49 protein-coding genes, 1 tRNA gene and 1 pseudogene (1 of these 51 cut by a window edge) are annotated in these 57,671 nt (G+C 70.9%); 27 read left to right on the top strand and 24 right to left on the bottom strand.

All coding sequences use genetic code 11. The features are described from left to right. Nucleotides 1–314, bottom strand: the 5' portion of a protein-coding gene (locus tag ACIG36_RS31160) for a hypothetical protein (protein WP_399935201.1). Its footprint begins 19 nt before the window's first position; 314 of the gene's 333 nt are visible here — the first part of the coding sequence; it begins with the start codon at nt 312–314; its stop codon lies beyond the left edge, outside the window. Between the two features lie 196 nt (nt 315–510). Between ACIG36_RS31160 and ACIG36_RS31155 the strand changes: the two genes are divergently transcribed. Further along, entirely contained in the window at nt 511–1,983 is a 1,473-nt protein-coding gene (locus ACIG36_RS31155; protein WP_399935198.1) for a hypothetical protein, read from the top strand. Between the two features lie 23 nt (nt 1,984–2,006). Here the strand turns inward: ACIG36_RS31155 and ACIG36_RS31150 are convergent, their stop codons facing one another. Next, entirely contained in the window at nt 2,007–2,459 is a 453-nt protein-coding gene (locus ACIG36_RS31150) for a YbhB/YbcL family Raf kinase inhibitor-like protein (protein WP_399935195.1), read from the bottom strand. A 115-nt stretch (nt 2,460–2,574) separates the two neighbouring features. Between ACIG36_RS31150 and ACIG36_RS31145 the strand changes: the two genes are divergently transcribed. Beyond that, complete coding sequence (locus tag ACIG36_RS31145) at nt 2,575–3,114, top strand: nucleoside-triphosphatase (RefSeq protein WP_399935192.1); 540 nt, start codon at nt 2,575–2,577, stop codon at nt 3,112–3,114. Nucleotides 3,115–3,144: 30 nt separating this feature from the next. Here ACIG36_RS31145 and ACIG36_RS31140 read toward each other — a convergent pair whose 3' ends face one another. Both ACIG36_RS31140 and ACIG36_RS31135 read right to left on the bottom strand, forming a co-directional pair. Next, a complete protein-coding gene (locus ACIG36_RS31140) occupies nt 3,145–4,002 on the bottom strand; it encodes an NmrA family NAD(P)-binding protein (protein WP_399935189.1) in 858 nt (285 codons plus the stop codon). Beyond that, nucleotides 3,999–4,424: a nuclear transport factor 2 family protein gene (locus ACIG36_RS31135; RefSeq protein WP_399935186.1), complete on the bottom strand. Its 426-nt coding sequence runs from the start codon at nt 4,422–4,424 to the stop codon at nt 3,999–4,001. The genes ACIG36_RS31140 and ACIG36_RS31135 overlap by 4 nt, the downstream gene beginning before the upstream one ends. Before the next feature lie 93 nt (nt 4,425–4,517). Between ACIG36_RS31135 and ACIG36_RS31130 the strand changes: the two genes are divergently transcribed. Then, nucleotides 4,518–5,126, top strand: coding sequence for a TetR/AcrR family transcriptional regulator (locus ACIG36_RS31130; RefSeq protein ID WP_399935183.1), 609 nt, complete (start codon nt 4,518–4,520; stop codon nt 5,124–5,126). Nucleotides 5,127–5,282: 156 nt separating this feature from the next. Next, nucleotides 5,283–5,513 (top strand): hypothetical protein, encoded by a 231-nt coding sequence (locus ACIG36_RS31125; protein ID WP_399935180.1) that lies wholly within the window; start codon nt 5,283–5,285, stop codon nt 5,511–5,513. A gap of 4 nt (nt 5,514–5,517) precedes the next feature. Here the strand turns inward: ACIG36_RS31125 and ACIG36_RS31120 are convergent, their stop codons facing one another. Next, a complete protein-coding gene (locus ACIG36_RS31120) occupies nt 5,518–5,736 on the bottom strand; it encodes a hypothetical protein (protein WP_399935177.1) in 219 nt (72 codons plus the stop codon). Between the two features lie 354 nt (nt 5,737–6,090). Between ACIG36_RS31120 and ACIG36_RS31115 the strand changes: the two genes are divergently transcribed. From ACIG36_RS31115 to ACIG36_RS31105, 3 genes are read left to right on the top strand one after another with little or no spacing between them, the layout of a single operon-like run. After that, the gene (locus ACIG36_RS31115) at nt 6,091–7,374 is read left to right on the top strand and encodes an NAD-dependent epimerase/dehydratase family protein (RefSeq protein WP_399935174.1); all 1,284 of its coding nucleotides are present in this window, start codon (nt 6,091–6,093) and stop codon (nt 7,372–7,374) included. Next, a complete protein-coding gene (locus tag ACIG36_RS31110; protein ID WP_399935171.1) occupies nt 7,371–7,592 on the top strand; it encodes a hypothetical protein in 222 nt (73 codons plus the stop codon). Before ACIG36_RS31115 ends, ACIG36_RS31110 begins: the two co-directional genes overlap by 4 nt. Continuing rightward, on the top strand, nt 7,589–8,527 hold the full coding sequence (locus tag ACIG36_RS31105) for a glycosyltransferase family 2 protein (protein WP_399935170.1): 939 nt from the start codon (nt 7,589–7,591) through the stop codon (nt 8,525–8,527). Before ACIG36_RS31110 ends, ACIG36_RS31105 begins: the two co-directional genes overlap by 4 nt. 88 nt (nt 8,528–8,615) lie before the next feature. Here ACIG36_RS31105 and ACIG36_RS31100 read toward each other — a convergent pair whose 3' ends face one another. Then, the gene (locus tag ACIG36_RS31100; protein WP_399935168.1) at nt 8,616–9,503 is read right to left on the bottom strand and encodes a LysR family transcriptional regulator; all 888 of its coding nucleotides are present in this window, start codon (nt 9,501–9,503) and stop codon (nt 8,616–8,618) included. Nucleotides 9,504–9,596: 93 nt separating this feature from the next. Here ACIG36_RS31100 and ACIG36_RS31095 point away from each other — a divergent pair, with 93 nt between their 5' ends. Next, nucleotides 9,597–10,490, top strand: a complete 894-nt coding sequence (locus tag ACIG36_RS31095; RefSeq protein WP_399935166.1) for a PhzF family phenazine biosynthesis isomerase — start codon at nt 9,597–9,599, stop codon at nt 10,488–10,490. 256 nt (nt 10,491–10,746) lie between these two features. Then, nucleotides 10,747–11,448 carry a DUF4232 domain-containing protein gene (locus ACIG36_RS31090; RefSeq protein ID WP_399935164.1) on the top strand — a complete coding sequence of 234 codons (702 nt, stop codon included), beginning with the start codon at nt 10,747–10,749 and terminating at the stop codon, nt 11,446–11,448. 35 nt (nt 11,449–11,483) lie between these two features. On the opposite strand, the gene ACIG36_RS31085 is transcribed toward ACIG36_RS31090, so the two are convergent. Further along, a complete protein-coding gene (locus tag ACIG36_RS31085) occupies nt 11,484–12,392 on the bottom strand; it encodes a hypothetical protein (RefSeq protein ID WP_399935161.1) in 909 nt (302 codons plus the stop codon). Nucleotides 12,393–12,682: 290 nt separating this feature from the next. Here ACIG36_RS31085 and ACIG36_RS31080 point away from each other — a divergent pair, with 290 nt between their 5' ends. The 3 genes from ACIG36_RS31080 (at nt 12,683) to ACIG36_RS31070 (ending at nt 15,244) form a co-directional block, all read left to right on the top strand. Then, complete coding sequence (locus ACIG36_RS31080) at nt 12,683–13,537, top strand: hypothetical protein (RefSeq protein ID WP_399935159.1); 855 nt, start codon at nt 12,683–12,685, stop codon at nt 13,535–13,537. A gap of 54 nt (nt 13,538–13,591) precedes the next feature. Beyond that, nucleotides 13,592–13,786, top strand: a complete 195-nt coding sequence (locus ACIG36_RS31075) for a DUF1059 domain-containing protein (protein WP_399935157.1) — start codon at nt 13,592–13,594, stop codon at nt 13,784–13,786. A 201-nt stretch (nt 13,787–13,987) separates the two neighbouring features. Further along, a complete protein-coding gene (locus tag ACIG36_RS31070) occupies nt 13,988–15,244 on the top strand; it encodes a serine hydrolase domain-containing protein (protein ID WP_399935154.1) in 1,257 nt (418 codons plus the stop codon). A gap of 43 nt (nt 15,245–15,287) precedes the next feature. Here ACIG36_RS31070 and ACIG36_RS31065 read toward each other — a convergent pair. Next, a pseudogene (locus tag ACIG36_RS31065) lies at nt 15,288–15,752 on the bottom strand (LuxR C-terminal-related transcriptional regulator); the annotation flags it as partial. Between the two features lies 1 nt (nt 15,753). After that, nucleotides 15,754–16,164: a MerR family transcriptional regulator gene (locus ACIG36_RS31060; RefSeq protein WP_399935151.1), complete on the bottom strand. Its 411-nt coding sequence runs from the start codon at nt 16,162–16,164 to the stop codon at nt 15,754–15,756. Nucleotides 16,165–16,234: 70 nt separating this feature from the next. Here ACIG36_RS31060 and ACIG36_RS31055 point away from each other — a divergent pair, with 70 nt between their 5' ends. Further along, nucleotides 16,235–17,401 (top strand): alkene reductase, encoded by a 1,167-nt coding sequence (locus tag ACIG36_RS31055; protein ID WP_399935148.1) that lies wholly within the window; start codon nt 16,235–16,237, stop codon nt 17,399–17,401. Nucleotides 17,402–17,522: 121 nt separating this feature from the next. Here ACIG36_RS31055 and ACIG36_RS31050 read toward each other — a convergent pair whose 3' ends face one another. After that, nucleotides 17,523–18,470, bottom strand: a complete 948-nt coding sequence (locus ACIG36_RS31050; RefSeq protein WP_399935145.1) for an SGNH/GDSL hydrolase family protein — start codon at nt 18,468–18,470, stop codon at nt 17,523–17,525. A 176-nt stretch (nt 18,471–18,646) separates the two neighbouring features. Between ACIG36_RS31050 and ACIG36_RS31045 the strand changes: the two genes are divergently transcribed. Further along, nucleotides 18,647–19,846 carry a PucR family transcriptional regulator gene (locus tag ACIG36_RS31045; protein ID WP_399935142.1) on the top strand — a complete coding sequence of 400 codons (1,200 nt, stop codon included), beginning with the start codon at nt 18,647–18,649 and terminating at the stop codon, nt 19,844–19,846. On the opposite strand, the gene ACIG36_RS31040 is transcribed toward ACIG36_RS31045, so the two are convergent. The 5 genes from ACIG36_RS31040 to ACIG36_RS31020 form a co-directional block, all read right to left on the bottom strand. Further along, nucleotides 19,834–21,153 (bottom strand): hypothetical protein, encoded by a 1,320-nt coding sequence (locus ACIG36_RS31040; protein WP_399935140.1) that lies wholly within the window; start codon nt 21,151–21,153, stop codon nt 19,834–19,836. The two genes, ACIG36_RS31045 and ACIG36_RS31040, sit on opposite strands and share 13 nt — an antisense overlap. Nucleotides 21,154–21,196: 43 nt before the next feature. Then, nucleotides 21,197–21,607, bottom strand: a complete 411-nt coding sequence (locus ACIG36_RS31035) for a chaplin family protein (protein ID WP_399935137.1) — start codon at nt 21,605–21,607, stop codon at nt 21,197–21,199. 107 nt (nt 21,608–21,714) lie between these two features. Next, the gene (locus tag ACIG36_RS31030; RefSeq protein ID WP_399935134.1) at nt 21,715–22,476 is read right to left on the bottom strand and encodes an amidohydrolase family protein; all 762 of its coding nucleotides are present in this window, start codon (nt 22,474–22,476) and stop codon (nt 21,715–21,717) included. Between the two features lie 74 nt (nt 22,477–22,550). Continuing rightward, a complete protein-coding gene (locus ACIG36_RS31025) occupies nt 22,551–23,546 on the bottom strand; it encodes a hypothetical protein (RefSeq protein WP_399935131.1) in 996 nt (331 codons plus the stop codon). 236 nt (nt 23,547–23,782) lie between these two features. Further along, the gene (locus ACIG36_RS31020; protein WP_399935128.1) at nt 23,783–25,054 is read right to left on the bottom strand and encodes an MFS transporter; all 1,272 of its coding nucleotides are present in this window, start codon (nt 25,052–25,054) and stop codon (nt 23,783–23,785) included. Between the two features lie 183 nt (nt 25,055–25,237). On the opposite strand from ACIG36_RS31020, the gene ACIG36_RS31015 reads away from it, so the two are divergent. The 6 genes from ACIG36_RS31015 to ACIG36_RS30990 are packed head-to-tail and all read left to right on the top strand — an operon-like array spanning nt 25,238 to nt 31,092. Continuing rightward, a complete protein-coding gene (locus ACIG36_RS31015; protein WP_399935126.1) occupies nt 25,238–26,272 on the top strand; it encodes an ABC transporter substrate-binding protein in 1,035 nt (344 codons plus the stop codon). After that, nucleotides 26,262–27,449, top strand: coding sequence for a FecCD family ABC transporter permease (locus tag ACIG36_RS31010; protein WP_399935124.1), 1,188 nt, complete (start codon nt 26,262–26,264; stop codon nt 27,447–27,449). The genes ACIG36_RS31015 and ACIG36_RS31010 overlap by 11 nt, the downstream gene beginning before the upstream one ends. Further along, nucleotides 27,446–28,237 carry an ABC transporter ATP-binding protein gene (locus tag ACIG36_RS31005; protein WP_399935121.1) on the top strand — a complete coding sequence of 264 codons (792 nt, stop codon included), beginning with the start codon at nt 27,446–27,448 and terminating at the stop codon, nt 28,235–28,237. Before ACIG36_RS31010 ends, ACIG36_RS31005 begins: the two co-directional genes overlap by 4 nt. 11 nt (nt 28,238–28,248) lie before the next feature. Continuing rightward, nucleotides 28,249–29,109, top strand: coding sequence for a Rossmann-like domain-containing protein (locus ACIG36_RS31000; protein ID WP_399935118.1), 861 nt, complete (start codon nt 28,249–28,251; stop codon nt 29,107–29,109). Beyond that, nucleotides 29,106–30,161: a GHMP kinase gene (locus ACIG36_RS30995; protein WP_399935115.1), complete on the top strand. Its 1,056-nt coding sequence runs from the start codon at nt 29,106–29,108 to the stop codon at nt 30,159–30,161. Before ACIG36_RS31000 ends, ACIG36_RS30995 begins: the two co-directional genes overlap by 4 nt. Beyond that, entirely contained in the window at nt 30,082–31,092 is a 1,011-nt protein-coding gene (locus ACIG36_RS30990; RefSeq protein ID WP_399935112.1) for a pyridoxal-phosphate dependent enzyme, read from the top strand. The genes ACIG36_RS30995 and ACIG36_RS30990 overlap by 80 nt, the downstream gene beginning before the upstream one ends. A 5-nt stretch (nt 31,093–31,097) precedes the next feature. On the opposite strand, the gene ACIG36_RS30985 is transcribed toward ACIG36_RS30990, so the two are convergent. Beyond that, a complete protein-coding gene (locus tag ACIG36_RS30985; protein ID WP_399935109.1) occupies nt 31,098–31,670 on the bottom strand; it encodes a TetR/AcrR family transcriptional regulator in 573 nt (190 codons plus the stop codon). 99 nt (nt 31,671–31,769) lie between these two features. Here ACIG36_RS30985 and ACIG36_RS30980 point away from each other — a divergent pair, with 99 nt between their 5' ends. Next, nucleotides 31,770–32,057, top strand: coding sequence for an antibiotic biosynthesis monooxygenase family protein (locus tag ACIG36_RS30980; RefSeq protein WP_399935106.1), 288 nt, complete (start codon nt 31,770–31,772; stop codon nt 32,055–32,057). 98 nt (nt 32,058–32,155) lie between these two features. Here ACIG36_RS30980 and ACIG36_RS30975 read toward each other — a convergent pair whose 3' ends face one another. Further along, the gene (locus tag ACIG36_RS30975; protein ID WP_399935103.1) at nt 32,156–33,190 is read right to left on the bottom strand and encodes a hypothetical protein; all 1,035 of its coding nucleotides are present in this window, start codon (nt 33,188–33,190) and stop codon (nt 32,156–32,158) included. A gap of 31 nt (nt 33,191–33,221) precedes the next feature. After that, nucleotides 33,222–34,313: a DNA/RNA non-specific endonuclease gene (locus tag ACIG36_RS30970; RefSeq protein WP_399935100.1), complete on the bottom strand. Its 1,092-nt coding sequence runs from the start codon at nt 34,311–34,313 to the stop codon at nt 33,222–33,224. Nucleotides 34,314–35,249: 936 nt separating this feature from the next. Here ACIG36_RS30970 and ACIG36_RS30965 point away from each other — a divergent pair. Then, nucleotides 35,250–36,548 carry an RICIN domain-containing protein gene (locus tag ACIG36_RS30965; RefSeq protein ID WP_399935097.1) on the top strand — a complete coding sequence of 433 codons (1,299 nt, stop codon included), beginning with the start codon at nt 35,250–35,252 and terminating at the stop codon, nt 36,546–36,548. A gap of 64 nt (nt 36,549–36,612) precedes the next feature. Here the strand turns inward: ACIG36_RS30965 and ACIG36_RS30960 are convergent, their stop codons facing one another. The 4 genes from ACIG36_RS30960 to ACIG36_RS30945 form a co-directional block, all read right to left on the bottom strand. Continuing rightward, nucleotides 36,613–37,227 carry a pyridoxamine 5'-phosphate oxidase family protein gene (locus tag ACIG36_RS30960; protein WP_399935292.1) on the bottom strand — a complete coding sequence of 205 codons (615 nt, stop codon included), beginning with the start codon at nt 37,225–37,227 and terminating at the stop codon, nt 36,613–36,615. Nucleotides 37,228–37,273: 46 nt separating this feature from the next. Beyond that, complete coding sequence (locus ACIG36_RS30955) at nt 37,274–38,362, bottom strand: globin domain-containing protein (protein WP_399935094.1); 1,089 nt, start codon at nt 38,360–38,362, stop codon at nt 37,274–37,276. Nucleotides 38,363–38,920: 558 nt separating this feature from the next. Further along, on the bottom strand, nt 38,921–39,988 hold the full coding sequence (locus ACIG36_RS30950) for a phospholipase D-like domain-containing protein (RefSeq protein WP_399935091.1): 1,068 nt from the start codon (nt 39,986–39,988) through the stop codon (nt 38,921–38,923). 318 nt (nt 39,989–40,306) lie between these two features. After that, nucleotides 40,307–41,335, bottom strand: a complete 1,029-nt coding sequence (locus ACIG36_RS30945; RefSeq protein ID WP_399935088.1) for a 3-oxoacyl-ACP synthase III family protein — start codon at nt 41,333–41,335, stop codon at nt 40,307–40,309. Nucleotides 41,336–41,519: 184 nt separating this feature from the next. On the opposite strand from ACIG36_RS30945, the gene ACIG36_RS30940 reads away from it, so the two are divergent. Then, entirely contained in the window at nt 41,520–49,001 is a 7,482-nt protein-coding gene (locus ACIG36_RS30940; protein WP_399935085.1) for an SDR family NAD(P)-dependent oxidoreductase, read from the top strand. Between the two features lie 463 nt (nt 49,002–49,464). Here the strand turns inward: ACIG36_RS30940 and ACIG36_RS30935 are convergent, their stop codons facing one another. Together ACIG36_RS30935 and ACIG36_RS30930 are read right to left on the bottom strand one after the other, a co-directional pair. Further along, on the bottom strand, nt 49,465–50,304 hold the full coding sequence (locus ACIG36_RS30935; protein ID WP_399935083.1) for a hypothetical protein: 840 nt from the start codon (nt 50,302–50,304) through the stop codon (nt 49,465–49,467). Between the two features lie 123 nt (nt 50,305–50,427). Beyond that, nucleotides 50,428–51,102: a hypothetical protein gene (locus tag ACIG36_RS30930; RefSeq protein WP_399935079.1), complete on the bottom strand. Its 675-nt coding sequence runs from the start codon at nt 51,100–51,102 to the stop codon at nt 50,428–50,430. A 302-nt stretch (nt 51,103–51,404) separates the two neighbouring features. Between ACIG36_RS30930 and ACIG36_RS30925 the strand changes: the two genes are divergently transcribed. The 4 genes from ACIG36_RS30925 to ACIG36_RS30910 all read left to right on the top strand — a co-directional run bounded on the left by ACIG36_RS30925 (nt 51,405) and on the right by ACIG36_RS30910 (nt 57,546). Further along, complete coding sequence (locus ACIG36_RS30925) at nt 51,405–52,226, top strand: lipase family protein (RefSeq protein ID WP_399935076.1); 822 nt, start codon at nt 51,405–51,407, stop codon at nt 52,224–52,226. A 70-nt stretch (nt 52,227–52,296) separates the two neighbouring features. Beyond that, nucleotides 52,297–52,728 (top strand): cupin domain-containing protein, encoded by a 432-nt coding sequence (locus ACIG36_RS30920; protein WP_399935073.1) that lies wholly within the window; start codon nt 52,297–52,299, stop codon nt 52,726–52,728. Nucleotides 52,729–53,432: 704 nt separating this feature from the next. After that, nucleotides 53,433–53,524, top strand: a tRNA-OTHER gene (locus ACIG36_RS30915). 155 nt (nt 53,525–53,679) lie between these two features. Further along, a complete protein-coding gene (locus ACIG36_RS30910; RefSeq protein WP_399935070.1) occupies nt 53,680–57,546 on the top strand; it encodes an acyltransferase domain-containing protein in 3,867 nt (1,288 codons plus the stop codon). The last annotated feature ends 125 nt before the right edge of the window (nt 57,547–57,671 follow it).

The following is a 57,671-nucleotide window of genomic DNA, read 5'->3' as shown; positions in this document are numbered from 1 at the left end:
AGGATGCCGGCCACCTCCCCAGGCTTGAGCAGAAACCCGACATGGCTGGTGGCCAGGGTGTGCACGTCATACGGATTGTCGGGCGTCAAGGCGTCGGCTTCGGCGATCAGGCGGTCCTGCACGGCCACGGGAAGCGACCGGTCGTCGGTGAGACGGATGTAGGTGCGAGCGATGGTGCCCCAGGTGTCGGCGTGGCCGCGTGCGTCGGACATCATCACCGCCAGGGATTCGTCCGGCTGCAGGATGTTGAGGAAGGCCTGGAACTGTTCATCGGTGCCGTCGGCCATCATCGACGCCTTGAGCGCGGCCAGCATGACCGGGCGCGTCTGTCACCAGGCGCAACGCAGTTCAGTGGCCTCCTGCGGGTTGCTCGACCGGCCCCGGCCCCAGACCCGGTAGCTGAGCGACTGCGGCGGCAGGCGTTCCAGGCAGTCCGAAGGGGGATCGGACGAACATGTAGGGCGTGACGACCAACTCATGGTCCTGTTCCGCGCTCTAAGGTTCGGTCGTATGACCGACCGCGTTCTCGAAGTCTTGCGTGCCCGCCCTGACCTTGCCGAACTGGCCGCTTTTCCGTTCGGCTTCGATGTGAGCCGGGCATACCACGTCGAGGCGGTGCATCTGGCGTCCGGTGCGTCGCTGGAGGCGATCGCCGGTGACGACACCGGTGGTACGTACTTCCTGTGCGGGGGAACGGCCGTGCTCCACGCGTCCTCCGAGGGAGGCTCCGTGCTGGTCGGCGGCAGTGTCGGCGAGGCGCTCGAGGTCCTCGTTCGGCTGCCGTGGTGGTGCGAGAACGTCTCCGCCGGAATCGACGACGAGGAGGATCTGCTCGCAGAAATACGCGCGGCGGACGACCGAGCGCGGGAGGAGTTCGCCCCCGACCTGGACGCCCAGCGAGCGGCGTTGTTGAACGGTCTGGGTCTGCCGGACCGGCCGCCGGCCGAGCTCCTGGCCATGTCGCAGTCGGCCGCCAGGCGCACCGAGCCGGACCACGTCCTGCTCAACTCGCTCGAGCTGTGCGCATACCAGGTGGACGACGCCTTCCGGCAGCCCTTGCGCGACGTCGTTCTCGGCCCGGGACGACAGGCGCTGGAGCGCATGCGCTCGGGCGGCGCCGGTGTGCGGGAGGAGGCGGCTGGGGATCCGGTGCTGCGGGCGGGCATCCTGCGGGCGGCACAGTACGACCGCCGTGACGGCGACCTGCCACTGCTGCGTTTCCTGCTGGAGCACGAGAACGCCGCGCGGGCCGAGTGGTTCGAGGAGCGGTGGCTGGCCGCGGTGCTGGTGGGGTTGCACGGGCATGACGAGGACGTTCCGCTGCTGCGGTCGGCCACGACCGGGCAGGTCACCGACAGCGCCGGAGCCGTCGAGTGGGCCCGCGCCCAGGAGGCGGAGCGGTACGGGCGGGATGTGGCCGCGGAGAGCGAGTTCACGTGGATCGAGCTCGCCCGTCGGCAGGGCCGTATCGAGCACGCCCGGGTCGCGCTCATCCGCATGCTGGACGACACGGGCCCGGACGCGCACCGGCTCCGGGCGTTGAGCCGCACGCTGGAGCGCATCGGCGACCACGCACAGGCGGCCCGTGCCCAGTCCGGCCTCCTCTCGCTTCAGGACACGGCATGGGACCGGGCCTCGGAGGCGTACGTCCTCGCCCGCCTGGAGCGCCTCAAGGGCGACCTCGCGGCAGCCGGGCGGGCGCTGGCCAGGGCACGGGCGGCCGTCGGCGCCGACAGCACCACCGCACCAGGCGAAGCGGTCGCGCAGTGGCACCGCCGTGGGCTCGGCCGACTGATCACGGAGCAGCATCTGGAGCTGACGCTCGCTGCCGTCGAAGCGGGGGACGCGGAACTCGCGCATGCCACGATGGCGCACAGCAAGCCGCTGCTGAAATCAATCAGCAAGGAGTCGGCGAAGGCCCTCAGCCGGCTCTCCACACGAGCGAAATGGGCGGTGGCCGGGCTCCGTCCGCCCCGCACCTGATCACCGCTGCCGACCTCGAGTGATCAGCGCTGATACGTGCCGACCAGCGTTCCCTCGGCCGACTTCAGGCTGTTCACGGCCCGGTGCACGGCGTCGGCGGTCGGGCTGCCGTGCAGGGCCGGCGGCTCGGGCACTGCCCACAGACGGAAGAAGTAGCGGTGCTGACCATGTCCTGGAGGCGGCATCGGGCCGCCCCAGCCCACGCTCCCGAAGCCGTTGGGCCATTCGTGGCCACCGGCGGGTGTGCGGCCTTCCTCCACGCCGGAGCTGGACGGGTCGATACCGGTGACCAGCCAGTGCACGAACGACGCTCCCGGCGCGTCGGGGTCCTCGCACAGCAGGACCAGCTCCGCCGTGCCCTCGGGTGGGGGTGACCAGGTCAGGGGTGGCGAGAGATCCTCCCCTTCCCCTGTGTGGCGGCGCGGGACCGGCTGGTGGTCGCCGAACGCCGGGCTCCTGAGTTCGATTGCGGTCATGTGCGCCGCGTACCCGCACAGGCGGAGCGGGCAACGGTCCGCTCGCCTAAACACCCGTTCGGCCGAGCGGGGACGCCGGCATGTCGCCCGCGCCTGTCGGACCGGGTAGGGACGGATGGTGAAGATTCTGGTGGAGGGTCGTCCGGGTGTGGGCAAGACGACCGCTGTCCGTGCGCTGGCCGGCCTGCTCGGCGACCGTACGGTCATCGGTTTCACCACCCGGGAGATGCGGGAAGGCGGCACCCGGGTCGGTTTCGCGGTGGACACGCTGGACGGCCGGCACGGGGTGCTCGCCCATGTCGATTTCCCGGGGCCGCCTCGGGTGGGGCGCTACGGAGTCGACCTGGGCGTCATGGAAGAACTGGCCCTCCCCGCCCTGCGCACGGTGCCGTCCCGGCCGGCCAGGGGCCCGCACGCTCCCGTCGTCCTCATCGATGAACTCGGCCGGATGGAGCTCGCCTGTCCCGGATTCCAGGAAGCGGTCGGCTCCCTGTTCGAGGCCCCCGTCGACCTCGTGGCCACCGTCCACGTCCACCGGGATCCGTTCACCGATGCCCTCAAGAAGCGCGCGGACGTGAAGGTGATTCATCTCAGCGCGGCCAACCGGGATGCCCTGCCCGCAGAATTGGCGGCGGCACTGCTGGAGAGCCGGTGACACCGGCACCGCCGTCGTAGCCGGGCGTCGTCACCCCGTCTCCCGTTCGGCCACCGCGCGGAAGCTGTGCGGCGGGCGGCCGGTGATGTGCTGGACGGTGTCGGTGGTGCGGTCTTCGGCTCCCTCGGCGACGGCACGGTCCATGCCGGCCAACAGCTCGGCGAACTCCATCGGCAGCTGCGCCGCGAGGCGATCGCGCATCTGCTCGTACGGCAGAGGGCGGTGGACGACGGGCCGACCGGTGACCTCGGTGATGATCGTGGCGATGTCGTTGTAGGAGAGCGTCTCCGGGCCCGTGAGGACAAGGTCGGTGTTGGGGGCGTGCTCGTCGGTCAGGGCATGGACGGCGACGGCCGCGATGTCCTCGGCGTCGACGAAGCCCACCCGGCCGCTCGCGGTGGCGGTCAGGATGACGCCTTCTTCGCGGATGCTGCGAGCGTGTGCGTGCGTTCCGGTGAAGTTCTGCATGAACCAGGAGGGCCGCAGCACCGCCCACTGTGCGAACAGGTCGGGCATGGCCTGGTGCACTGTTCCCACCGCCGGGCCGCCCTCGGGGATGGCCGATGAGCTGAGGAGCACCGCGCGGTGCACGCCGACAGTGCGGGCCCGCTCGAGGAACGGCAGCATGACCGCCGCCGGGTCGAAGTCGCCCAGGGGCGGTACGAGGTAGACGCGGTCGGCTCCCTCGAGGGCGGCAGCGTGGGTGGCGGGTTCGTACCAGTCGAACGCGACCGGCTCCGCGCCGGGGACCGGGGTGGCGTGACGGCTGGCGGCCTTGACGCGGTGACCAGCGGCTGTCAGGCGCGCGGCGGTGCGGCTGCCGGTCGTACCGGTCACGCCGATGACCAAAGTCGTGCCGGTGACCGAAGTGGTGCCGGTGGTGGTCATCGGCTGCTCCCGGTGAAGTCGGCGGCGGATTCGAGGGCGGCGAGGGGGTTCCAGTAGTCGTGGTAGGAGGTGATGCGTCCGTCCCGGACGGTGACGACGGCGATGTACGTCATGTCGAAGGGCTTGCCGGTCCTCACCAGCCGACCGACGCCACGCATCTCGACCACGATGGTCTCCGGGACGGTGGTCTGGTGGATCCTCAAGTCGCGGAAGTCGTGCAGGTCGATGTGGTCCGGGTAGTGGCGCATGTAGGCGGCGATGGCCTCCTTGCCTTCCAAACGCTCGGGCCAGCCATGGGGGGCGAACGGGAACTCCATGACGCCGTCCTCGGCCCACAGGCCGAGCCAGCCTGGAATGTCCTTGTCCAGGAGGAGGCGCAGGCTGTGGCGGTACAGATCCGCCGGAGAGATCGATACGGACACGGGTATCCTCCATCTCATAGAATCCGGACCGTGGGTCCGATTTCATTTTTACGATACGGACCCGGGGTCCACTTTGCAATCGGAGGAAAACGAGTGCCCGAGCGCAAACCCCGCAAGGACGCCGCCCGCAACCGGGCAGCCGTCCTCGCGGCCGCCGACGCCCTCTTCACCCAGTGCGAGAGTCCTGAGGAGGTCACGATGGCCGACATCGCGGCCGCGGCCGGCGTCGGCAAGGGAACGCTCTTCCGCGCGTTCGGTGACCGCACGGGGCTGCTCCGCGCGCTGTACGAGGCGCGGCTCGAACCGGTCAAGGAGGCCATCGAGGCCGGGCCGCCGCCCCTGGGCCCCGCGGCCCCGCCCGCTCAGCGGGTACCCGCTCTGCTCGACGCCGTCCTGTGCTTCAAACTCGACAACCGCCGCCTCGCGCTGGCTCTCGAGGAGACCGGGAGCAGCAGCCCTTACCAGGCAGAGCACTACGGACAATGGCACAGCCTGCTCCAAGGCATGCTGCAGCGGATTCCCGGCCTGCCCGACACCGACTTCACCGCCCACGCACTGCTCGCCGCCACCCGGGCCGACCTCATCGAGCACCTGGCCGGACGGGAGCGCGTGCCGCGCGAACGACTGCGGGCGCAGCTGGCGGACTTCGCCGCCGCGGTTCTGGGCTCTCGCCCACCGCAGGGATCGGCCACCGAGGGCTGACGGGGCATCAGCCGGGCGGCGGTTGTGCGCGATCTGCCGGGCCGTCTGCCGGGCGTGAGGCTGCAGACGTTGCACGGCGACGCGCCGTACTACAACCTCCTGCGGACCGCCGACGGCCATCGCTTCAACGACTTCTAGGACGTCACGCGTGGTCCTGTGGAGTGGGATCTCGCCCTGCTGCCGCTCCGCGCGCTCGAGGAGTACGAGCGGGTGAGCGGTACACGCGTGGACCGGGACATTCTCGCGGTCATGGAGGGCGTGCGGCTGCTGCAGACGGTGTCTGCGCTGGCGTTCGTACCGCGCATGCCGGAGATGGGGCAGATGCTGACACCGTTCGTCGAGCAGTGGCGCGAACGCGCGCCACTCACCGCGAGCCTTTGGCGCTGACCGCTCAGCAGTTCTCGCTGATCACGTCTTCCAGGGTCGAGAGGGCGAGCCTGTCGTCCTTCAGCTTGGTGCGGAGGCTGTCCAGAGTCTGCTTGAGGGCCTGGATTTCGTTCTCGGGTGGATCCGGCTGCGCCTGGAGGCTCTCGATCTTGGCTTCGAGGTCCCTGATCCGCTGGTCGGTGCGGTCGATTTCCTCCTGGGACTCCTCTGCCAGGCGCCTCATCATCTCGCAGGGTGATTCGTCGGGTGGAGGCATCGCCATCACTCCTCGTCAGTTGAGTCGGGGACGGTGGGAAAGTGGGAAGGCCGGACGATCGCAGGCTACGTCCATGCGCCCGTCACGGCATCCTGGTCCGGCCCATGTGCAGGGCAGTGCCCGTAAGGCCTTCGCAAAAGGACAGGTGACGCCCGGAGGAGCACTCCTGCGCTTCTCAGCATCCGCACCTCATGCACACGTTCGGGTGAAATTCGGCGGTACTGCGTCATTCCTGTGCTCTTCTGAAAGGAAGCCAAGGAGGCCAGGGAAGCCACGGAACGTGGCCCTTCCGGGAGGAAGGGGGGTGCCGGTGCGATGCGGGTGTTCATCGCAGGAATCGACGGTTATCTCGGCTGGCCGCTGGCCCAGCACCTCGCCGCGCGGGGCCACGAGCTGGCCGGTGCCGATGCCCTGCTGAGGCGGGCGTGGGTCGCCGAGATGGGGTCGGACAGCGCCCTTCCGATTGCTTCCATCGGCGAGCGTCTCGCGGCCTACCGGGAGCACTTCGGTGTGCCCCTGCCGTTCTCCTCGCTGAATCTACGGGACCACGAGGCGCTGGGCCGCGCGCTGGCCGAGTTCGCGCCGGATGCCGTGGTGCATCTTGCCGAGTGTCCGTCCGCGCCGTACTCGATGATCGACTTCCGGCATGCGGACCTGGTGCAGGGCAACAACGTCTCGGGCACCCTGAGCCTGCTCTTCGCGATGCGCGACCACTGCCCCGCAGCCCATCTGGTCAAGCTCGGCACCATGGGCGAGTACGGCACCCCGGACGTGGACATCCCCGAAGGCTTCTTCGAGGTCGAGTTCCGCGGGCGGCGCGATCGTATGCCGTTTCCCCGCCAGGCGGGCTCCTGGTACCACTGGAGCAAGGTCTTCGACTCGCAGAACGTCGCGTTCGCCTGCCGGCTGTGGGGGCTGCGCGCCACCGACGTGATGCAGGGGGTCGTCTACGGCAGCTGGAGCCGGGACGACGCCCGGATGAACAGCCGACTCGACTTCGACGAGGCGTTCGGCACGGCGGTGCACCGCTTCTGCTGTCAGGCGGTGACCGGGCATGCGATCACTCCCTACGGCTCGGGGGCCCAGCGCCGTGGCCTGCTGTCGCTGGCCGACGCGCTGCAGTGCCTGACCCTGGCGCTGGAGAATCCGCCCGATGCCGGCGAGTACCGGGTCTTCAACCAGCTGCGCGACGTCCTGTCGGTCGGCCGGCTGGCCGAGCTCGTACAGGACGCCGCCCGCTCCCTGGGCATCGAGGCGCGCGTGGCCGCCGTCGACAATCCCCGGGTGGAGGCGGACAAGCACCACTACAACCCTGACAGTGAGAAGTTGCGGGCGCTCGGCTTCCGCCCCTCCGCGCCCGTCGAGGAGGAACTGCGTCAGCTCGTCCGCGACCTGCTGCCCCACGCCGACCGGATCGCGGCCCATGCCGGTGCCCTCCCAGCAAACGTCCGCTGGCGGCCGCCACCGGCAACACAGGCAGCACGAGCAGCGCTGGCAACACAGGCGACAGCCTTCTACTCCCCCTCGGCACCACCGCCGTCGGCAGCCACCGGCGTGCGGAAACCACTGGAAGAAAGAAAAGAAAGAGGAAGGAAAGCACCATGAGCGAAACACTGCAGCAGGTCATGCTGGCCGCGGCCGAGGACCCGGCCACCCTGCGCGCGCTGCGCGAGGACCCCGGCAGCCTGTCCGACCGGTTCGGCCTCTCCGGTGACGTACGGGACCGGCTGACCCACGCGGAACACCTCATGCCGCAGGCACGGGGCGAGTACCTCACCATCACCCTCCACACCATCACCATCACCGCAGGCCAAGGCCTGTGACGGCGGCCGCGCCCACGATCAGTGTGGTGCTGCCGGCCCGTGACGAAGGCGACCGGGTCGGGGCGACCGTCGCCTCGGCCCTCGGTGCCGCCGCGGAGCCCGACCGCCTCGAGGTGGTCGTCGTGGACGACTGTTCCGCGCCCGGCGGCCGGCCGGTGGTTGCCGCCGGCGCGGACCGGTGCCGGACACACGTCATCCGCTCCGACCGGCACCTCGGCGTGGGCGCCGCACGGAACCTGGCGGCCCGCCACGCCCGCGGCCGCGTCCTCTTCGTCACCGACGCGCACGCGCGCTTCTCCGACGGCTGGGACGCGGAGGTCGGACGGCTCCTCGCGCCGCGGCGCATCCTGTCCGTCACCATCCGGGACCAGGAGTCGGCCTGGCGCGGCCACGGCTGCCGCCTCGTCGTCCCTTACATGGGCACGCGCTGGAACACGAGCCCCCCGGACCCCGCCAGCACCCCTCACGTCCAGATCGTCTCCTCGGCGGGCACGGTCGTCGAGCGCGAGCTGTTCGAGCGCCTCGGGGGCTACGACGAGGGGATGGTGCACTACGGGGGCTTCGAGCCCGAGTTCAGCGTCCGGGCGTGGCGGTCCGGTGCCGAGATCGTGCACACCGATGCCATCGAGATCGCCCACCGCTTCAAGCCCAGGGAGGAGTGCGCCTCGTTCCTCGGTACCGCACGCACCGCGATCGTCCACAACTGCCTGCGCTTCGGCACGGCCCATCTGCCGGAGTCGATGATCCTGGAGATGGTGCGGCTGCACGCCCTGGAGTTCCCCGACCACATCCGCGAGGCGCTGGTCATGCTCGAAGCGCGCGGTGCCTGGCGTCGCCGTGCGGAGCTGTCCGCCTCACTTCGATACGGCTTCGACTGGTTCGTACGGCACTTCGAGCTGCGCGACCAGATCGGACGGCCGGTCCCGGAGTCCTGACCGCGCATCGCATGCCTGGGCGTTGCCAGTGGCTGCCCGACCCGAGGTGAGCCGGGAAGGCGAGGCCGCGTCTGTTGAAGTCACTGGATTACTTGGGCAAGTGTCGTGCCAATTCCTGGGCGAACGCTTGCGCGGCCGGTGACGTCCACCGCCTGTGGTGTCGGGCCAGTCGGACCGGAACATCGGCGAACCGCGGTCCGCGGACGCGCGCCAGCCGTCCCTGAGCCAGTTGCTCCTCCACGGTCGTCAGCGGCAGCAGGGTGAGCCCGAGGCCGGCGGCAACGCAGGAACGCGTCGCGTCCACGCTCCCGAACCGGGTGAGCCGTGGCCGGGCGCCCGGTACCTCGAGCAGTCGTCGCTCCAGTTCGTCACTGTAGGAGCAGCCCTGTTCGAGCAGGAAGAAGCTCTCCGTCGCGAGTTCCGCCCAGGTCACCGCATGTGCGCGCGAGGCGAGCGGGTGGCCGGGAGCGCAGACGAGGGCGAGGGGTTCGCCGGCGATCGGCTCGCTCGTCACGTCGGGGAAGTCGGCGTCTTTCTCCAACAGCAGGGCCAGGTCCAGGCGCCCGGACCGCAGACCCTCGACGCACTGCGCGGTGCCGGCCGCGTGGAGGTTGATGTCGACCTCGGGGTGGCTTGTGCGCAGGGCGGCGATCACGTCTGGCAGCCGGGTCGAGCACAGCGACTCGGGGGTGCCGACGGCCACGCGTCCCGACACGGACCCTTCGCTGTCGCAGTCGGCCTTCAGCCGTGTCACGGCGTCGAGTACGTCCTCGGCTCGTTCAAGCAGCCGTCGGCCGGATTCGGTGATCAGCGCGCCCGTGGGCAGGCGGTCGAAGAGCCGGGTGCCGAGCTCCCGTTCCAGGGTTCGGATGTGCACGGTGACCGTGGACTGGGCGAGGTGCAACTCGGCGGCGGCGGAGGTGAAGCTGCCCGTTCGAGCGAGCGTGGTGAAGGTGTGCAGCAGGCGGGTGTCCACGGGATCCAGGGTAGGTGATCCATGCGATATATCGATGGGCTGGATCGGAATCCATCGTTGGACGCGATCGGTGCGGGATGGCAGCGTGGAGCCATGACCACCGATGCGAGCGGGACGAACCCCGTGAACCGCCCCGAGCCGTCCGTCGAGATCCTGCGCTACTCGGCCTTCACCCACGATCCGGCGGGAGGCAACCCCGCCGGGGTCGTGCTCGACGCCTCCGGGCTCGACGACGCGGCGATGCTCGCCGTCGCCGCCGAGGTCGGCTACTCGGAGACGGCCTTCGTCACCGGCCACGACGAGGCATCGCGCCGGTTCCGGGTTCGCTACTTCAGCCCCCTCGCCGAGGTGGCCTTCTGCGGGCACGCGACCGTGGCTCTGACCGTCGCCCTCGCCGAACGGTTGGGCCCCGGAGACATCGTCCTCGATACCCCCGTAGGGGAGATTCCCGTGGCCACCAAGGTGGACGGCGAGGGCGCGGTGCTGGCCACGCTCACCAGCGTCCCGACCCGGTCCCGCCCCGCCGCGAGCACCGAACTGGACGCCACGCTGAAGGCCCTGGGCTGGACTTCCGGGGACCTGGACCCGGCACTGCCGCCGCACGTGGCGTTCGGCGGCAACGATCACCTGGTGCTGGCCGCCGCCTCCCGAGCGCGCCTGGCGGACCTGGACTACGACTTCGACGAACTCGCCGAGGTGATGCGCCGTCACGGCTGGACGACCGTCCATCTGGTGTGGCGCGAGTCGCCGGAGCGCTTCCACGCCCGGGATCCCTTCCCTGTCGGTGGCGTCGTGGAGGACCCGGCAACGGGAGCGGCGGCTGCGGCGTTCGGCGGATACCTCCGGACGCTGGGGCTCGTCACCGAACCGGCCACGATCACGATCCGCCAAGGAGAGGACATGGGCCGGCCCAGCGATCTGCTGATCGAACTCGACCCACGGGACACCCGCACACGAGTTTCGGGACAGGCCGTGCCGATCGGCTGAGGAGCTGTCCCGAAATTGCTTACGGGACAGTTCTTGGTGCTGCGTTGGTCGCATTGTGACTGAGCGCTTCAGTTGGCCAGTGAGCCTGAGCAGTTCAGTTGGCCGCATCTGTGACCTTCTGACGGAATCGTTCATTCCCTGTACTTGATCGGTAACAGCCCTACGAGGCGTATGTGGCGAGGGTGATTCCTGGTGAAGACTCTGCTTCCGTCAAGAGTCGAGAGTGGCCGCGTGCGGCCGATCACAGGGGAACACCATGAATACTCCTCCCTGCAAGAACCACAAGAGTCTCAGGGGATGGAAGTCCTACGCCCTCGGGGCCGCGGCGGTCACCACGCTGCTCGCGCCCATGGCGAGCGAGGCGAGCGCGGCCGACGGTTCGGACCGCTTAAGGCTCTCGGGCTGGTCGAGCACGACGAGCTCGGCGAAGCCGAGGGAGACGGTTCCGGCCAAGCCGGGCGGCACTTTGGGCAACACCGGCAGAAACGGCAACAGTGGCGGCGAGAACGCCATCGCCGCTTGCGCAAAAAACGCCCTCGCGGTCTCCGCCGTGCGGCAGCCCGAGGACGGCCAAGTGGTCAGGCACCTCCTCATCACCGCCCAGAACCTCGGCGACAAGAAGTGCAATCTCTACCGCCACCCCCACATACGGCTCGGTGCCGATGCCCAGAGCACGGCCCCCGTGATCGAGGACAGCGACCCGGGCTCTGGGGCGCCCGTCACCATCGCTCCGGGCGAGGAGGCACACGCCGCTCTGCTCGTCAGTGGCGGAGCCAGGGATGTGTACGAGGCCAAACGCATCACTCTCAGCCTTCAGGGCCGCCAGCTCGGGAGCGACGCGAGTGAGCCGATCGACGTCCCCATGCCCGTGGACACGTTGTATGCAGACGACGGTCAACTTGTCACTTATTGGACGACTGCTTCCGGCTTCGCCCTGGACTTCATCATGTCGAAGTGACGAACCTCGACCGGGCGGGGGACTTCAGCAATGGCTCACTGGATCAGGGACGTATGCGGGTGATCCGGGGACTCCGGGCAGACGTAGAGCTGCAGATGGTTGCCTTTGGAGACCTGGACCTCGGGCGGGTTCGCTACGTCGGCTCTGGGGAGTGCGGCGAGGTGTTGATCCTCGTGCGGGGCCCAACCGCCGTTGCTGCTGTCCCATTCGTTCGAAGCGATGGTCAGCAGCGGAACCATCCCTGCGCCACAGGCGGCACAGAACCGGGCGATGGGGTCGGTGAGGCCCCACGGGGGCCAGCCACCGACCTTCCATCCCGGGGCGACGGACAGGTGGCTGTCGTAGAACGAATCCGGGTAGGGGGCCCAGGAACTGTCCACCACGGATCCGGCTGCCTGCCAGTTGCTCCAGTCCCGCAGCTGCTGCTGTAGCTCCTTGCTCAGATCCATGGGGTTGGGGTACTCGGTGATCTGCTCCGGCGCGAGCACGCACGGCCGCGGTATATAGCCGTCGTACTCCACCGCAGACGGCTCGGGCGGCGCGGCGAGGATGTCGGTGACCTCGGTGGCGGATCGCCAGAACATCACGGTCGGAGGCTTGTAGTCCGGCTCGTGTTCGAAGGGGCACCACAGGACCTGGAGCAGATCGGCCTGTCCGGGCGGTCGCAACAGAGGTACGTCGCGCACGTACAGCTGGGCAACGGGCACCATGGCGATCGGACCCTCGTTCCACTCGTCGGCCACAGCCCCATGCGACTCGTCGTCGCAGTGCGGCCACGGCTCGTCGGCGGGCCACAGCAGCGGCCCGCCGACCGAACTGTCGTGCGGCGACGGAGACCCGGGGCGGGGATGCAACCGGATCGCCGGACGTGCCAGCGGCGCCAGTTGAGGGAAGAGCGCGGTGACGTCGAGCGGCCGCGGCGGGGTGGTACGGGTGACGTTCATAGTGGCGATGTTGCCAGCAGCCTCTGACAACGGGCAGCGCGCCGCCGTTTGATCCGCCGGTACGGGCATCACCGTGCGCGCGGATACCGCGCTTCCTCAGGTTGGTCGCGGATCGGCCTGGGCGCAGCGGGCGATAAAACCGGAACAAGGTTCCAGAGGAAGCCCCCAGCCGCCCGCACGCTGATGGCACGCTCCGCCGCATGACTGGCAAAGATCCCGACGAGTACCTGCGGCGCGTCCTGGGGGACGCCTTTGGGCAGGCGTGTGCGGCGATGGGGAAGCACGGTGCCGTGCGCGACATGGTCTGGGGTTTCCGCCCGCCGAAACCACGCCCGGTCGTGACGATCGACAGTAAGAAGGTACGGGGCGGCTTCCACGCACGACCCGAGTCGGTCAGCATGACGCTGTGGGTATGGAAGGCCGAATGCACGGTGTACGCGCACGAGTCGGCCGATCCGAGAGGCCCGTCGGCGGACCGCACGGGCCGGCTGGTGGTGGCCGTGGCGTCCTGGCCGGAGCAGGGGCTGTCGGGGCTGCGGGTCGCGGCGCTGAGAACGGACGGCACGCTTCAGGAGGCCAGTGCGGAGGCACTGGGCATCAAGGATGCCCTGATGGACCTGCCGTTGCTGCGCGCCATCCAGCCTCGCCCGCCGAAGCCGAGGCAGCCGACCGAGCGGGAGAGGCTGACCCTGCGGGCACTCGGCAGCCTGCTCGTCCTGGGCCTCACGCTGACCTTCGTACTCCTCCTCGGCAACCCATGGGGGGACCGTGGTGCCGCCTACTTGTTCGGCACCCGGGTCACCGTGGAAATGCCTGCTCCCTGCAAGTCGAAATGGAGGGGAACCAGCGGCCACGGCAAGTGGGAAGCAACGTGCCGGGCCGAATGGAGGACTGCTGACGGCACGGTGCACATGGGCACGGTGATAACCGACAGGGGCCACGTCAGCATCCCCAAGTACGGTAAGTGGTTTTTCACGGGCGAAGCCCAGGCATACGGGAAGAAGGCGTACGCCCCCTCTCCCGATTCCACGGCCACCCTTCCGGGTTTCGTCGTGCTGAGCCTGCTGACGATCAGCTTTGTGATGTCCCTGACGTACAGCGTCCTCACTGTCCGTGCATCGCGGCGGACGGGGCGGACGGAATGACACCCCGGTCTACTCTGGAAGCACCGCGGTATATCCGTACACCAGGAGGCCGTCATGACCAGGAAAGTCGCCGACTGCCGGAAATACCCGAGCGAATCCCAGTGCACGCTGACGATCGCGGGCGAGGAGGAGGAAGTGCTCCGCGCGGCGACCGAGCACGCGGTCTCCGTGCACCAGCACGAGGACACGCCTGAGCTGCGCGAGACGATTCGCGGCATGCTGGAGGACGAGAAGGCGCCGGGCGCCTGACACCCATGGCGCGCCCTCCCTCCCCGCCGGAGCGGGAGGGAGGGCGCGTGTGCGCACTGCGGCTCAGGCCGTTTCTTTCGTCAATGTCGTGATGCGAGAACCTTTGAGTGAGCCTAGGGTGATCGGGGGGCGTTTCCCTCATCTGGCGGGAGGCCTGCCATGGGGTGCTCACATATACCTCGGCATACGCCTTGGCGCGGAATGTGCGTCGGTCTGGCGACGGCCGGGTTGCTGGCGGTACCGGCGGTCACGCCGGGCGCGGTCACTTCGAATTCCGTTGCCGCGGATTCCGTTACCGCTGATTCCCCCCGATCCGCCGCCTTCTCCACCTCCACCGGCTCCTCGGGCACCGACACCGAGTTCCCGCAGCTCAGCCCCGCCGTCGCCGCGCGTCTGGACACGGCGATCCGGCGGGTGATGAGCGAGGCCTCCGTGCCCGGGGTCATCGTCAGTCTTTCGGCCCCCGGCAAGGGGAATTACGTACGGGCCTTCGGCGTCGCCGACAAGGCGAACGGAACCCCCATGGATCCCGGGCTCTACATGCGGATCGGCAGCGAGACCAAGACTTTCACCGTGACCGCCCTGCTCGAGCTGGTCGACGCGGGCAAGGTGAAACTGGACGACCCGATCAGCCGGTACATCGACAACGTCCCCAACGGCGACAGGATCACCCTGCGCTACCTCGCGGACATGCGCAGCGGACTGTTCAACTACTCGGCGGACCCGGACTTCTACAAGGCACTGACCTCCGACCCGACTCGCCATTTCACTCCGCAGGAGCTGCTCGCGTACTCCTTCAAGCATCCGGTGCAGTTCCAGCCCGGGGCGGAGTTCGAGTACTGCAATACCAATCTCATCCTGCTGGGACTGGTCGTGGAAAAGATCGGCGGTCAGCCGCTGAGGGATTTCATCCATCAGAAGGTTCTGCAACCGGCCGGCCTGCACCACACCCTGTTCCCGGCCGGCGCCGAGTTCCCCAGCCCCCACGCCCACGGATACACCCAGCAGACCGCTTCGGGCGCCGTCGAGGATGCCACGTACTGGAATCCGTCCTGGGGCTGGGCCGCCGGTGCGATGATCTCCAACCTGCAGGACATGCGGACCTGGGCGCGCGTCCTGGCCACCGGTGCTCTGCTGACTCCCCAGACGCAGGCGGAGCGGCTGAAGACGCCTCCGACGTCCATTCCCGGCGCCGGGTACGGTCTGGGCATCTTCAACGTCCAGGGCTGGATCGGTCACAACGGCTCACTGCCCGGCTACGAGTCGCTGACGATCTATCTGCCCGAGGAACGGGCGACGCTCGTCGTCCTGCTCAACACCGACATCCTGCACAACCAGATCGAGCCCAGCACGCTCTTCGGGAAGGCGATCACCGAGATCGTCACCCCCGACCACGTGTTCAACCTGCCCCTCCCCCAGGGCGCCCGGCCGACGCCCAGCGCCGGCCCCACGGGCTGACTCCCTGCCGCGGATATCCGGTCCCCATCCGGCGGCGGCAGGGTCATCGACGAGGCGGCGTGACGAGCCCCGTCTCGTAGGCGTTGATCACGAGCTGGACCCGGTCCCGGGCCCCCAGCTTGGTGAGCAGTCGTGACACGTGCGACTTGGCGGTGGCCACCGTGATGAAGAGGTCCTCCGCAATCTCGGTGTTCGACCTGCCGCGCCCGACCAGGGTCAGTACTTCCCGTTCCCGCTCGGTGATGCCCTCGACCGGCCGTGGGGAGCGCTCCGGGGCGGTCGCGGGGCGCCTGACGAAGTCCGCGATCAGACGGCGCGTCACACCCGGCGCGATCGGTGCGTCGCCGGCGGCGACCACGCGGATCGCCGCGAGGATGTCGTCCAGCGCCATGTCCTTGACCACGAAGCCGCTCGCGCCGGCCCGGAGCGCGCCGTGGACGTGGTCGTCCTCGTCGAAGGTGGTCAGGACGAGGACGCGTGCCCTGGGGGTTTCTCCGTCTGCACCCGGGTCAGCGCGGTCGCCGCGGACCTGGGCCTATCGGTCCGGTAGCGGCTTGTCGGACGCCGACCGATGCCGTGGTGATGGCCTCGTCCAGGACGTCCCGGGAGACGACCAGGTCGGTGATCATCCGGTTGATGCGGTCACGTTCCGCCGTGAGCTCGGCGACCAGCCTCGGAGTGGCGGCCTCGGACGGGCCACCGTCCACGTCCCGCATGCAGGGCAGCAGTTGCGCGATCTTCTTGCTGTTGAGCCCCGCGGCGTAGAGGGCCTGGACGCGGATGACCCGGTCGACCGCCCACTCGCCGTAACGCCGCTGGCCGCCCGGAGTGCGCTCGGCCCTCAGGAGCCCCTGCGTCTCGTAGTAGCGCAACGAGCGCTCGCTCACCCCGCTGCGCCGCGCCAGTTCACCGATCCGCATTCGCGTTCCCACCTCGCCTGCCGTAACGGAGCTTGAACCTGACACTGATGTCAGCTCCTACCGTACCGGCATGACGAACACACAAACCCTGTCCCGCCTGTTCGAACCCGCTCGCCTCGGCTCCCTGCACCTGCCGAACCGCCTGGTCATGGCACCGTTGACCCGCAACCGCGCCGGCGCCGACGGTGTTCCGCAGCCCATCATGGCCACGTACTACGCGCAGCGCGCCTCCGCGGGACTGATCATCGCCGAGGCCGCCACGCCGAACGCCGTGGGACAGACCTATCCCAACATTCCCGCGATCCACAACGAGGCGCACGTGGCCGGATGGCGGGGGGTCACCGATGCGGTACGGGCCGCGGGCGGCCGGATGTTCCTGCAACTGCAGCACGGCGGCAGGGTCGGCCATCCCGACAACAGCGGACTGATGCCGGTCGCGCCGTCGCCGGTCCCGCTCCCGGAGACGATTCACACCCCCACCGGCCGCCAGGAAGCCGTCGTGCCGCGGGAGATGAGCCTCGACGACATCCGGTCCACCGTGGACGATTTCGCCACCGCCGCCCGCAACGCCATCGACGCCGGGTTCGCCGGGGTGGAGGTGCATGCCGCCAACGGACACCTCCTGCACCAGTTCATGGCCGGGAACACCAATCGCCGCACCGATGCCTACGGAGGCTCGGTCACCGGCCGCATCCGGTTCGTCGTCGAGGTGGTCCAGGCGGTCGCCGAGGCCATCGGTCCCGAGCGGGTGGGCCTGCGGATCTCCCCGGGGAACACCGTCAACGGCATCGAGGAGGGTGACACCGAGAGCATCTACCCCGCGCTGATCGAGGCAGTGGCCGGGACCGGCCTGGCCTACCTGCACGTCGTGTTCGCCGACCCGGACCAGCCCCTCTTCCAGGACATCCGGAAGGCCTGGCCGGGCACGCTGATGGCCAACCCGGCGCTGGGGTGGGGAGGACCGCTTCCCGCCGACGGCGGCAAACACGCGGGCGAGCGGCTGCTGGACGCCGGTGCCGACCTGATCTCCCTGGGGCGCGCGTTCCTGGCCAACCCCGACCTGGTCGCACGGCTGCGCACCGGCGCTCCGCTGAACCAGGTACGCGACAAGCACATGATGTACGTGGGCGGAGAGACCGGTTACACCGACTATCCCGTCCATCCCGTCCATCCCGTACCGGCCGCCGTCGAGCCCGCGGCCCGCGCCCCTCACAGGGCAGAGGCGGCGATGCGGTGAGCCGTTGTCGGGGACTGGCCGTTGCCGATGCCCCCGATTCGTCCCGCCCGGGGGCGCCGGGCGGGACGATCCGGCGGACCGCCCCGGGTGGGGCGACCCGGGGCGGTCAGCGGGTGAGCGGTCAGGCGGCCAGGGCGGTGAGCACCGCCTGGGCCATGGCGCGCTCGCCCGCCGCGTTGGGGTGGAGCGGGAGGGCCGGCTTGAGCGGCAGCAGTCCCTCGATCCAGGGGCTGGACGAGCAGCTGTCGTGGCCCTTGGTGACACCCATCGTGTCGACGTACGTGACGCCGCTCGCCGCGGCGACACCGGTGAGCTTGTCGTTGAGCTCCCCGAGGACCGAGCGCAGATAGGTGAGGTCGCCGGTCGTAATGGTCATCTTGCCCAGGCACTGCTTGGCGTCGTCGGGCAGCACCGATGGATACCCGACGATCAGCACCCGGGCGGCGGGCGCCTTGGCCCGCAGGCGCTGCAGGGCAGCGGAGAGCTGCGTGGCTGCCGCGTCCAGCCGCCGGCTGAGCGTGTCCTTGTAGTGGGCGCGGCAGGGCGACCCGAGGGGGTTGGTCACGGCCAGGGCCGAGCAGGTGGCGACGACGTCGACGAAGCCGAGGTCCGACGTGCCGAGGTTGTTGCCGCCGATGGTGAGTGTGACGAGCGAGGTGTCCGGGGTGACGGCGTCGAGCTGGGGGCCGTTGACGAGGATCCCGGCGTCGGTCTGGGCCGTGGTGAGCGCGCTCACCTTCGCCGCGGCGCAGGTCCGGTCGGCGTACGCGGAGGGGGCGAGGGCCGCGGCGACGACGTGGCCGTAGTTGTGGTCGGAGCGCAGGCACAGTCCGCCCGAGCTCGCGGGGACGCCCGCTCCGGCGGCGTACGAGTCGCCGAGCGCCACGTACTTGCCGGACGCGCTCCGGGCGTCCGGGGCCGTCGCGTGGGCGGGGGCGGTGACGGCACCGAGTACGGCGGTCACGAGGGCGCCGGCCACGGCGGCCGCCCACTGGCGACGGCCCGCGGACCGGGGGCGGCGGGGGGTGTTCGCGGTGGTCGTCGCGGCGGTGTCGGGGGTTCTGGGCACGGCGGCTCTCCTGGAGGACGGTGACGGGCAGGGCGGCGAAACCGGCCGGTAACGTTGCCGGTATCGTCGTCGCCCCGCGCCCCTCGGACCATGTGCGGGCGCACAACAGCACACCGGTCACGGTTGTCCGTAAGCACAACCACAGCGCCCGGCGTCCCGTCGGTAACCTGCCTGACATGAGCCGGACAACCACCCCGCCCGCCGAAATCGCTCCCGTCGCCGCCCTGTTGCTGGGACGGGTGCGGGAGCTGAGCGTGCGAATGGCATGCCGCATCCGGTCCGAGGTCGGCTACTACGGGAGCGACGGCCAGGTGCCCTTCGAGGAGCTGTGCGCGTCGTGCCGGCGCAACGCGGAGCTCGTCTTCGGCCAGTTGGCGGACGACCGCGGGGCGGACATGTCCCCGGCCCGCGAGACGGGTCGCGCTCGGGCGCTTCTGGGGGCTCCCCTGGGGGAGTTGCTGCACGCCTACCGCGTCGGCTCCGAGCTGCTGTGGTCCGAGCTGGCCGCCGAGGCCCGCACCACGGCGGGCGTCACCACCGACACGTTCGTGGCCCTGGCCGCGTGGTGGATGAACGAAGGTCTCGCGGTGGCGGCCGCCGAGGCCTACCGCGAGGCCGCGTCCGCGTTGCTGCTGCAACGCGAGCGGGAGCGCTCCGTGTTGGTGGAGGCACTGTTCACGGGCCTGCTGACGGACAGCACCACGCTCTGGGAAGCGGCCGGGGTGCTCGGGCTGCCGACCGAGGGACCGTACGTCGTGGTGGCGGCCCGGGTGCCGGCCCCGGGACGGGAGGCGCTGCCCGGAGTGGAGGCACGCCTGCTGACGGAGCGGGCGCGCTCGGCATGGCGGCTGCTGCCCGACCTCCAGGTCGGGGTGGTCACCGCGCACGACCCCGGCGGGGAGGGGGCGGTGCTGCGCGCGTTGGGCCGCTTCCCCGGCGCGCGGGTGGGGGTGAGCCCGCCGTACGGCGCGCTGCGCGAGACGCCCAGGGCGCTGCGGCTCGCCCGCCTCGCGCTGGAGGGGCTGCGCGGGGACGCGGCGGGGGTCGCCCGGTTCGACGACGGTCCGGTCTCCCTGCTGGTGGCGGCGGCCCCGGAGGAGGGCGGCCGGATCGCACGGGAGGTCTTCGCGCGCGTACTGGATCTCCCGGACGACGAGCGGAGCCGGCTGCTGGAGACCCTGGAGGGCTGGTACACGGCGGGCGGCTCCACGAGCCGCGCGGCCGCCCTGCTGTACTGCCACCGCAACACCGTGCGCTACCGCCTGCGCCGACTGGAGGAACTGACGGGCCGGTCGCTGGCCGACCCACGGGCCGTCGCCGACCTCGCGGTGGCCCTGCGGGCCCTGCGACTGCTGCCTCCGCCTCACCGCGCCTGATCGGTCCGGGATCCGGCTGGTCGCCCGGCCATGTCACCCACGGCGGCCCTTGTCCGGGAGGCTCCCCCACTCGGCATCCGACCGGTGAGGAGGAGGTCTTCGTAGGTGTGGTGCCGACGAGTGGTGGTGCGGTGGTGGAGCAGGTGGGCGGCGCGCTGGGGTTGGCCGGCGTCGATGAGGGCGCGGGCGAGGGTGTCCTGGATGATTTCGCGCTCGACGCGGACGCCGCCGATGCGTTCGGCCTGGTCACCGAGTGCGGTGAGGAGATCGACGGCTGCTCCGGGGCGGCCCGCGGTGATGTGGGCCAGGGCCAGGGCGACGGGGGCGAGCACCTCGGAGTAGTCGGGGCGGGGGTCGTCGACGGCGCGGCGGGCGAGGGTGCGGAGGGCGTCGGTGTCGGCGGCGACGGCGAGGCCGAGGGCGAGCTGGAAGGTGTGGAAGACCTCGGCCCAGCCGCCGGGTTCGGCCAGGAGCCGGTGGATGTGGTCGAGCTCGGCGATGCGGGCGGGGGTCTGTCCGGCGAGCAGCAGGCGCCAGTTGGTGGCCGAGCGCATGCCCACGTCCCCGTGGTGGAGTTCGGTGTCGGCTCGGCGGCGGGCGTCGGTGAAGTCGCCGGTGGCGATGGACTGCAGGGCGGCGTGCCATTGCAGGTGGCGGCGCTGGGTGGCGTGGGGGTCGGCGGCGAGCCAGGTGTCGATGAAGGCGGTGGCGGCGGGGCCGGTGCCGTGGTCGTGCTCGGCGTGCGCGCGGGCGTGGACGGCCGGCCCCGATCGGGGGTTGAGCCGCAGGGCGTGCTCGGCCATGGCCCAGGCGTCGTCGGGGCGGCCCTGCTCGGCGCGGGCTCCGGCCAGCCAGGAGGCCCACGGCCATGACTCGGGCCCGGCGAGGGTGTACTGCTGCTCGGCAAGGATGTGACCGTGCTCGCGGTACTCCAGGGGGCCCGCGAGGGCAAAGGTGCTGAGCATACTCCCGGCGATCTCGTCGGCAGGGAACTGCGCGAAATGCACGATCAGATGATCGGCGGTGGCCTGGTAGTGCCGGTGGGTGAATAGATAGATCGCGTAGACGAGGGACTGCTCACGCGCCCCGGCTTCCTTGGCGTCCCGATGCGCGATGACCAGCTCGCTGCGCAGCGTCGCATCGTCCAGTGCCTCGTCGTTCGCGAGCACGACCAGCGCCCGGGCCAGGCCGCAGCCGGGGCGCTGCCGCAGGAGTTCCTGGAGTGCGGTGGCGGAACGGCCGGTCGCCGCAAGCCATTCGGCTACCGCCGGGGCGTCCGCCGACAGCGCCGTACGTACCGGTGCCATCACCGCGCCTTCCCGTGGGGGACGGTGCTGCACGACACGGGGATCACTGGGCTCCCGGGGCATGCAGCAACTCGAGGTTCAGCACACCGGCGGCCGCCTCATTGATGGGCACATTGAGAGTCTGCGAATGCAGGGCCTCCTCAGTCAATACCACCACTTGGGCGCCGTCATCCTCCGTCGACGTGACCATGCACGTGAGTCCACTGTTGCCGCAGTGATTCCGCGGCAGCCCGAGCGGCAGCTGCCCGGTGTTGCCCGCCACCGTTCCCGTGCTCGAACGCGTCGCACCGGCTGCTCGCGGTCCTCCCGCATTGGCGCAGACGTTGCCGGACGTGGGGTTGCCGATGCTGATGATCGCCTGCGCCGGCACCGCCGAGAGCGCCACCGCACCCAGTCCCGTACCGACCAGCACCGCCCGCTTCCGTACCCGCCTCGCCCGTGTTGCTGCACTCATGCGCCACCATCCGTCCTCAACCAGCACTTGTTATGGAATTTCACCCCTATTCATGCAGTAACGACCGAACCATTGATAACGACACGGGTCCTGGCCATGCGGTGCGCTCACACCCGGTAGAACGCCACCGCGTTGTCGTGCAGCACCGCATCCACATGCTCTTCGGCCACCTCCGCGAGGAGATCGAGGTCGGAGTCGGCGAAGGGGCGCCGGGCCCGGGTCGAGGGCAGGTCCGAACCGGCCATCAGGGCGGTCGGGTCGGCCTTCAGTACGGCACGGACGGCGGCGGCGACATCGAGTTCGACGCGGCCGAAGCCGGTCGCCTTCACCCGTACCCCGCGCTCGACCAGCGCCAACAGGTGCGGAAGGCCGTCCGAGTGCAGGCCCAGGTGGTCGATGCTCACCGCCGGGAGCGCGGCCAGGGTGTCGGCGAGGTCGGGCAGGTCGCGGGCGTCGACGTAGAGCTCGGTGTGCATGCCGGCCACGTGGTGGACCCGGCGGGCCAGCTCGTCGAGCCGCTCCAGACTCGCGGATCCGCCGCGCCGCAGATTGAACCGCACGCCGCGCACGCCCTGCTCGGCGAGGTGGACGATCTTCTCGTCGGGAAGGTCGTGCGGGATCTGGGCGACTCCCACGAAACCCGGGCCGAGCCGGGAGAGCGCGTCGAGCAGACAGCCCTGGTCGAAACGCTGGAACGAGCCCGAGACCACCGCGCCGCCGACGACACCCAGGGCGGCGGTGCGGTCCCGGTATTGGCCGACGGTGAAATCCCCGGGCATGAACCCGCTGTTCTCGAACAGCGGGAAACGGCTGTCGATCACGTGGAAATGGGCGTCGAAGAAGTCGAAGAAAGGGCGTCGATTCGTCACAAGCGGATGTCTTCCCCGGTGACCGTCACCGCTGCCACGGTGCCCTGCCGACTCCATGGTCCTCGGCCGGAACGCTACGGGACGGAGAGGCGCCACTCGTACGAGCTGTGGAGCTCGCCGGGGCCGTACGCCAGGTCGAGTTGCGACGGTTTCGTCTCCGCCGTGAACACATACTCCAGGCGTGACACCTCCCCCTCCGACACCCGGTGCGGCCCGCCCGCGCTGAGCTCTGACGGGTAGCTGAGGAGCCTTTTGATGCCGGGATTCCCTCGCACGTAGCTTCCGATGTCATAGCTGCGCAGTTCGACCGGAGCGCCGCTGCGGTTCGTGACGGTGACCGGCACGCGGTAGGTGTGCGCGGCCGGTGCGTCGCCGCCTGTCATCTCCGGGGTCGGGGTGATGCGCTGGACGGGGCCGATGGAGACCTGGACGCCGTCGCCGTAGGTGACAGCACCCTTCTGGGCCGGGGATTTGCCGCCGGCGGCTCCCGTGAGTTTGCGTGCGGTGACCCGGGCGTCGCGCTTGTAGCGGATACAACCGCCGTCGGCGGACAGAGTGGGCTTACCCGTGTACCAGTTGATGCCGATGCTGATGGTGACGCCGTGGTCGTCGGTGGTTCGGATGCCCGGCCACTGCGGGGTCGGGTGATCGGGGTTCAAGGGCTTGGCCGGCGGCTTGTCCTCCGTCGTCCAGCCGCGGCGCTTCCACTCGGTGCGGAGCCTGTCGAGGTCGGCCAGGTAGTCGGCTTCGCCGGCGTAGTGGAGGCCCCACTTGTAGTGGGGCTGCTTCCTGGTCACGTCGTCGCCGTCGAATCCCAGGTCGTCGACGCAGGAGGTGCTGCCTTCTTCCCTCATCCGGTCGGGGGCACCGGCGCCCGGCCGCAGGCCGCCGATCACCCGCTTTCCGTCTTCCCGGGTCTTGATGTCCTGCTTGCGGTAGTCCGCCGCGGACCGTACGGGGCCACCACCGAGAGTTTCGAAGAAATCGAAAACCGCCGAGCACGCCCAGAAGATCGCCGCGCCTGCGGCCAGGCCGATGAGCCAGCGCTGCACCACCACTTTGCGGCTCACCCCTGCCTCTGTGGCCGGAGTGTCCGTGGTGTCAGCAGTTGGCTCTTGGGGCGTGCGTGTCTCCATGAGGCGATCACACGCCATCAGCCCGGCCCCTCAACAGGGGTGACGTGCTCAATCGGACTCGGTCAGAGCTGAGTAGCTGTACCCAGGGTGCGGGCGAGGCATTCTCCCCGCGAGGGCCCCGGCCGGTTGACGGGAGACCGGCCGGAGTCCTCGCGCGCCTTGCCCTGCTGTCAGTCCGTCGTCGCCGGTGCCGTACGCGCGAAGTGGCGGGCGGTGGGCACCAGGGCCGCCGCGGCCGGTACGAGGAAGCAGGCGGCGGCGCACGCGGCGAGGACGGTCGTGACGCCGAACGCGTCGATGGCCGGGGCGATCAGGGCCAGGCCGACCGGCGCCAGGCCGTAGGAGACGAGGAAGTCCAGTGAGGAGACGCGGGCCAGCTTGTCCGGGGCGACCTCGCGCTGGGTGGCCGTGAACCAGGGCACGTTGAACAGTTCGATGCCGATTCCGGCGACGGCGTACGCGGCCACGACCACGACCGGGTGCACGGGCAGCATCAGGCTCAGCGGGGCGACGCCGTACGCGGCCAGACCGGCGAAGGCGGCCCAGCCCTGGGAGCGCGGCCGCCAGCGGGCGATGACCAGGGCCCCGCCGAGCGCCCCCACGGTGTACGCGGTCATGGCCGCGGCCAGCACCCACTCGGTGTCGTAGCGGTCCCGGCTGATCAGGGGCAGGGCGACGCTGGTGGCGGAGTAGCCGAGGGCGATGACCGCGACGAGCGCGGCGAGGCCGGCGAGGAACCAGGGGTGGCGGCGCGCCTCGCGTATCCCCTCGAGGAACTCGGCGCGGAAGCCGGCCCGCGCGGCGGGCTCGGCGGGCCCGTCGGCCCGGTCCACCGCGGCGGAACCCTTGCCCGGGACGAGCGCGGCGACGAGCCAGAGCAGGCCGATGCCGAGCAGGAGCGTCCAGACGTCCAGGAAGGCCGCGAGCAGCGCGGTCAGGGCAGGTCCGGCGAGCGTGGAGCTCCGTACCGCCATGGTCATGGCGGCGTTGGCCTGCTGACGGCGCTCGGGGGCGACGGTCTCGGCGGTGAGCGCCTGGAACGCCGGGCGGCAGGCGCCCTGTCCGGCGCCCGCGAGGGCGGCGGCGGCCGTCATCACCACGAGTGAGCGGCCGAGGCCGGCGGCGAGCAGGGGCGCGGCGACCGCCGCCGCGAGGGCCGACCAGAGGACGACCGTGCGGCGGGAGTGCCGGTCGGCCAGCACGCCGCCGACGGCCACGGCGGCGAGGAAGCCGGCGGTGCGTGCGGCGAGGACCAGGCCGAGACCGGCGGCCCCGAGGTCGCGGTGCAGTACGGCGAGTCCGAGGACGAAGGGCAGGGCCCAGGTCGCGAGTCCGGAGGCGGTGGTTCCCGCCCACAGGCGCAGGAACGCGGTGTCTCGGAGGACCGAACGCGGGGGCGGAGTATCGGACTTGGCCGCTGTCGGCGTGGGTGTGGTCGGCACGGTGTGGTTGCTCCTTGGGGGTGAGGGTGGCGGCTCGGGAACCGCACCCGGGTTTCTTAATGAAAATGAATACCATTACAGTACCCTTCGAACGCGGCCCTCCTGCCCGGTGCACGACAACACCCGCGCCGTCCCCTCCGCCCCCTCCATCCCCTCCCCCTCCTCTCTCAGACCGGAGACCCCATGCGCCACCCCGCCCGCCTCGGCATCGCCCTGACCATCGCTCTCGCCACCGCGGGCTGCTCCACGGCAGCCGGCGGCGGCCCCTCGACGGATGCCAAGCCCGGCGCCAAGGCCTCCGCCACGACGGCCTCGTTCACCAGCTGCGGCCGCCAGGTGTCCTTCACCAAGCCCCCGAAGCGGACCGTCGCACTCGACCAGACCTCGACCGAGACCCTGCTCGAACTCGGGCTCCAGGACCGGATGGCGGGAACGGCCAACCTCAAGACGAAGATCCCCCCGCAGTACGCGGCCGCGTACGCCAAGGTCCCGGTCATCGCCCCGAAGATCGCCACCGGCGAGCAACTGCGCGCCGCCACCCCCGACTTCGTCGTCGGCGGTTCCACCGACCTCTTCACCAAGGACCGGGCCGGTACTCGCGAGGAGCTGGACGCCCTCAAGGTCCCCACCTTCGTCAGCGCCGTGGACTGCCCCCAGCGGAACCCGGCGGGCAAGACACCCTTCGAGCTGCTCTTCTCCGACTACGAGAACCTGGGCAAGGTCTTCGGCGCCCAGGAACGGGCCGGCAAGCTCGCCGCCGACCAGCGCGCCGCGGTCGCCAAGGCCGGCGAGACCGCTGCCAAGGTCCCCCAGGGCGAGGACCGGCCCACCGTGGTCTACCTCTACTCCGTCTTCAACGGCATGCCGTACGTGGCGGGCAGGACGAGCCTGCCCAGCGAGATGAGCCGGATCGTCGGCGCGAAGAACGCCTTCGACGACGTCGACGAGGACTGGCCGGAGGTCTCCTGGGAGGAGATCGCCAAGCGCAACCCGGACTTCATCGTGATCGGCGACCTGTCCGAGCGTGGACGGCCGGGCGACAGCGCCGCCGAGAAGCGTGCCACGCTGACCGAGCACCCGGTGATCTCCAAGCTGGACGCGGTCCGCGACAACAAGATCCTCGAGGTGCCGGGCATCGAACTGGACCCCTCGGTGCGTTCCGTGCACGCCCTGGGGCTGCTGGCCAAGGGCATGAAGGACCTCGGCTATGTCCGCTGACCCGGTCACCCGGCGGAGCCCGGCGGACGTCCCGCTGCCGGTGGACCTCCTGCTGCCGGCGGCCCGCGGGCGGGTGGTGACGGACGCCTCCGTCACCACCACGCCCCTACCGTCCGGCACGCCCGATACGCCCGTACCAGCCGCAGCCGCCCGGCAGCGCCGCCGGCCCGCGGCGGCCCAGGCGCTCCTCTTCCTCCTCGCCGTGGGCACCCTGGCGGCCTCGGTGGCGGCGGCCGTCCGCATCGGCACCGCCGACGTGGGCTGGAGCGGCCTCGCCCGTGCCTTCGGCGCCCGTCTCGGTCTGGACGTGGAGCCGTTGCCCCCGCTGGTGGACTCACTCATCTGGGACCTGCGGCTGCCGCGCGTGCTGATGGCCGCCCTCGTCGGCGCCTCGCTCGCCGTGTGCGGCGCGGTGCTGCAGGCGGTCACCCGCAACGCGCTCGCCGACCCCTACCTGCTCGGGGTCTCCTCGGGCGCGTCGACGGGGGCCGTCACCGTGGTCGTCCTCGGAGTGGGCGCGAGCGCGCTCGGGGTCACCGGCGGCGCGCTCGTCGGCGCGCTGCTCTCATTCGGGCTGCTCCTTTTGCTGCTGCGGCGCACCGGGCTGGATTCGGTCCGCATCGTCCTCACCGGCGTGGTCGTCGGCCAGCTCTTCACCGCGCTGACCTCGCTCGTCCTGATGGCCTCGGCGGACGCGGACACCACGCGGGCCGTCACTCACTGGCTGCTGGGCTCGATGGCGCCGGCCCGCTGGAACACCGTCCTGGTCTGCGCGATCGTCACCCCGCTGGGGCTGGTGGCCGCGTGGCTGTGCTCGAACGCCCTCGACGGGCTCGCCTTCGGCACCGACACCGCCGCGTCCCTCGGGATCGGCGTGCGGCGCACGCGGATGCTGCTGCTCGTCGTCACGGCCGCGCTGACCGCGGTCGCGGTGGCCACCGTCGGCGCCATCGGGTTCGTCGGGCTGATCGTCCCCCACGGGGTGCGGTTCCTCGTCGGGCCGCTGCACAGGGTGCTGCTGCCGTACGCGGCGCTCGCGGGCGCGGTGTTCCTGGTGTGGACGGACGCGCTGGCGCGGATCGCCTTCGCGCCCCGCGAGGTTCCCGTGGGTGTGATCACCGCACTGCTCGGCGTGCCGCTCTTCCTCCTCGTCCTGCGCAAGAGGGGTGAACTGTGAGGATCACCGCCGATGAACTGAGCTGGTCGGTGGCGGGCACGCCGGTCGTACGCGGCGTCAGCGTGGACATCGCCCCCGGCGAGACGGTCGGGCTGCTCGGCCCCAACGGCTCGGGCAAGTCCTCGCTGCTGCGCTGCCTGGCCGGCCTGCGGGCCCCCGACGCGGGCACGGTCCGGTACGACGGCGAGTCCGTACGGGAGTGGAGCGCGCGCCGGATCGCCCGTCATGTCGCTTTCGTCGAACAGGACTCGGGCGCGGACAGCGACCTGCGGGTCGCCGACGTCGTGGGCCTGGGCCGGACCCCGTTCCGGGACCGCTGGCGCGGACCGGACGCCACCGACCGGGCGGTGGTCGCCGCCGCGCTGGAGCGCGTCGGGCTCACCGCGCTCGCCGACCGCTCCTGGAAGGCCCTGTCGGGCGGTGAGCGGCAGCGCGCCCACATCGCCCGCGCGCTGGCCCAGCAGCCGTACGTGCTCCTGCTCGACGAACCCACCAACCACCTGGACGTCAAACACCAGCTGGAACTCATGGAGCTGCTGACCGGTACCGACCGGACCGTCCTGGTCGCGCTGCACGACCTGTCGCTCGCCGCCCGGTACTGCGACCGGCTGCTGCTCCTGCACCACGGACGCCTGATCGCCTCCGGCACCCCCGCCGCCGTCCTGACCGCCGAGCGGCTCGCCGAGGTCTTCGAGGTGGACGCCGAACTCACCACCGACGCCCTCGGAAACCCCGTGGTCACCTACCGCGGGCCGCTCCCTGCCCCGACACCCCGTCCCTCCCCCTGAAAAGGAATCACATGACCCCGACCAACCCCGCCATCGCCACCGCGACGGCCGCGCACCCGACCGTCGACGCGCTCGTCGAGGCCGTCCTCGCGGGCGAACACGGCCCGCTCCCCTCCGAACTCGTCGCGACCAGCGTGTTCTGGATACACCACGGCACCCGCCTGGCCGGTGGTGACACCACCTACCTCAACCAGTACGTCCTGGTCCGCCTCGGCGGCTCCTTCGGCGGCTGTGCCTTCGAGTCCGGCGAGATCGACCCGTCGATCTGCCACGACTCCTCCGGCACCCCGCTCGACGTCCTGCTGCGCGAGGCCCCGCGCCCGCTGCGGATCGCGGCCCTCGACGCCTACCTGTCCGAGACCCGACCCCACCGCCTGGCCGCCGAGGCGGGCGACGCCGAGGCCGTCACCCTCCCCACCGGCACCCCGGAGGTCCGTGCGAAGGCCCGCGACGCGGCCATCGCCGGCCTGCTGGACATCGAGGCGGGCGCCGAGGTCGGCCTGATCGGCGTCGTCAATCCGCTGGTCGCGGCGATCCGCGAGCGCGGCGGCAAGCCGCTGCCCTGCGACTTCAACCTCAGGACCACCCAGTGGGGCGACCCCGTCACCGACGACATGCACCAGGTGCTCGAACGCGCCGAGGCCGTCGTCGCCACCGGAATGACCCTGAGCAACGGCTCGTTCGACACCATCCTGGAGCGCTGCCGGTCCCGGGGCATCCCGCTGATCGTCTACGCGCAGACCGGCAGCGCCGTCGCCCGCGCCTTCCTCGGCTCGGGGGTGACCGCCCTGTCCGCGGAACCGTTCCCCTTCTCCCAGTTCAGTGCCGAGGAGACCGTCCTGTACCGCTACCGGACGGTGGGCGGCGCGTGATCCCCGCTGCCCGCGCGGCCGCACCCGGTGCCGGTGGGGACCTCCCCACCGGCGCCGGGTACGCCCCCTGCCACCACGGCGAGATCCTCCAGGGCGTCTTCCTCGACGGTGACGGGCGCCGGTGCGCCGGCCTGGTCACCCTTCCCATGGCCGGCCCCGGCAGCAGCGCCGAGTTCGTCCGCCGGCCCGGCACGGCACCCGAGGCGCTCACCGTCGTACCCGCCGGCCGCACGAAGGCCGCGCGGGCCGCGGCCCTCGCGGTGGCGGAGTGCGCGGAGCGGGCCGGCCGGCCGCCCTGCGGCGGGGAGTTGCGGCTCTCCGGTGACATACCGGTGGGCCTGGGCATGGGCAGCTCCACCAGCGATGTGATCGCCGCCGTGCGGGCGGTCGCGGACTCCTATGGGATGCGGCCGGCCCCCGGCACGGTCGCCCGGCTGGCGGTGCGCGCGGAGTCGGCCTGCGATCCGCTGATGCTGGACGGCCGCCCTGTGCTCTTCGCCCAGCGGGAGGGCCGGGTCCTGGAGGTCCTCGGCCCGGCCCTGCCGCCGCTGGTCGTGGTGGGCTGCGCCCTCGGCGGTGGCGCGCCCGTGGACACCCTGTCCCTGCCCGTCCGCGAGCCCGGCGAGGCCGACGCCGACGACGTACGGGCCTGCGAGCGGATGCGTACGCGGCTGCGCCGGGCGGTGGCGACCGGCGACGTGCAGCTGCTCGGCCAGGTCGCCACCGCCAGCGCGCGGCGCGGCCAGCGGGTGCTCGGCCACCCGGAGTTCGACGCGCTGACCGCCATCGCCCGCCGGGTCGGGGCGGCGGGTGTGCAGATCGCGCACAGCGGCGCGGTGGCGGGCGTGCTGTTCGACCCGGCCGTGCCGGGCCTGCGGCACCGCGTCCGCAGCTGCCTGCGCGCCCTGGACGTCCACGGCATCCCCGCCACCCGGACCTTCACGACCTTCACCACCACCAAGGAGTTCCTGAATGGACCAGCACATCGCGGAGTCGATCGGCCGGCCGGACCTGATACGTCTCGACGACCGGCTCGTCTGCCTGCGCTTTGAGACGATGAAGGTGGTCTCCGCCCTCGCGGCGGTACGCCATCTGCTCGACACCGGGGCGGTGCGCCGCGGGGACACGCTGCTCGACAGCTCCAGCGGCATCTACGCGTACGCCCTCGCCCTGGCCTGTCACCGGCACGGCATGCGCTGCCACATCGTCGGCTCGACGACGGTGGATCACACGCTGCGCACCCAGCTCACCGTGCTCGGGGCGACGCTGGAGCAGATGGAACCGTGCAGCGACCTCAAGCTCGACCAGAAGCGGCGGGTCGAGCGGATCCACGAGATCCTCGCCGAACACCCCGAGTACCACTGGATGCGGCAGTACCACGACGACATCCACTACCTCGGCTACCGCGCGATCGCCGACCGGATCCGGGAGGCGACGGGCGCGGACGGGCTCACCGTCGTCGGCGGGGTCGGATCGGGGGCATCGACGGGAGCCCTCGCCCGCTACCTGCGCTCCGGGAGCCCCGTCGGCTCGGCGGACGTCGAACTCGTCGGCGTCCAGCCGTACGGCAGCGTCACGTTCGGCGCCGAGCACGTCGCGGACCCGGAGATCATCATCGCCGGGATCGGCAGCTCCATTCCCTTCGGGAACGTCTCGCACGAGCTGTACGACACCCTGCACTGGATCTCCTTCGACGCGGCGCTGGCCGGCAGCGTCGATCTGCTGCGGCGGCACGCGGTCTTCGCGGGCCTGTCGACCGGCGCCGGCTACCTCGCCGCCCGTCACGAGCGTGAGCGCTCCCCCGAGCGGACGGTCCTCTTCATCGCCGCGGACACCGGCCACCGGTACGTCGACACCGTGTACGCCCGGCACCGCGAGGCCGCACCGATCGCCCAACTCGCCCCGCGCGACGTACCCGACCAGAGCCGGCTGGCCCTGCCGTGGTCCCGGATGCGCTGGAACCGCCGGCCAGGGGCCTTGTAGGGGATTCACGCACCGGGTTCGCCATGCGGGACGTCGAGGATGATGTCGGCGGCGCGGGCGATGACGGGTTCGCGGGTGCGGCCGGGGTGGTCGGCTGCCAGGAAGTGGCTGCCGATGGCCGTGCAGAAGGCGAGCAGGGCGCGGGCCTCGACCTCGTCGGGGTCGGCGCAGAAGGTACCGATCGCGTCGCGGGCCAGCTGAATGCGCTCGTTGTCCACGCGGCGCAGGCGGTCGGCGACGGCCTGGTCGCGGCGGGCCCATTCGCGGACGGCCAGGTCGATGGGGAGCAGGCGGTCGCTGGAGAAGGTGAGCCGCCCGGCCAGGCGGACCCTGTCCCGCGCGTCGCCGCCCTCCCGCTCGACCCGTTCGATGACGTCGTCGACGCTCTCGCGCTCCCAGGTGTCCAGCATCTCGGTCAGCAGTGCGTCGCGGTCGGCGAAGTACCCGTAGAAGCCCCCCTTGGTCACCCCCAGCGCCTTGGCGAGCGCCTCGATGCGCACCGCGTCGACTCCGCCTGCGGCCAGCGCCTGCAGCCCTGCCTCGACCCACTTCTCGCGCGGTGTGCGCAATGCGCCCATCTGTGGCCCACCTCACCCTGTCAAACGTCTTGTACGGAGCCGTACAACGAGCCTACGCTCGTGTTGTACGGCATCGTATAACACGAAAGGGGACACCTCATGTCATTCGGTTTCGTGGCCTTCCACTACCCGGCCCCCGAGCACCTCGAGGAGTTCGTCCGCGAGTGCCACCAGGTCGCCGAGGCGGCGCGGCGGCAGCCGGGCTTTGTGTCCGTCGAGGTCTGGGTCACGCCGGACGGCGACGCCGTCGTCACCACCGGCGCCTTCGAGACCGAGGAGGCGTTCCGGGCGGCGGCCGAGATCGGCCGCGAGATGGGGGCGACACCCGAGGGCCTGAGCGAACTCGAGGTCAGGCCCCGCGAGGTCCACTTCCTCGTGTCGCGCTGACGCTCTCGGCGCTCGCGGGAGCGGCCCCGCGTCCGTGTGCGGAAACACGTGGTGAAGGGCACCGGCCCAGGCCGGCAGTGATCAGCGTGGAGAAGATCTCACTGGATCAGGTCGGTATGCGGATGATCCGGCGAGGCCGGGCAGGCGTAGAGCTGCAGATCGTAGCCTCCGGCGATCTCGACCTCGGCCGGGGTCGCGGGGTGAACGTTGGCGGTGGAGGGTGTGGCGTGGGTTTGCTCCTCGTACGTGATCCAACTGCGGGTGCTGTCGTTCCATTCGGTCGAGGCGATCGTCAGCAGCGGGCTCATTTCGGTGTCGCAGGCGGGGCAGATGCGGAGGACGGGGTCGGTGAGGCCCCAGCGCGTCCAGCCGCCGGTCTTCCAGCCGGGAGCGATGGACAGCACGTTCCCGTAGAACTCCTCCGGGGCGGGCGCGTAGGAGCTGTCCGGAGCGGCGCCGGCTGCCTGCCACGTGCTCCAATCCCCCAGCCGCTCCCGCAACTCCTTGTTCAGCTCCAGGGGGCCGGGGTATTCGGTGGTCCGCTCCGGGTCGAGCAGGCACGGCTCCGGCACGTAGCCGCCCAGCTGAACCACGGCCGGCTCCGGAGGTGTGGTGAGGACGTCGGTGACGGCGGCTGCGGACCGCCAGAACAGCGCGGTCCTGGGCTTGGGCTCCGGCGGGTGGTCGAAGGGGCACCACAGCACCTGGAGCAGGTCGGCCCGCCTGGGTGGGCGCAGCAGGGGGATGTCGCGTGCGTACAGCTGGGCCACGGACAGCATGGCGACCGGGCTCTTGGGCCATGGGTGGCCGGCGTTGATCCGTTCGAGGATCGCCGTCTCCTCGGGTGTGAAGCCAGGCCGGCCCGGCGGTCTGCTTGCCGCTGCCGCCCGGATGCGCCGCTGCAGGCGTACGTCCTTTGGCGATGTGGCCGGATTCCCGTCCGGCACGTGCGGGCCGTCGCAGTACGGCCACGGCTCGTCGGTGGGCCACAGCAGCGGCCCGCCGACCGAGCTGTCGTGCGGCGACGGCGACCCGGGGCGTGGATGCAACCGGGTCGCCGTGCGCGCCAGCGGAGCCAGTTGAGGTAAGACTGCCGTGACGTCGACCGGCCGCGGCGGGGTGGTACGGCTCATCCCGGCTCCCTGTGGTGTGCATCAGGTCGGATCAGTTTCCGAGGTTGAGTCCACTGGCGGCTTGCGTGTTGGAGATACTGGTGGTGGTGAACAGCGGAATCTGCGTTCCGTTCGCCCGGTGAACCGTAGCGCTCATGATGACGCTCTGGGGGATCGTGCTGTCGCCGTCCTTGTAGATGGGCGTCACCTGGTAGAAGACCGCATCCTCCGGCCCCATGTCGGGCGCCGCGACCTTGTCCTGTACCTGCTTCTCATAGGTTCGCATGCTGGGCGTTCCGGTGTTCATGCCCACCTGCCAGCAGGGGACGAGGTTGGCCTGTCCGCCGTCCAGTATCTGCCCCTTCCCGCCGAGGATGTTGGCGATCAGGTGACACCGGGCGATCGCAGCTCCCGGCGGGTGCGCGGCGACGAACCGCAGCGCGTCCTGCCAGCCGGTGATGTCTCCCGAAGCCGGGCTGCCTGTGCCGAGCTGGCGCCGCAGGCAAGCCTGCGCCCCGGCCGCCCGGTCAGCGGCCGGGCTGGTCGGGTCGGTCCGGTTGCGATGCGGGACCGGTTGGGTGCTGTTCAGGATCCACCCGGCGCCGGAATTGGCCTGCAACGTCTTCAGACATGCGGCCTTCGGCTTGCTGAGGCGCTGCGTGTCACGTGCTGCCATATTCAGGCAGATGTCGCCGTTCAAGAGCTGGACGTGGGACGCGGCGGGATCGACAATCGCTGTGTAGAGGCCGTCGGCCTGGTCCTTATCGCTGTCATAACCGCCCTGCCAGCTTTGGCGGAAGGCGAGGTTGCCGCGACGGGTGTACTCGTGGGCGTAGTTGTCCGGCCCCTTGATGGTGGCGAGCCAGGTGTAGCTGATGGCTTTCGTCTCTACGTTGAACCCGGTCTCGATGGCGACCGGGTGGTGGTTGGACCTCTTCTCCCTGAGCTTGATCCAGGAGCTGCCGCATGGTCTGGGCTCGGCGGCCTTGAGCTGGGTCTTGGCCTGCTGGGCGGCGCGGCGCATCACGAGGTCCTTGTTGGCCGCCGGGATGGGAATGGTCTTCCCGTTGGCCAGCCGCACGGTGACGTTGCCCGCATGGTCCGGGATTCCGGTGACCAGCTCCGTCACCCGCATCGTGGTCATCGTGGACGTGACGGTATGTTCCGCCGGGCCCTTCGTGACGGCGCTCCCGTGGTCGGCAGGATACGCAGGCGCGGCGGCGGCCGTCGCTGTCCCACTGAATGCGACAGTGGCTGCCGTCGCGGCGACCGTCGCGCCTGACAGGGCACGGCGCAGCCTGTTCGGCTTTCGGTCCCGCCCTCCGTGGCGGCGACGTAAACCTGGTATGGACATGTTCGTCCCCTCTCCTTGTTCTCCGGTTGGTGTGGTTTCCGTGCCCGTACCGGATGCGCTCGGGGCTCATACGGACGCCGCCGGGTCGGCTGCCGGGCGTGGTGGGCCGGCAGCTGCGGGGTTGCTCAGGATGGCGGCAGGTGAGCTTGTCGTAGCGTGCCGCTACGCGCCTGGACTGCTTGAACGACGGCCGGCTCCAACTCCCGGCTCGGGCAGAGCCTCCAGAGGGCAGGCGCCGCCTTCACTGGATCCCCTTCGCCGTGCCGGCGATGGCCTGCCTCCGTCGTTCATAGAGCTGTTCGGGCAAGCGCGCAAATGTCCAGCCGCCATGGCCTGCTGAAGGAACTCTGTTTCGGATTATGCAAGTTGGCCGAATGTCGTGACTGTTTGGTGATGGTCGTCCGCGCCCGCAGATGATGACGGACCGGTCCGGCAGCCGCTGTTCGTCAGGATGACGGCAGCGGATTCACGACCAAGCAGCCCAATTCGCACGAGGACGGCGGCGGATCATAGCTCCGCACAGGAAATTCTGGTGAGACAGGGCAGGGCAAGGCTGGCGGACAGCCCATGTCGGGCCATGTGGGTTTCACCTCGGACCGGCTGATTCCGTCATCGTCACTCCGTCGCTGCCGACGCTAAGTTCGCCTCGATCGAGCACCGCTCCGACCACACCACTGGCAAGGCTCCGGCCTGGGGCGGCAGGCGCCCGGCCAGGGAAAGGGCATCATGAATCCATTAAGACCGTCCGACCGCTGGGCCAGAGGGCTGGTCGCCCTCGCCGTGACCGCTACGTCGACGCTCGCCGCCCTCAATGTCATGGCCGGCCCCGCCGCCGCGGCAGGGCATCCGAAGCCCGCCACAACCGCCGACCAGCCGAAGCTCGGCGACGCCTGTACCTCCAGCGACCTCGGCAAGCGGTACCCGTTCATCAAGAGCGCCCAAGTACAGCCGACGATCACCCACTTCAAGGGGTGGTACGTCACCGATGGGTCGACGGGCTCCCAGACGATCGAGACCAGTACGCAGACCGTGGTCACGGTCCAGGTCGGCCTCTCCGTCAACATCCAGGGCAACTTCCAGGTCGGAGTGCTCGGCCAGGTGGGCGGGAGCCTGGGTCTGAACGTGCAGATGTCCTCCTCCAGCACCAGCAGCCAGTCCAAGTCCATCACCTGGGACTTCCGCAGCCCCGGGTACTACGGACTCTACGAGGGAACGCGCAAGGTCACCGGCCAGTACGGCAGCCTGAACTGCAACCGCGTCGACCTGGGCAACGGCAGCTTCGCCACCAAGTGGGTCGAAGGGCCGGGGAGCGGTAGCTTCACGACCTACACCACCCTCGAGGAGGGCGCTGTCCGGTGCGAGGACACCGTGCCCCGCAACAGCATCATGAAGAAGGCGCAGGACATACTCGGCTGCGGCACCGCCGCTGCCCGGTCGGCCGCGCACGCGCCGGCGGCGAAGGCGGCGCCCGCACCGACGGCGAAGGCGCCGTCCGCGCCGGCCAAGGCCGCGAGGCAGGGCGCGAAGAAGGACGCGACCGGCTGGCCCCCCGGCCCTGCTGTGCCCCCCGGCTTCACCTGCGAGCAGGGCTACTCCAAGATCGCCACACCTGAACGCACCCTGTTCTGGTCGGCACCCGGCTTCATGCAAGGCGACGACATCCAGTTGAGCGCCGACCCCGGCTGGTTCGGGAACCAGGATCAGTGGCAGGTGTGCCGCGGCCCGGAGAGCGGCGGCATCGCCGAGCACATCTTCATCAACCGGGCGACCGGCAAATGCCTGACCATCGCGGAGAGCACCGCGTCCGACGAGGGCAGCCCGCTGCGGCAGGCCGACTGCAAGACGGACGACCTCCAGCGCTTCCACGTCTACCGGGACGTTCCCGGCTCGGACAAAATCGGTGTCCAGAACAAGTTCACCGGATACATGGTCGGACACGACCGCACCGCCGAAGGCCAGCCCGTACGCCAGTACAGCATGGGCAAGCCCGACGGCACCGGAACGTACGTCCTGGTCAAGGTCTGACCATCCTGTCTGCGGCTGAAGCCCGCACCCGGACCGGCCTCCAACCCACGGTCGAGCCCGCTGTTCACGGAAAGCTCGGCCAATGTGCCGTACGCGGCGTGGTGAAGTACTCCGAGTCCTTGGGGCGGGCCGCGTCGCGGCCGGCGGGGCGGGGGGCCGGTTCCAGGTGGGGTATGTGCTTGGAGCAGTGGATGTAAGCCTCTTCGACCGTGAGCTGGACCCACATTTCCGGACCGCGTCCGGGAGCGACATCGGTGGGCAGTCCGGGGTGAATGTGGCGCAGATCCCGGTCGTGGTAGAGATGGGCCACGCCGTTGATGTGAAGCCCCACATGGTGGTGGGTGAAGTCCACGAAGAGCATGCCGAGGTGCGGGTTCTCGATCATGTTGCCCGCGCTGGCCATCACGCCGTTCCCACGGAATTCGGGATAGGCGATCCGGTGGGCGTCGATCACATGGACAAACCCGGGCGGCCCCGCCCGGAAACTCGCATCGCACTCCCCGTGGGAGTCGGCGGTGGCCAGGAAGACCATGGCCTGGCGGCCGATGAAGTCCCGCATTTCGGGCGTGAGGTAGGAACGCACCTGCTGGTCGTAGAACCGGGCGGCACGGTCGGCGGTGCCCAGTTGCTGCTGCAGCCGGTGTTCACCTGCTGATCCGAAAGACGGCGGAGTCGAGATCACGAGTGGTTCTCCTGGCGGGGCGGACAAGCGGAGGGAATACGGCTCAGGGAATGGACAGCACGGGCGTCTCGAACGGATCGTGATGAATACGGTCGGACCGGGTGCCGTGGAGGGTGAGCGTCTCCTTGGCGGAGACCACCATGGGGGCCGGGCCGCTGAGAAAGACGTCGTGCTGAAACCACGGCCCGTACTCGGCCAGTATTTCCGGCAGGGATCCGCGGATTCCGGGAATGTACTCGTGGGAGACCGCGGCCTTGATGGTCAGCCAGTGGTGCCGTTGGGCCATCCGGAGCATGTCGTCGACCGCGTACAGCTCGGCCCCGGTCCGGGCGCCGAGGAACAGGTCCACTTGATGGCGTCCGCCTCGGCGGGCGACCTCTTCGACGAGTGCGCGGATCGGGGCGAGGCCGGTGCCGCCGGCCACGAAGAGCAGTTCGGTGTGGCCGGCCGTGTCCAGGACCATGTCGCCCATCGGGGGCCCCAGTTGGAGCACGTCGCCCACCGCCGCCCGGTGCACCAGCGCTTGACTGACCGATCCGCCCGCCACCGCGCGCACGTGAAAGGTGAGCGTGCCGTCCTCACGAGGCGCGTTGGCGACGGAGTAGTAGCGCCACCGCTTCGGCCACCAAGGGGTTTCGACGCTCACGTACTGGCCGGCGGCGTACTCATAGGCGATATGGGGACGTACGGTGATTTCGGCGATGCCATGGCCGCGCGTGACGCGGTGCACCACCGTGGCGGGCCACACGGCGGGCCGTACCGCCTCGTCCTGCTCGGCCGCGCTGATCATGACCTGGGAGACCGCGCCGTACGCCTTCGTCCAGGCGGCGGCGATCTCCGGGGTCCACGCGGAGCCGGCGTACCGGGCCAGGGTGGCGAGCAGGCACTCGCCCACGGCCGGGAAGTGCGCGGCGAGGGTGCCGAATTTGCGGTGATCACGTCCGAGGTGTCCGCAGAAGCGGACGAGGCTTTCGGGGTCGTCGACCAGATCCACGATGCGCAGCAGCGCACGCAGGAGACGGTCACGCTGGGCGTCCATTCCGTCCGGGAACATCGGACGGACTTCGGGATAGCGGGCGAAAAGAATTGCGTAGAAGTAGACCGTTACCTCACCCGCGAGGGGTTCGACCACGGACAGGGACGCCCTGATGAGGCCTATCTCGTGGTCCGACAAAGGCGCTTCGCCGGGCTTCGGCTCTGCCGTATGCGCGGCTTGGGCGGGTACCGGTGGTACCGGCACCTCCGAAGAAGACGCGGGCGGGCGGTCGGATGCGTTGCTGTGACGTGTGCTGCTGTGCCGTGCGCCGCTGTGGCGGCCTATCCGGAATCTCAAGGGGACAGCGCTCCACCGTCCGCCATGCGCCATGACTTCCGCCGCGCATACCGCGCGGTGACGTCCCCTGAGGCGTCTCGCCCTCGAAGCGCACTGTGAGTGGAAACCTCAGTGAATGTCCACCTGAAGGGGACGGCACAGAGGTCGAACAGGGCCGGCATAAGTCCTCATCGGAGTGCGGATCGACGAAGCGGACGGAACGCTTCCGGGCCAGTCGATCCTCAATGAGGATCACCGGGCGGGGAAGTGGCACACCCACCAGAAGTCCGGTCGGGAAATTGTTGAATTACCCTGACCGAACCAGGCCGGTGTGCCGATTTTGGCGGACATGTCGAGCCGCGCCCTCCCCGCCGGGGATCAACTCCATGCATCGACCGCCGTTACCGGGACGATGAAAGAATCGTCGGCGGCGGCCTTCTTCTTCCAGGGCGTCCCGCCCGCGTGGTCGCGGGCGATGACGGACGCGACGCGGGCGACGGCCTTCCTGTCCGGGAGGATGACTCCGAGTTCGCGGTTTTTGTCTAGCGAGGTGCGGGAGAAGTTCTCCGAGCCGATGAATACGCGCTCGCGCCTGGTTCCCCGGTCGGCGACGATCACCTTGGCGTGGATGTAGGGCGTGGCCGAGGGGGCGTAGGTGCTCACGCGGGCGCCGGCGGCGGTGAGGGTGTCGAAGGCGCGGGCGTAGGCGTTGTCGCTGTTGGTCATCACCACCGTGACCTGGACGCGGCGCCGGGCCGCCGCTGCCAGGGCGTGGACGATCTCGGTGTCGCTCATCGCCAGGCACTCCACCGACAGGTTCGCGGTGGCGCGGTCGATCAGGGCGAGCAGTTGCCGGCGGGCGTCCGTGGGTGACCACACCAGGTGGTGGCCACCGCCGGGGGTGACCGACGCGTGCGCGTGGTCGGCGGCGAAGACCCGCTGGATGGCGGCGACGTCGGCCGGGTCGGTGTCCACGATGCCGTAGTCGCGGTAGCGCGCGTAGCGCTGCGGGGTCAGGTTGCCGGTCATGACGAGGGCCGTTCTGCCGTCGACGACCAGTGATTTCTGGTGGGTGTAGTAGTAGCGAGGGTCCGACCAGACGACGTCGACGCCACCCCCGTCGAGGGTCCGGTAGGCAGGGGCGTTCACCTGCCGCTTGCGCTGGTCGAGGATGACTCTGACCCGCACGCCCGCCTTCTGGCGTGCGATCAGTTTCTTCTCGGCCGTGCGGTCGGTGAGCTCGAAGATGGTCAGGTCGATGCTCCGCTTCGCGGAATCGATGAGCCGGTGGACGGGCGCCGGGCCCTCCTCGGGTTGGACGATCACGGAATACGAAGCCGCCACCGGAGCGGCCGACGTGGCGGGCGCCACCGCCGCCAGCGTTCCCCAGACCACGGCAACCGCCGTCACGGACCGGCCCGTTCGCGCACCGTACAGGAATCCCATGTTCGCCCTCCCACAGTCGAATCGATGCGAGACGAAGGCATCAGGGCCGCGCGCACCCGCCCCTGAGCTCCTTCTTCCTCCCCCGGCCCACCCACCCCGCACACGGCGCACCGTCGCACACGGCACCACCCTGTGAGCGACGTCCGTAAGCGGGGGTGCTCAGCCCGGCCCGTGAGTCGTCAGCAGGCGCAGCAGCCCGACAGGACGCGCGCACGACGGAGCTGTCGTCGGGTGCGCAGCGCGCTCACGGGGCGCACGCGAGCAGCGGCCGCCCCTCGAGCGAACCAACGCGTCATCACCTACCGGCCGCCCCGGCACTCACAGCCGGATCACGGCCAGCCCGATGCTGAATCCGCTCGCCAGGCCGATGAGGGAGACGGTGTCTCCGGGCATGACGCGGTCGGACTGCTGGGCCACGGCCAGTTGCAGGGGCAGTGAGGCGGACGCCGCGTTGCCGTACCTGTCCACGGTGGCCTGGAAGCGGTTCGCCGGGAGGCCAAGGGCGTCGCGGGCCTCGTGGAACTGCGGCATGGAGATCTGGTGGACGGCGATGAAGGCGCTGTCGCGCACCATCGCCATCTCCTCGGCGGCGTACTCCAGCACGAAGCCGGCCATGCGGCGTCCGGTGCGGGTCAGTTCGTCGTCGTTGAGCCGCAGGCAGACGTGGTCGTCGTGCGTGGAGCGCGGGTGCATCGAGCCGCCTGCTGCGACGGTGCACGCCTCCCAGGCGGAGGAGTCGGCCGCGAAGACCGTGCGGAGCACGCCGGGATCGTCGGGTCCGGCGGGGCCCGCGGTCAGGACGAGGGCGGCACCGGCGTCGGAGACCGTGTAGCCGGGCAGGTGGCGCATGAACGTGACGTGGTCGGGCACGTGCCAGCGGGCGGTCAGGGTCGCCGTCTCCCCGCAGGCGATCAGGACGGTGCGGTAGCGGCCGTTCTCGATGAACGCCGCCGCTGTCTCCAGGGCGTTGAGCACGCTGTTGCAGGCGTTCTTCACGTCGAAGGCCGGGCAGAAGGCGCCGAGTTTGGCGGCCACGATGTGGGCGGTCGCGGGTTCGACGAGGTCCTGGCCGCTGGAGGCGAACAGCAGCAGGTCGATCTCGCCGATGGACGTGCCCGCCGCGTCCAGTGCCTTGAGGGCGGCCGTGACCGCGAGATCGGACGCCTGCTCGTCGTCGGACCTGACGTGCACCCCGCGTACGCCGGTGAGGTCCTCGAGCAGGCCGGGCGGTGGGACGAAGGGGCTGTTCGCCGCGGCGATGGCCGCCCGGGTCTGCGTCATGGTCCGGTAGCGGGGCGGCAGGTGCACAGCGGTGGACACCAGGCGGGCGCGGCGGTCGGACGACACCCGGTCACGGTAGCGAGCGCCCGCCGACTCCGAGCCCAAATCAGGCTGTTCTTCATGGAATTCGCGCATCCGATGCACCGGATATGTATCTCTTCTCCCCCACTTCCCCTAATACGTCAGTGAGTCGTCCTAAAGGCACTGAACAACACTTATCGAGCCACCGGCCGGGTAGGGATACGAAGTCGTGCATACGGAAGCGCGCAGACGGAACGAACAGAGCCGCAGCCGACTCGGACGGGGGCTGACGATGGAGTGCGACGACCGCGCGGTGGCCATCGTGGGAGCCGGCTGCCGGCTGCCCGGAGGGATCTCGGACCTGGCGGGGCTGTGGGCGGCCCTGCTCGAGGGCCGCGACGCGGTCGGCGAGATCCCCGCCGACCGGTTCGACAAGGCCCGCTTCGTGGACCCCGGCGCCCTGCGCCCCTGCCGGAGCTACACGGCGGCCGGGGGCTTCCTCGACGACGTGGCCGGCTTCGACGCCGCCTACTTCGGCATCGCGCCGAAGGAGGCCGAGGCCATGGACCCGCAGCAGCGGCTCCTGCTGGAAATGGCCGCCGAGGCGCTCGACGACGCCGGGATCCCCGCCGAGGCGCTCGCCGGGTCGGACACCGGGGTCTTCGTCGGCATCTCCGATCCGTTCTACGGCACGGTCCAGGGGACGGTCGAGACGTACTCCAACCCCTACACGATGAGCGGGTCCACTCTGTCGATCGCGGCCAACCGGCTGTCGTACTGCTTCGACCTGCGGGGACCGAGCATGGTGATCGACACCGCCTGCTCCTCCGCGCTGGTGGCCCTCGACCGCGCCTGCCGGACCCTGCTGGACGGCACCAGCCGCGCCGCTCTCGCGGGCGGCGTCAACGTCCTGGGCACCCCCTTCTCCTTCGCGGGGTTCTCCCACGCGGGCATGCTCTCGCCGCGTGGCCGGTGCGCGGCCTTCTCCGCGGAGGCCGACGGCTTCGTACGGGCCGAGGGCGGGGGCGTGGTCGTCCTCAAGCGGCTGGCCGACGCGCTGGCCGACGGGGACCGGGTCCACGCGGTGATCGCCGGCACGGCGAGCAACTGCGACGGACGCACCCAGGGCCTGGCCCTGCCCAGCCCGCGGGCCCAGGAAGCGCTGCTGCGTGCCGTGTACGAGCGTGCGGGCGTGGCGCCGGACGAGCTGGTGTACTTCGAGGCGCACGGCACCGGCACCACCGCCGGGGATCCGGCCGAGGCACGGGCGATCGGACGGGCCATCGGGCGGCGCCGGACGGTGGGGCCGCTGCCGATCGGCTCCGTCAAGTCCAACCTGGGCCACCTGGAACCGGCCTCCGGCATGCCGGGGCTGTTCAAGGCCGTGCTGGTGCTGCGGCACGGCATGGCCCCGGTCACCCTCCACGCCCAGCCGCTCAACCCGCAGATCGACTTCGCCGGCCTCGGCCTGGCGCCGGCCGTCGAGCCCGTCGAGCTCCCGCGCGGGCCCCGGGCGGCGGTGGGGGTGAACTCCTTCGGGTTCGGTGGGGCCAACGCCCACGCCGTGCTCACCGCGCCACCGGCCCCACCGCCCCGCGAGGAGACGGGCACCGGTCCGCTCCCCGTGGTCGTCTCCGCCCGCTCCGCCAAGGCCCTGCGCGAACTGGCCGCCCGCGTCTCAGAACGGCTCCGAGCCGCGACGCCCGGGGAGTTCTACGACCTGGCCCACACCTCCACCCGGCGCCGGAGCGCCCACCCGCACCGTGCCGCCGTCGTGGCCGGCAGCCCCGGCGAGGCCGCCGACGCGCTGGACCGGCTGCTCGACGACGCGCCCGCCCACGGCGCCCTGGCCCGCAGGACCGACCGCGGCACGGTGGCGTACGTCTTCTCGGGCAACGCCTCCCAGTGGCCGGGCATGGCCGCCGACCTGCTGGCCGCCGACCCCGTCTTCCGTGCCGCCGCGGAACGGGCGGACGCCGCGCTGGCCCCGCATCTGGGCTGGTCGGTGGCCGAGGAGCTGGCCCGGCCCGACACGGACCGCTGGCAGCGCACCGAGGTGGCCCAGCCCGCGCTGTTCGTCGTCCAGGTGGGTCTGACCGCCCTGCTCGCCGCGGCCGGGGTGCGGCCGACGGCCGTCGTCGGACACAGCGTCGGCGAGGTGGCCGCGGCCCACGCGGCCGGGGCACTGACCCTCGAGCAGGCCGCCCGGGTGGTCGCCGAACGCAGCCGCGCCCAGGGCACCACCGCGGGCGCCGGCCGGATGGCCGCCGTCGCACTGCCCGAAGACGCGGTCCGCGAGGAACTGGCCCGCTATGCGGGAGCCCTGGAGGTCGCCGGGATCAACAGTGCCGACGGCGTTACCGTCGCCGGCACCACGCAAGCCCTGGCCGATCTCGGAGCGCGGCTGGAGGCCCGCGGCGTCTTCTTCCGCGACCTCGGGCTCGACTACGCCTTCCACAGCCGCGCCATGGACTCCCTCGCGGACCCGCTGCGGACCGCACTGGCCGGGCTGAAGCCCACCGGCGCCCGTATCCCCTTCGTCTCCACCGTCACCGGCACGGCACTGCCCGGAGAGGAACTGACCGCCGGCTACTGGTGGCGCAACGTCCGCGAACCGGTCCGCTTCCACGAAGCCGTCACCCACGTCCTCGACGACCACGCCGGCATCCTCGTCGAGATCGGACCGCACCCGGTACTGCGGTCCTACCTGCGACGCCCCGGTGCCCTGTACGTGCCCACGCTGCGGCGCGACGGCGACGGCCCCCGCGAGGCGGCCACCGCCGTGGCAACCTTGCTCGCGGCGGGCGCCGACGTCGACTGGCGGGCCCACTTTCCCCGGCCCGGCCGGGTCGCCGACCTGCCCGCCTACCCCTGGCAAAGGGAACGGCACTGGCTCGGCACTCCGCACGACCTCGTCCTGCGCACCAGCGGCACCGGCCGACTCGACCACCCCCTGCTGGGCGAACGCCTGCCGGCCCCCCACCCGTCGTGGGAGGGCGCCGTCGAGCCGCAGCTGGTGCCCTGGCTGGGCGACCACAGGATCGCCGGTTCCGTGCTGATGCCCGCCGCCGCGTACGTCGAGATGGCCGTGTCCGCCGGACGACGGGCGCTGAACCGGCCGGTGGAGGTACGGCACCTGGGCATCGCCCGTCCCCTCCCCCTCACCTGGCCCGACCCCGGCACCCTCCGCCTGCAGACCGCCGTGACACTGGAGGACGGCGCGCTGGCCATCAGCAGCGGCGAAGGGCGCGGAAGCGACTGCCACACGGTCGTGCGCGCCCAGGTACGCACCCTGCTCGGCACCCCGTCCGCGCCACTGGACCCCGAGGCGCTGCGCGCCCGGTGCCCCCGTACCGTCAGCGGCCAGGACTTCTACACGACCTGCCACAGTGTCGGCCTCGGCGTCGGGCCGCGGTTCCAGCTGCTGACCGAACTACGGGTCGGCGAGGATGAGTTGCTCGCCTCCTACCGGCACGATGAGAGCGGCGACGCCTACACCGTGCACCCGGTACTGCTGGACGGCCCCTTCCAGGCCACCGTCGCGCTGGTGGAGCAGCACATGCGCGCCGGGCAGGCCTACCTGCCGTCGTCCTTCGACTCGGTGAAGGTCTGGCGCACCCCCGCGCCCACCGGCGTCATGCACCTGCGCCGGCGCAGCCGCACCGAGACGGAGTTCTGCTGGGACGTCACCTACGCCGACGAGGACGGAACGGTCACCGCGGAGATCGCGGGGTTCCGTACCCGGCGTACGTACAACACCGACCACACTGCGCTGACCGTCCAGCACACGGTCCTGCGGGCCGCGCCGCGCCCGACGGCCCAGGTCGGTCCCTCGCCGCTGCCCCCGCCCGACCGTGTGGTGGCCGGCGCGCAGGACCGGATCGCCCGGTTGCACGATGCCCTGCGGGACATGGGCCACGAGCGGTTCAGGGCCTCGGTCGACGAGACGGCGGCCCATTGCTGGGCCGCGGCCGTGGCCGGCCTGCTCGCCGACAGGGGCGCCCCGTTCAGCCTGTCCGACCTGACGGCCGGGGGGCTGCAGCCCCGGCACCGGCGGCTGGTGCGCCTGATGCTGCCGCTCCTGGCACGGCACGGCCTGGCACGGCCCGCCGAAGGCAGCGGCCGGTGGCTCCTGAGCGGCGAACAGCCCCGCCCTGGCGAGCTGCTGAAGGCCCTGGTGGAGGACCATCCTGCCTTCGTCACCGAGATCACGCTCCTCAACACGCGCCTGCGGCGCCTGCCGGAGACGCTGCGCGACGACGCGGCGGGAGCGCAGTCGCTCCCTCAGGTGGGTGACACGGCGTACGAGCAGCTGCGCGAAGCGGCGCCCGTGCACCGCTTCGCCCACCGCGTGGCCCAAGCTCTGGTCGGCGAGATCGTCCGCCACTGGCCGGACGACCGCCCGCTGCGCGTACTGGAACTCGGCGCCGGGGCCCACGCCTTGACAGCGGCACTGCTGCCCCTGCTGCCTGCGGACCGTACCCGGTACACGTACTCCGACCGTTCGGCGGCCGGCTTCGCCGCCGCCGGTCACCGTTTCGCCGCCTACGACTTCGTCGAGTACCGGACGCTCGACCTGGACACCGATCCCGTCGCCCAGGGCTTCCTCGACGGGGGCTTCGACGTGGTGGTCGCCGACGACAGCCTGCACACCGCGGCCGATCTGACGGACGCGCTCGGCCGCGTCCGCACCCTGCTCGCCCCCGGCGGCCACCTGCTCGCCGCGGAGTCGCATGACACGCGGCGGCTGGGCCTCCTCCTCGGCGGCACCGATGCCTTCTGGCAGCGCAACGACCACACGCTGCGCCCCGAGACGGCACTGCTGTCCCGGGAGCCGTGGCTGCCGCTGCTCGAGGAATGCGGGTTCGCGGGCGCCGTGCAGACGGGTACCGACGACCGTTCCGTCCTCCTGGCCGCCGCTGTTCGTCCGGCGGCCGATGCTGTGGCGCTGCCGGAGTCGCCCGCCTTGCCCGCCTTGCCCGCGTTGCCTTCGGACGCGCAGGACGCGAGCCCCGGCTGGGTCCTCGCCACCGAGACCGCCGATGAGGCACCGCTGGCTCTGGCCCTGTCGGGCCTGCTGGGCGGCGACTGCGCGACGGTCGTCGCCGGCAACGACACGTCGGCCTGGGCCGCCGCGCTGTCCGCGAACCCCGCCGGAGTCGTCCTCCTCCTGGGTGAAATCCCGCATCCCGCCGGCTCGGACCACCCCGAGGGGACCGTCCTGCGCACGACACGCCGCGCCGCCGTCCTGCGGGCCCTGGCCGCCGCCTGCGCCGAGCGGCCGGAGGCCTCAGGCCCCCGTGTATGGCTGATCACCCGTCCCAGTGGCCTGTTCCCCGCCCCGGAGCGCCCCGCTCACCCCGCCGACGCGGCCGCATGGGGCGCCGCCCGCACCCTCGCCAACGAACAGCCCGGCCTGCGGATGCGACGGGTCTCCCTGGACCGCACGGGCGATCCCGTCGCCGACGCCCGCCGTCTGGCCGACGAACTGCTCGCGCCCACCGACGAGGACGAGATCGTGCTCACCCGGGGCGGCCGGTTCGTACCGCGCGAGATCCAGCACCCGGCCGACCAGCCCGCCGCGGCCCCCGCCCGCACGCCGTACGTCCTCGAAGTGCGCAACCCCGGGCTCTCCCGCCGGCTCGTGTGGCGGGAGACGGAACCGCTCCGCCCACGGCCCGACGAGATCGTGGTGGAGATGCGCGCCGTCGCGCTGAACTACCGCGACCCGATGCGCGCCAACGGGCTCCTGCCGCCCGAAGCCGTCGAGGGCACGCCGCTCAGCCGGGGGCTGGGCACCGACGGCGCGGGCGTCGTGAGCGCGGTCGGGGACGAGGTCAAGGGCTTCGCGGTGGGCGACCGGGTGTGCGGGCTGATGTCCGCGGCGCTCGCCTCCCATGCCATCATGCCCGCCCGCACCGTCTGTCCGATCCTCGACGGCATGAGCTATGCCGAGGCGGCGACCTTCTCGGTGGCCTTCTTCACCGCCCATCACACCCTCGTCGACGAGGCCCGGCCGCTGCCCGGCGAGACCCTGCTGGTGCACGGCGGGGCCGGAGCCGTCGGACTGGCCGTCCTCCAGTGCGCCCGGCACCTGGGCCTGCGCGTGATCGCCACAGCGGGCACCGAGGCCAAACGCGACCTGCTGCGCACTCTCGGCGTCGAACACGTCCTGGACTCCCGCACCCTGGACTTCGCGCCCCGGGTGCGGGAACTGACCGACGGGCGAGGCGTCGACATCGTCGTCAACTCCCTCAGCGGCGAAGCCATCTCCCAGAGCCTCGACCTGCTCCGCCCCAACGGCCGCTTCATCGAACTCGGCAAGCGCGACATCTTCTTCAACAACCCCCTCCTGCTGCGCCCCTTCCACCGCAGCATCACCTTCCTCGGCTTCAACCTCGACAGCATCGTCTTCGACCCGGTGCGCGGCCCCCGGCTGATGCGTGACACGACCACGAAGGTGGCCACCGGTGAGTACCGTCCGCTCCCCCACACCGTCCATCCCGCCTCCCGCGTCGACGAGGCCTTCCGGTTGCTGCAGCACTCCCGTCACACGGGAAAGGTCGTCATCGCGTTCGACCCGCTGGACGAGCCCGTTCCCGTCGAACCACTGGCTGCCGTCCCGGCGTTGGACGAGGAGGGTACCTATCTGATCACCGGCGGTCTGGGCGGGTTCGGCGCGGCCACCGCCGACTGGCTCGCGGACCGCGGCGCCCGCCACCTGGCGCTCGTCGGCCGTCGCGGGGACCAGGCGCCCGAGGCCGGCGAGGTCCTGGAGCGGCTCGCGCTGCGCGGTGTGCGGGCCACGCCGTACGCCGCCGATGTCACCGACGAGGACGCGATGCGCCAGGTGATCGCCGCCGTGGATGCCGGCGGGCATCCGCTGCGCGGGGTGGTCCACTGCGCCATGCACCTGGACGACGCGCCTCTGGCCGACCTGAGCGACGACCGCTTCGCCGCCGTCCTCGCGCCCAAGGCGGCCGGGGCCGACGTCCTGGACCGTCTCACCGCCGACCACGATCTGGATGTGTTCCTGCTCTACTCGTCGGTGACGGCGGCCACCGGCAATCTCACGCAGGCCCCGTACGTCGCCGGAAACGCCTACCTGGAGGCGCTGGCCCGAGCCCGCCGCCGCGCCGGGCGGCCCGCCACCGCGATCGCCTGGGGCCCGATCGGCGAGACCGGGTACGTCGCCCGCAGCGGGCTGGAGGCCACGATGACCGGACTCGGATTCGAACCGATCGCTCCCGACGAGGCCTTCGCGGCCGCCGACGACCTCCTGGCGACGGGCACCGACGTAGCCGGCATCGGCCGCTACCGCTGGTCGCGGGCCCGCCGGCTCCTCCCCCTCCTCGCCACCCCGCGCTACGACCGTCTGGTCCCCGCCGGCGCGGCGGACAGCGACGACACCCGTGAGGAACTGACGCGGTCCCTGGCCGCGATGACGCCCGAGGAAGCCGTGCGGACCATCATCGGCCTCCTGGCCCGGCACCTGGCCTCCGTCCTGCACACCGACCCGTCCGAACTGGACCCGGACCGGCCGCTCGAGGAGTTCGGCCTGGACTCGCTGATGGGCGCCGAATTCATCCTCCACGCCCGCGAATACTTCGACATCCACATTCCGCCCAATGAGCTCATGGGTGGCGGACGCTCACTGACCTACTTCGCCCGGCTGATCCACGACCGGATGGGCGTCCACCCGTCTTCTTGATCCCCTGCGGCCACGGACGCGGACGGCGGGAAACGCTCCTGCTCTCGCGCATGCGTTTCGGATTCCCGGGTACTCGGGAGGACCCGCCGTGTCCTCGGCGGGCCACGAGAGAACCGTACGAGCCGGAGGTGGGCGGCATGGCCCGGGACGAACGCTCGCAGGGCGAGCGCCCTGACCAGGGCAGAACCGGAATGGGCGGCAGGACGGGAAAGGACCGGCAGCCATGACGGACCGGCGCCGGGGCAGCATTCCCCGTGACATGCAGGACCAGCAGGCCGGAGGCCACCGGCGGAACACGGAGCCGAAGGGCGGGAAGAGTACGGGCGACCGGCGCTCTGCCAAGGCCGCGGGTACCGCTGGTACCGAGGACGCCCGCGAGGAGGATCCCCGGGCTCGCGACAGCAGGCCGGGCATGGCGGAGCCGCCGGACTGACACCGCCTCCTTCAGGTGTCGGCGGTGGTCTCACCCGCCCGCCAGCAGGTCGGTCAGCGGAAACGCCGCGATGTCCTCAGCGGGCCGCGACACGTGCAGCGTCGTGTGGAAATAGCCGTCGGCCTCCTTCCCGTAAGGGTCACCGCCTGCCGCGGTCACGGCTGCGACGGCGTATCGCTGTTCGTCCGGGCCCGTGAAACGTCGCTGCCGGAACGTGCGCGTGGTGACCTCCTCGGTGACCAGCCCGTACGAGGACAGGCATGCGGCGATGGGCGCGTACGAACCGGTGCGCAGTACGAAGGCCATGACCCACACCGGGCCGTCCGCACAGCTCACGAGCGGATCGAAGGTACGGGGTGACAGGAAGGACGACCCTCCGGTGACCGTGATCAGACGGGCGTGCCGGGCGGCACGGAGCAGGGGCCGGGAGGGTGCGGCGGTTTCGAGGTTCTCGGCGAAGCCCTCCTCCAGCAGTCCGACCGCGCAGGCGTAGGAGATGGCGTTCGCGGCCATGTCCAGTCCGATGACCCGGGCCGGGTCGCGGCGCCGGCGAGCGGCGTAGTAGCTGCGGTCCCACTCGATCAGCTCGGCCGTGGTGAGCTCGGTGGCCTGTGGCGAGGTGTAGTGGGCGTAGAGGTCGTCGAGTGTCACGTCATGGTTGAGCAGGGCGGCGTTGATGCCGTACGAGCAGCAGACGTCCAGCACGGTCACCGGCTCCGCCGCGCCGGCCGTCCCCGATTGTCCCCGGATCGCCAGCGCTCGCCGGAAGACGCTCTGCCCGTGATGGGGTGACTGGTACTCCAAAGGGCCCAGCGCCCGGAAGTAGGCCCGCGGATCCGGTCGATCGTAGATGGCGTCGAAGGGCGTCATACCTCCTTCTACCGCGTACCGCCGTGAGCACGAACACCACACGTGACTGCAGGAGCCACCTGTTACGTTGACGTGTCCTGTGCCGGCTGTCGCCGCGCCTGAGGCCCCCGCCCGGCGGGACGGTTACCGCTGCGGGCGATCCTGGCCGTCGACGCCGTCGACGAGAAGCCGGGCCGCGGGGCGGCACGGGCGCCCCGCGCGGGCGCAGTGCTCCTCGAACTCCGGTGGAAGCCAGCTGCGGCCCAGCAGGCGTGGGTGCGCGGGGAACGAGGAGCGCGCGGCCAGTGCGAACATGAGTGACGCCCAGGGTGAGTGGACACGGACGGTGACGTGTTGCCCCCGGGTGTCGACGAAACTCGCCTGAAAGGCATCGGGAGCGACGAGGTCGATCGCCCTCCACCCGTCGGAGTCCCAGTAGAGGCCCAGCGGACTCGTCGGATGCGCGAAGTACATGCCGTACACCGAGATCGTGACCTCTCCCGGGCCGTCCAGCACCCATCGGGGCTGGGCGTCACGGGCCGCCCGGTTGCGGCGGGCCGAGTTGGCGATCGCGGTGGCCGCGACGCCGGCGAGCACGAACGCGGGCCGGCCGACCACGAAGCCGCTCTCCTGCACGTAACTGCCGTCGCCCAGGGCCCGCCAGGACGCTCGCTGCGCCGGCCCCACGGCCAGGACGCGGTCGCCGCGCTGGATCCTGGCGGTCGTGGCGATCGGGGGACGACGGTCCAGACGACCCTCGACGAGGTCGGCGAGGATGTCGCACGAGTGCCACAGATGCTCGTCCAGCACGGACCACACGGGCGGATGCTGGTCCCCCTCCCGACACTCCGGAAGCCCGGACACCATCTCTCCCTCCGCGTTGTCACCGTACGCACATGCTCGAGCGTGCGTACGACCCGTCACGGAAGACTACGGCCTCGGGAGCGGGCCCACGCACACGGTGGTTCCCGCTGCCGGGTGATGTCCGAGCGGTCGCTGGGTGATGGGTGCGTCCGGCGGTTATCAGTACCAGGCCGGTACGCGCCGGTCCTCCTCCCGTACCGGCGCGTCCGTTCCAGCATTGCCGTGCGCAGCAGCCGTCGTCGGAAAGGAATGCCTCCGTGCCCGTGCCCTCCGCGATCGACCACCATGCCACCTCCTACAGCCTTCCGCTCGCCCACAGCCTGGCCCAAGCGGCGGGTCTGGCGTACCAGGACGAGGCCGCCATCGGTGAGCAGGCGGCCCACTGGGGTTTCGACCGCGTGCGTCACCACCACACCCGGTTCACTCCGCCGTTCCCTCTGCAGGACACCCAGGCGTACACGATCGCCAGCGACCACATGATCATCACCGCCTTCCGCGGTACGGAGCCGGCGCAGATCCGCGACTGGCTCTCCGACGCCACCACACCGCCGTGGCCCGGCCCGGCCAGGACCGGCTATGTGCACTACGGGTTCGGGGAGGCCCTGGAGTCGGTGTTCCCGGCCGTGAAGAAGACGTTGGAGGAACTGCGGACCAACGGTCAGACCGTGTGGTTCACCGGTCACAGCCTCGGCGGGGCCCTGGCGATACTCGCCGGAGCCCGCCTGTACCTCGAGGAGCCCAAGCTGCGGGCTGACGGCGTCTACACCTTCGGTCAGCCCCGCACCTGTGACCGTCTGCTCGCCGAGGCGTACAACAAGGGCTTCAGGAACCGCATGTACCGCTTCGTCAACAACAACGACATCGTCCCGCAGCTGCCTCCTGAGCCCGCCTACACGCACGTCGACACCTTGCGCTACATCGACTCGAGCGGAAAGGTGCGCGAGTCCGTCTCGCTGCTCGGGGGTCTGGGCGACCGGGTCAAGGGCATGACCGCCGATGCGTTCGCTCCGGCAAGCGACGGTGTGCGCGACCACTCCATCAAGAAGTACATCGCCGCACTGGAGAAGAACCTCACCTGACGGCTCGGCACCGCACGATGGCCTGGCGCGAACTGATCGAACGCCGTGATCAGGCTGTTGTACTGCTCATGTGACAGATCAGAAGCAGTGCACGGTGGTCAGCACCGGGCAGTACGAGGGAATCCAGGGCGGTACATTCGGGGCGGGCATCAGCGCCCAGTCGGCAGGGGCCAAGGCCCTGTGCCTGCACCGACTGGTGATGCCCGCCGGTACCCGCGGCCGCCCCCACCTGCACGAGGGCCACGAATCCGCCATCTTCATCCAGTCCGGCCAGGTCGAGGTCTGGCACGGGGAAGGCCTCGCCGAGCACGTGGTGCTGCACGCCGGCGACTACATCCACATCCCTGCCGACACCCCGCACATGCCAGTCAACAACGGCACCGAGGACATGGTGTGCCTGGTGGCGCGGACGGACCCCGACGAGCAGGAGGGCGTCCGGCTGCTGGACCTGCCGGCCTGGCTGGAGTCACGGCTCGCGCCGCTGGCCGTCGGGGTGGGGTGAGCGGCAACACGTCGATATCGGCAACGGGCTGGTGGACCGGTTCCGTGCATCCGCTGGCCGGCAAGCGGTCGCGCAGGGCACGGGTGTCGAGATAACGTGTACAACTGGAACCGCAACATGGCCGCTCGGCGGCGGCCGGTACTGTGGGTGCCGTTGGTCCCGGACCGGATACCGGGGCTCGCGCGACAGCGCAAAGGCGGCCCTCACCAACGGCCGGATACCGTCGGCGAGGGCCAACCGTAAGCAGGACGGTCTGTGACCGTCAGCCCTCAACTACTCTGAGGACTGGCGGTCACCGTCCGGTCGACCACCTCCAGAACTCGCGGATCACAGCTGCGATCCGTTCGTGAAGTGGCCGCTTACGGTGACGCCCCATTCGGCGCCCCCCTTCCAGACGAGGCAGCCGTGAATCCCGGCCGGCTGCCGTCCTCTGGAATCGGGCCGGGCCCCGAGGAGCGGGGTCCGGAACGTCCATGGAAGGGGGGCGCGCTCAGAAGCGCCGGCACGACCCTACACCTGAACCAAGGGCCCGATCAGGCGATTACTGATGAGAGTTGAGAGGCTGTCCGGCCTTCTCCTTCCTCCCCCGCCAGGACGCTCGCCGACCCGCACCCGGCCACCCGTCAGCAACATGTCAGGGTCACGTCAGCAGCCCCTGCCAACATCGTCTCTGTGAGCGGGCCGGTCACCCCGGCCCGGATCACGGAGAGGTGCCCGGAGTGGCTTATCGGGGACCGGAGCGACAGCTCGCGGTCGGGTTCTGCCCGCGCAGGTTCGAATCCTGCCCTCTCCGCCAACTGCGAGCCATGTCAGTGAGCTCTTCCGCGAGCTCTTCCGCGCGATGAGGCGCCGGCCCTGCCGGTCGGCGCTCCCGCGTCTCCTCCCCATGGCCTCCGGCACGCACCTCCCCATGCGCAACCTCCCGCTGTCTCAATGTTTTCAAGGAGTGGTATGCGGAATCAGGATTCGGTGGCCATCGTCGGAATGGGATGCAGGTTCCCCGGCGGCATCGATTCGGCCGAGGCGTTCTGGGACTTCCTCGCCGGCGGCAAGGTGGCGGTGGAGCCGACCCCGGAGGACCGGTGGCGGCCCTACACCAAGATCAACCCGGAGTTCTCCGAGGCCCTGCGGAAGGCGGACCGCCCGGGGAACTTCATCGGCGATGTCGACGGGTTCGACGCGGAGTTCTTCGGCATCACGCCCCGCGAGGCGGAGTTCATGGACCCCCAGCAGCGGCTGGTGCTGGAGGTCGCCTGGGAGGCGCTGGAGCACGCGGGGATGCCGCCCCGGTCCGTGGGCGGCTCCGACGCGGGTGTGTACATCGGTACCTGCTCGGACGACTACGGGCGCCGTCTGCTGGAGGATCTGCCGAGGATCGAGCCGTGGACCGGCATCGGCGCCCAGCTGACCGGTATCGCCAACCGGGTCTCGCACATCCTCGACCTGCACGGACCCAGCTTCGTTCTCGACTCGGCGTGCTCCGCTTCCCTGGTGGCCATTCATCTGGCGTGCCAGGCGCTGCTGACGAACGAGACGTCGCTCGCGCTCGCCGGTGGCGTGAACATCATTCTCTCGCCCGCGTACACCCTCACCCTGGAGGCGGCCGGGGCGCTGTCGCCCGACGGCCGCAGCAAGCCGTTCGACGCCGAAGGCGACGGTTACGGCCGCGCCGAAGGGTGCGGCGTGCTCGTTCTGAAGCGTCTCTCGGACGCTCTGCGGGACGGTGACCGCATCCACGCCGTGATCAAGGGTTCGGCCGTCGCCCAGGACGGTCACACCAGCGGCATCATGGCCCCCAACCCCGACGCCCAGCGCGACCTGCTGCGCCTGGCCTGGGAGCGCGCCGACCTGGACCCGGCCACCGCCGGCTACATCGAGGCCCACGGCACCGGCACCCGGCTCGGCGACCCCGTGGAGGCGTCGGGCCTGCACGCGGTGTTCGGCACCGGCCGCCCCGCCGACGAGCCGTGCTACATCGGGTCGGTCAAGTCGAACATCGGGCACGCCGAGCCCGCGTCGGGCGTGGCCGGCGTCATCAAGGCGGTCCTGATGCTGCGCGAGGCCGAGATGGCCGCGACCGTGATGGCGAGCGTTCCCAGCCCCGACATCCCGTGGGACGAGTGGGGTCTGCGGCTCGTCACCGAGCACCGGAAGTGGCCGCGTGGCGCACAGCCCCGGCGGGCCGGGGTTTCCGGCTACGGCTATGGCGGGACCATCGGCCACGTCGTGCTGGAGGAGGCTCCGGACGGCGACGCGCTCGAGAACCGCGAGCTCGACGCGCCCAGGGTCTTCCCTGTCTCCTACCGGTCCCGCGCGGGCGTCGCCGCCTACGCTCTTCGGCTCGCCGACTGGCTCGAGCGGCACCCCGAGGTGCCGCTGGCCTCGGTCGGTCGTACGTTGGCGACGGGCCGCTCGCACCTGGGCTACCGTGCCGCGTTCGTGGCGCAGGACCACGGGTCGCTCATCGCGAGCCTGCGCGAGTTCGCCGCGCAGGAGGAAGCGGCTTCCGACGGCGTCGTCGAGGGACGGGCCCTGCCGGACGCCGATCCGGTCTGGGTGTTCTCCGGCCACGGTTCCCACTGGTCCGGTATGGGGGCCCAACTGCTCGAGACCAGCGCGCCGTTCGCCGCGGTCATCGACAAGCTGGACCCGATCTTCCGCAGCGAGCTGGGCTTCTCCGCCCGTCAGGCCATTGCCGACGGCGACTTCGAGCCGGTCGACCGGGCCCAGGCGATGATCTTCGCCATGCAGGTCGCGCTGGCCGAGGTGTGGCGTTCCTACGGGCATCGTCCGGCCGCTGTGATCGGTCACTCCGTCGGTGAGATCGCGGCCGCCGTTGTCGCGGGTGCTCTGAGCCTGGAGGACGGGGCTCGCCTCAGCTGCCGGCGTTCCGCCCTCCTGCGTCAGGTCGCGGGCAAGGGTGCCATGGTCATGGTGGGGCTGCCGTTCGAGGATGTGGCCGCGCGACTCGAGGGCCGCGACGGTCTGAGCGCGGCCATCGCCTCCTCGCCCATGTCGGCGGTGGTCTCCGGTGACGCCGAGGCGGTCGCCGAGCTGGTGAAGGAATGGAGCGGCAGTGGCATCCCGGTCCGGCCCGTGAACTCCGATGTCGCGTTCCACAGCTCTCACATGGACGCGCTGGTCGGCGGCCTGCGAGCCGCTCTCGCCGACCTCGACCCCAAGGCCCCCGGGATCCCGCTCTACACCACGGCGCTGGCCGATCCCCGGGAGCGCGCCGAGTACGGCCCCGCATACTGGGCGGCGAACCTCCGCAACCCGGTGCGGCTGCGCGAAGCCGTCACCGCCGCTGCCGAGGACGGGCACCGTCGGTTCCTGGAGATCTCGCCTCACCCCGTGGTGGCCCATTCGATCAGCGAGACCCTGTCGCACCTCGACACGGCTGACACGCTCGTCGCCCATTCCCTGCGCCGCGACAAACCCGAACTGCCCACGCTCCTGGCCAACATCGCAGCGCTGTACTGCCACGGCGCCGGGCCCGACTGGTCTGTGGCATTCCCCGACGCCGAGGTCGCCGAGCTGCCGCCGATCGCATGGCAGCACCGCCGGCACTGGCTGGACGCTGCCCTTCCGGCTGCCGCCGTCAGTACGCAACAGCACGATGTGACCGGCCACGCCCTGCTCGGCCGGCCGGTGGACGTGGCCTCCCCCAAGCCTCTGCGGCTGTGGAACACCTACCTGGACAACGCCAGTCGTCCCTTCCCCGGCGGCCACGCCCTGCACGGCACCTCGATCGTCCCGGCGTCGTCGGTCATCCACACCTTCCTGGAGACCGCCGCCGACCAGGGAACGGCCAAGGCCCTGTTCGACGTGCACCTGCGCTTCCCGATAGCCCTGGCCACCCCGCGCGAGGTGCAGGTGGTCCAGGAGGACTCCACGCTGCGGCTGAGCACGCGACCGGTGGACGCGGGCCAGGGGCCGGGCAACTGGCTCACCCACTCGTACACCTCCACCATGTCGGGTCACGCCGCGGCGTTCCCGGTGTCCGTGGCCAAGGTGTCGCCGCCCGAGGGCCTGTCGGCCGCCGATCCCGGGATCGTGATGTCGCGCCTGGACGCCATCGGCGTCGAAGGCATCGCCTGGCCCTGGACCGTGGAGGAACTCCAGGTGGGTGACGGGGTGGTCCGCGCCCGCATCCACGCCCCTGCCGTGCCCGGCGACCAGGTGACCTGGGCTCCGCTGCTGGATGCCGCGCTCGGCGTGGTCCCGATCATCTACGGGGGTCCGCCCACGGTCCGTATGCCCTCGCACATCCGCGAGGTGCGCGTGGTGGGCGAGGCCCCCGAGATCGGCATCGTCGACATCCACCTCGTCGAGCCCGACACGGACACGGTGGACATCACGATCAGCGACGAGCAGGGCAACCTGCTCGCCTGGCTGCCCGGTACCCGCTTCGGAGCCCTGCGGGACAAGGCGCAGCCCGATGACTCCGCGACGGGCGCAGGCGCCGAAGCCGCCGAGGATCACGCCTCGGCCGACAGCACCGACGGTCCCTCCGCCTGGCGCAACCTGCCGCGCGAAGCCCTGGCCGCACGGGTCGCCGACGAGGTCGGCGCGCGCATGGCGCGGGAGATGAAGATCCCGCTGGACGAGCTCAACCGTGACCAGCCGCTCACCGAGCTCGGTCTCGACTCCGTGATGTCGGTCGTGGTGTGCAGCCAGTTGGAGCGGATCCTGAACATCAAACTGCCGATCACGGCCCTGTGGAACTACCCCTCGGTCAACGGCCTGGCCGGGCACGTGACGTCGATCCTCCTCGCTTCCGAGGACGGCGACGAGGAGGCGGCCGCCACCGCGTAACCACGACAGGGAGCGTTACCCCGGCCCGGGGGGGGGGGGGGGGGGGGGGGGGGGGGGGGGGGGGGGGGGGCCGGCCGCCGGGGGGGGGGGGGGGGGGGGGGGGGGAAGAGAAAACACAAAAAAAA

This window comes from Streptomyces sp. NPDC053048, assembly GCF_044547045.1.
Lineage (GTDB): Bacteria > Actinomycetota > Actinomycetes > Streptomycetales > Streptomycetaceae > Streptomyces.
The sequence above is the reverse complement of the archived record's forward strand: the minus strand, read 5'-3'. Positions and strand labels throughout refer to the sequence as shown.

Excerpts from the sequence above, each read along its gene's own strand:
- ACIG36_RS31060 (WP_399935151.1), bottom strand. The coding sequence starts at position 16,164 with ATGCGGATCGGTGAACTGGCGCGGCGCAGCGGGGTGAGCGAGCGCTCG.
- ACIG36_RS30965 (WP_399935097.1), top strand. The coding sequence starts at position 35,250 with ATGAATCCATTAAGACCGTCCGACCGCTGGGCCAGAGGGCTGGTCGCC.
- ACIG36_RS30990 (WP_399935112.1), top strand. The coding sequence starts at position 30,082 with ATGGACCAGCACATCGCGGAGTCGATCGGCCGGCCGGACCTGATACGT.
- ACIG36_RS30985 (WP_399935109.1), bottom strand. The coding sequence starts at position 31,670 with ATGGGCGCATTGCGCACACCGCGCGAGAAGTGGGTCGAGGCAGGGCTG.
- ACIG36_RS30910 (WP_399935070.1), top strand. The coding sequence starts at position 53,680 with ATGCGGAATCAGGATTCGGTGGCCATCGTCGGAATGGGATGCAGGTTC.
- ACIG36_RS30975 (WP_399935103.1), bottom strand. The coding sequence starts at position 33,190 with ATGAGCCGTACCACCCCGCCGCGGCCGGTCGACGTCACGGCAGTCTTA.
- ACIG36_RS31095 (WP_399935166.1), top strand. The coding sequence starts at position 9,597 with ATGACCACCGATGCGAGCGGGACGAACCCCGTGAACCGCCCCGAGCCG.
- ACIG36_RS30950 (WP_399935091.1), bottom strand. The coding sequence starts at position 39,988 with ATGGGATTCCTGTACGGTGCGCGAACGGGCCGGTCCGTGACGGCGGTT.
- ACIG36_RS31075 (WP_399935157.1), top strand. The coding sequence starts at position 13,592 with ATGACCAGGAAAGTCGCCGACTGCCGGAAATACCCGAGCGAATCCCAG.
- ACIG36_RS31145 (WP_399935192.1), top strand. The coding sequence starts at position 2,575 with ATGGTGAAGATTCTGGTGGAGGGTCGTCCGGGTGTGGGCAAGACGACC.
- ACIG36_RS31120 (WP_399935177.1), bottom strand. The coding sequence starts at position 5,736 with ATGAGGCGCCTGGCAGAGGAGTCCCAGGAGGAAATCGACCGCACCGAC.
- ACIG36_RS31140 (WP_399935189.1), bottom strand. The coding sequence starts at position 4,002 with ATGACCACCACCGGCACCACTTCGGTCACCGGCACGACTTTGGTCATC.
- ACIG36_RS31070 (WP_399935154.1), top strand. The coding sequence starts at position 13,988 with ATGTGCGTCGGTCTGGCGACGGCCGGGTTGCTGGCGGTACCGGCGGTC.
- ACIG36_RS30935 (WP_399935083.1), bottom strand. The coding sequence starts at position 50,304 with ATGACGCCCTTCGACGCCATCTACGATCGACCGGATCCGCGGGCCTAC.
- ACIG36_RS31150 (WP_399935195.1), bottom strand. The coding sequence starts at position 2,459 with ATGACCGCAATCGAACTCAGGAGCCCGGCGTTCGGCGACCACCAGCCG.
- ACIG36_RS31090 (WP_399935164.1), top strand. The coding sequence starts at position 10,747 with ATGAATACTCCTCCCTGCAAGAACCACAAGAGTCTCAGGGGATGGAAG.
- ACIG36_RS31010 (WP_399935124.1), top strand. The coding sequence starts at position 26,262 with ATGTCCGCTGACCCGGTCACCCGGCGGAGCCCGGCGGACGTCCCGCTG.
- ACIG36_RS31040 (WP_399935140.1), bottom strand. The coding sequence starts at position 21,153 with ATGGCACCGGTACGTACGGCGCTGTCGGCGGACGCCCCGGCGGTAGCC.
- ACIG36_RS31015 (WP_399935126.1), top strand. The coding sequence starts at position 25,238 with ATGCGCCACCCCGCCCGCCTCGGCATCGCCCTGACCATCGCTCTCGCC.
- ACIG36_RS31035 (WP_399935137.1), bottom strand. The coding sequence starts at position 21,607 with ATGAGTGCAGCAACACGGGCGAGGCGGGTACGGAAGCGGGCGGTGCTG.
- ACIG36_RS31055 (WP_399935148.1), top strand. The coding sequence starts at position 16,235 with ATGACGAACACACAAACCCTGTCCCGCCTGTTCGAACCCGCTCGCCTC.
- ACIG36_RS30970 (WP_399935100.1), bottom strand. The coding sequence starts at position 34,313 with ATGACCACGATGCGGGTGACGGAGCTGGTCACCGGAATCCCGGACCAT.
- ACIG36_RS31000 (WP_399935118.1), top strand. The coding sequence starts at position 28,249 with ATGACCCCGACCAACCCCGCCATCGCCACCGCGACGGCCGCGCACCCG.
- ACIG36_RS31110 (WP_399935171.1), top strand. The coding sequence starts at position 7,371 with ATGAGCGAAACACTGCAGCAGGTCATGCTGGCCGCGGCCGAGGACCCG.
- ACIG36_RS30980 (WP_399935106.1), top strand. The coding sequence starts at position 31,770 with ATGTCATTCGGTTTCGTGGCCTTCCACTACCCGGCCCCCGAGCACCTC.
- ACIG36_RS31085 (WP_399935161.1), bottom strand. The coding sequence starts at position 12,392 with ATGAACGTCACCCGTACCACCCCGCCGCGGCCGCTCGACGTCACCGCG.
- ACIG36_RS31045 (WP_399935142.1), top strand. The coding sequence starts at position 18,647 with ATGAGCCGGACAACCACCCCGCCCGCCGAAATCGCTCCCGTCGCCGCC.
- ACIG36_RS31155 (WP_399935198.1), top strand. The coding sequence starts at position 511 with ATGACCGACCGCGTTCTCGAAGTCTTGCGTGCCCGCCCTGACCTTGCC.